General features: G+C 39.9%; 64 protein-coding genes and 1 other RNA gene (1 of these 65 running past the window's edge). 7 read left to right on the plus strand and 58 right to left on the minus strand.

The window, feature by feature from the left end:
• Positions 1 to 160 precede the first annotated feature (160 nt).
• Positions 161 to 670: an isoprenylcysteine carboxylmethyltransferase family protein gene (locus GHD25_RS16435; protein ID WP_164218863.1), complete on the minus strand. Its 510-nt coding sequence runs from the start codon at positions 668 to 670 to the stop codon at positions 161 to 163.
• 247 nt (positions 671 to 917) lie between these two features.
• On the opposite strand from GHD25_RS16435, the gene GHD25_RS16440 reads away from it, so the two are divergent.
• The 3 genes from GHD25_RS16440 to GHD25_RS16450 are packed head-to-tail and all read left to right on the plus strand — an operon-like array spanning position 918 to position 3,285.
• The gene (locus GHD25_RS16440) at positions 918 to 1,067 is read left to right on the plus strand and encodes a cytochrome c oxidase subunit 2A (protein ID WP_164218865.1); all 150 of its coding nucleotides are present in this window, start codon (positions 918 to 920) and stop codon (positions 1,065 to 1,067) included.
• Between the two features lie 23 nt (positions 1,068 to 1,090).
• The gene (locus GHD25_RS16445) at positions 1,091 to 1,594 is read left to right on the plus strand and encodes a cupredoxin domain-containing protein (protein WP_164218866.1); all 504 of its coding nucleotides are present in this window, start codon (positions 1,091 to 1,093) and stop codon (positions 1,592 to 1,594) included.
• Positions 1,594 to 3,285, plus strand: coding sequence for a b(o/a)3-type cytochrome-c oxidase subunit 1 (locus GHD25_RS16450; RefSeq protein ID WP_164218868.1), 1,692 nt, complete (start codon positions 1,594 to 1,596; stop codon positions 3,283 to 3,285). The genes GHD25_RS16445 and GHD25_RS16450 overlap by 1 nt, the downstream gene beginning before the upstream one ends.
• 51 nt (positions 3,286 to 3,336) lie before the next feature.
• On the opposite strand, the gene GHD25_RS16455 is transcribed toward GHD25_RS16450, so the two are convergent.
• The 8 genes from GHD25_RS16455 to GHD25_RS16490 form a co-directional block, all read right to left on the minus strand.
• Positions 3,337 to 3,852, minus strand: coding sequence for an isoprenylcysteine carboxyl methyltransferase family protein (locus GHD25_RS16455; protein WP_164218870.1), 516 nt, complete (start codon positions 3,850 to 3,852; stop codon positions 3,337 to 3,339).
• Between the two features lie 4 nt (positions 3,853 to 3,856).
• On the minus strand, positions 3,857 to 4,942 hold the full coding sequence (locus GHD25_RS16460) for a type III polyketide synthase (protein ID WP_164218872.1): 1,086 nt from the start codon (positions 4,940 to 4,942) through the stop codon (positions 3,857 to 3,859).
• 236 nt (positions 4,943 to 5,178) lie between these two features.
• Positions 5,179 to 6,312, minus strand: a complete 1,134-nt coding sequence (locus GHD25_RS16465) for a THUMP domain-containing class I SAM-dependent RNA methyltransferase (protein WP_164218874.1) — start codon at positions 6,310 to 6,312, stop codon at positions 5,179 to 5,181.
• Between the two features lie 287 nt (positions 6,313 to 6,599).
• Positions 6,600 to 6,982: RNase P RNA component class B (gene rnpB, locus GHD25_RS16470), an RNA gene on the minus strand.
• A 71-nt stretch (positions 6,983 to 7,053) separates the two neighbouring features.
• Positions 7,054 to 7,374, minus strand: coding sequence for a cell division regulator GpsB (gene gpsB, locus GHD25_RS16475; RefSeq protein WP_164218877.1), 321 nt, complete (start codon positions 7,372 to 7,374; stop codon positions 7,054 to 7,056).
• A 216-nt stretch (positions 7,375 to 7,590) separates the two neighbouring features.
• On the minus strand, positions 7,591 to 7,989 hold the full coding sequence (gene cdd, locus GHD25_RS16480) for a cytidine deaminase (RefSeq protein ID WP_164218879.1): 399 nt from the start codon (positions 7,987 to 7,989) through the stop codon (positions 7,591 to 7,593).
• On the minus strand, positions 7,989 to 8,369 hold the full coding sequence (locus GHD25_RS16485) for a DUF1798 family protein (RefSeq protein WP_164218882.1): 381 nt from the start codon (positions 8,367 to 8,369) through the stop codon (positions 7,989 to 7,991). The genes cdd and GHD25_RS16485 overlap by 1 nt, the downstream gene beginning before the upstream one ends.
• 89 nt (positions 8,370 to 8,458) lie before the next feature.
• Complete coding sequence (locus tag GHD25_RS16490) at positions 8,459 to 8,677, minus strand: hypothetical protein (protein WP_164218884.1); 219 nt, start codon at positions 8,675 to 8,677, stop codon at positions 8,459 to 8,461.
• Between the two features lie 185 nt (positions 8,678 to 8,862).
• Here GHD25_RS16490 and GHD25_RS19830 point away from each other — a divergent pair, with 185 nt between their 5' ends.
• Positions 8,863 to 8,967, plus strand: a complete 105-nt coding sequence (locus GHD25_RS19830) for a spore protein (RefSeq protein ID WP_240452395.1) — start codon at positions 8,863 to 8,865, stop codon at positions 8,965 to 8,967.
• A 131-nt stretch (positions 8,968 to 9,098) separates the two neighbouring features.
• Here GHD25_RS19830 and GHD25_RS16495 read toward each other — a convergent pair whose 3' ends face one another.
• Positions 9,099 to 10,061, minus strand: coding sequence for a DUF2515 family protein (locus GHD25_RS16495; protein ID WP_164218886.1), 963 nt, complete (start codon positions 10,059 to 10,061; stop codon positions 9,099 to 9,101).
• A 275-nt stretch (positions 10,062 to 10,336) separates the two neighbouring features.
• Between GHD25_RS16495 and recU the strand changes: the two genes are divergently transcribed.
• Positions 10,337 to 10,933 carry a Holliday junction resolvase RecU gene (gene recU, locus GHD25_RS16500; RefSeq protein WP_164218888.1) on the plus strand — a complete coding sequence of 199 codons (597 nt, stop codon included), beginning with the start codon at positions 10,337 to 10,339 and terminating at the stop codon, positions 10,931 to 10,933.
• A gap of 18 nt (positions 10,934 to 10,951) precedes the next feature.
• A complete protein-coding gene (locus GHD25_RS16505; RefSeq protein ID WP_164218890.1) occupies positions 10,952 to 13,675 on the plus strand; it encodes a transglycosylase domain-containing protein in 2,724 nt (907 codons plus the stop codon).
• A 69-nt stretch (positions 13,676 to 13,744) separates the two neighbouring features.
• On the opposite strand, the gene nth is transcribed toward GHD25_RS16505, so the two are convergent.
• The 15 genes from nth to GHD25_RS16580 form a co-directional block, all read right to left on the minus strand.
• Positions 13,745 to 14,398, minus strand: a complete 654-nt coding sequence (nth, locus tag GHD25_RS16510) for an endonuclease III (protein ID WP_164218892.1) — start codon at positions 14,396 to 14,398, stop codon at positions 13,745 to 13,747.
• A 4-nt stretch (positions 14,399 to 14,402) separates the two neighbouring features.
• Complete coding sequence (locus tag GHD25_RS16515) at positions 14,403 to 15,080, minus strand: DnaD domain-containing protein (RefSeq protein WP_164218894.1); 678 nt, start codon at positions 15,078 to 15,080, stop codon at positions 14,403 to 14,405.
• A gap of 244 nt (positions 15,081 to 15,324) precedes the next feature.
• Positions 15,325 to 16,617 carry an asparagine--tRNA ligase gene (gene asnS, locus GHD25_RS16520; RefSeq protein ID WP_164218896.1) on the minus strand — a complete coding sequence of 431 codons (1,293 nt, stop codon included), beginning with the start codon at positions 16,615 to 16,617 and terminating at the stop codon, positions 15,325 to 15,327.
• A gap of 14 nt (positions 16,618 to 16,631) precedes the next feature.
• On the minus strand, positions 16,632 to 17,816 hold the full coding sequence (locus GHD25_RS16525) for a pyridoxal phosphate-dependent aminotransferase (protein ID WP_164218898.1): 1,185 nt from the start codon (positions 17,814 to 17,816) through the stop codon (positions 16,632 to 16,634).
• A 15-nt stretch (positions 17,817 to 17,831) separates the two neighbouring features.
• A complete protein-coding gene (locus tag GHD25_RS16530; RefSeq protein ID WP_164218900.1) occupies positions 17,832 to 18,356 on the minus strand; it encodes a cell wall elongation regulator TseB-like domain-containing protein in 525 nt (174 codons plus the stop codon).
• A 340-nt stretch (positions 18,357 to 18,696) separates the two neighbouring features.
• Positions 18,697 to 21,501 (minus strand): ATP-dependent DNA helicase DinG, encoded by a 2,805-nt coding sequence (gene dinG, locus GHD25_RS16535; RefSeq protein WP_164218902.1) that lies wholly within the window; start codon positions 21,499 to 21,501, stop codon positions 18,697 to 18,699.
• Between the two features lie 135 nt (positions 21,502 to 21,636).
• Positions 21,637 to 22,020 (minus strand): aspartate 1-decarboxylase, encoded by a 384-nt coding sequence (panD, locus tag GHD25_RS16540; protein ID WP_164218904.1) that lies wholly within the window; start codon positions 22,018 to 22,020, stop codon positions 21,637 to 21,639.
• A gap of 5 nt (positions 22,021 to 22,025) precedes the next feature.
• The gene (panC, locus tag GHD25_RS16545; protein WP_164218906.1) at positions 22,026 to 22,907 is read right to left on the minus strand and encodes a pantoate--beta-alanine ligase; all 882 of its coding nucleotides are present in this window, start codon (positions 22,905 to 22,907) and stop codon (positions 22,026 to 22,028) included.
• Between the two features lie 13 nt (positions 22,908 to 22,920).
• The gene (panB, locus tag GHD25_RS16550) at positions 22,921 to 23,748 is read right to left on the minus strand and encodes a 3-methyl-2-oxobutanoate hydroxymethyltransferase (protein ID WP_164218908.1); all 828 of its coding nucleotides are present in this window, start codon (positions 23,746 to 23,748) and stop codon (positions 22,921 to 22,923) included.
• On the minus strand, positions 23,732 to 24,745 hold the full coding sequence (locus GHD25_RS16555; protein WP_164218909.1) for a biotin--[acetyl-CoA-carboxylase] ligase: 1,014 nt from the start codon (positions 24,743 to 24,745) through the stop codon (positions 23,732 to 23,734). The genes panB and GHD25_RS16555 overlap by 17 nt, the downstream gene beginning before the upstream one ends.
• On the minus strand, positions 24,721 to 25,923 hold the full coding sequence (locus GHD25_RS16560) for a CCA tRNA nucleotidyltransferase (protein ID WP_164218911.1): 1,203 nt from the start codon (positions 25,921 to 25,923) through the stop codon (positions 24,721 to 24,723). The genes GHD25_RS16555 and GHD25_RS16560 overlap by 25 nt, the downstream gene beginning before the upstream one ends.
• Positions 25,924 to 25,927: 4 nt before the next feature.
• Positions 25,928 to 27,055: an N-acetyl-alpha-D-glucosaminyl L-malate synthase BshA gene (bshA, locus tag GHD25_RS16565; RefSeq protein WP_164218913.1), complete on the minus strand. Its 1,128-nt coding sequence runs from the start codon at positions 27,053 to 27,055 to the stop codon at positions 25,928 to 25,930.
• Positions 27,056 to 27,469, minus strand: a complete 414-nt coding sequence (gene mgsA, locus GHD25_RS16570; RefSeq protein WP_164218915.1) for a methylglyoxal synthase — start codon at positions 27,467 to 27,469, stop codon at positions 27,056 to 27,058.
• Between the two features lie 10 nt (positions 27,470 to 27,479).
• Positions 27,480 to 28,277 carry a 4-hydroxy-tetrahydrodipicolinate reductase gene (gene dapB, locus GHD25_RS16575; RefSeq protein WP_164218917.1) on the minus strand — a complete coding sequence of 266 codons (798 nt, stop codon included), beginning with the start codon at positions 28,275 to 28,277 and terminating at the stop codon, positions 27,480 to 27,482.
• Positions 28,278 to 28,279: 2 nt separating this feature from the next.
• Positions 28,280 to 28,627 carry a nucleotide pyrophosphohydrolase gene (locus GHD25_RS16580; RefSeq protein ID WP_240452398.1) on the minus strand — a complete coding sequence of 116 codons (348 nt, stop codon included), beginning with the start codon at positions 28,625 to 28,627 and terminating at the stop codon, positions 28,280 to 28,282.
• A 155-nt stretch (positions 28,628 to 28,782) separates the two neighbouring features.
• Here GHD25_RS16580 and GHD25_RS16585 point away from each other — a divergent pair, with 155 nt between their 5' ends.
• Entirely contained in the window at positions 28,783 to 29,655 is an 873-nt protein-coding gene (locus tag GHD25_RS16585; protein ID WP_164218922.1) for a YitT family protein, read from the plus strand.
• 253 nt (positions 29,656 to 29,908) lie between these two features.
• Here the strand turns inward: GHD25_RS16585 and GHD25_RS16590 are convergent, their stop codons facing one another.
• From GHD25_RS16590 to cmk, 33 genes are all read right to left on the minus strand, one after another.
• Positions 29,909 to 30,595 (minus strand): zinc metallopeptidase, encoded by a 687-nt coding sequence (locus GHD25_RS16590; RefSeq protein WP_164218924.1) that lies wholly within the window; start codon positions 30,593 to 30,595, stop codon positions 29,909 to 29,911.
• Positions 30,596 to 30,657: 62 nt separating this feature from the next.
• Positions 30,658 to 30,915: a sporulation protein YpjB gene (locus GHD25_RS20445; RefSeq protein WP_462943911.1), complete on the minus strand. Its 258-nt coding sequence runs from the start codon at positions 30,913 to 30,915 to the stop codon at positions 30,658 to 30,660.
• A 64-nt stretch (positions 30,916 to 30,979) separates the two neighbouring features.
• Complete coding sequence (gene lhaT / locus GHD25_RS16600; RefSeq protein ID WP_164218927.1) at positions 30,980 to 31,558, minus strand: lipoprotein heptaprenylglyceryl N-acetyltransferase LhaT; 579 nt, start codon at positions 31,556 to 31,558, stop codon at positions 30,980 to 30,982.
• A 117-nt stretch (positions 31,559 to 31,675) separates the two neighbouring features.
• Entirely contained in the window at positions 31,676 to 32,455 is a 780-nt protein-coding gene (locus tag GHD25_RS16605) for a menaquinol-cytochrome c reductase cytochrome b/c subunit (protein ID WP_164218929.1), read from the minus strand.
• 16 nt (positions 32,456 to 32,471) lie between these two features.
• Positions 32,472 to 33,146 (minus strand): menaquinol-cytochrome c reductase cytochrome b subunit, encoded by a 675-nt coding sequence (qcrB, locus tag GHD25_RS16610; RefSeq protein ID WP_164218931.1) that lies wholly within the window; start codon positions 33,144 to 33,146, stop codon positions 32,472 to 32,474.
• Between the two features lie 6 nt (positions 33,147 to 33,152).
• Positions 33,153 to 33,665, minus strand: coding sequence for a ubiquinol-cytochrome c reductase iron-sulfur subunit (locus GHD25_RS16615; RefSeq protein ID WP_164218933.1), 513 nt, complete (start codon positions 33,663 to 33,665; stop codon positions 33,153 to 33,155).
• Positions 33,666 to 33,823: 158 nt separating this feature from the next.
• A complete protein-coding gene (locus tag GHD25_RS16620; protein ID WP_164218935.1) occupies positions 33,824 to 34,282 on the minus strand; it encodes a YpiF family protein in 459 nt (152 codons plus the stop codon).
• A gap of 92 nt (positions 34,283 to 34,374) precedes the next feature.
• The gene (locus GHD25_RS16625; RefSeq protein WP_164218937.1) at positions 34,375 to 34,950 is read right to left on the minus strand and encodes a ReoY family proteolytic degradation factor; all 576 of its coding nucleotides are present in this window, start codon (positions 34,948 to 34,950) and stop codon (positions 34,375 to 34,377) included.
• Between the two features lie 32 nt (positions 34,951 to 34,982).
• Entirely contained in the window at positions 34,983 to 36,233 is a 1,251-nt protein-coding gene (locus GHD25_RS16630; RefSeq protein ID WP_164218939.1) for a tetratricopeptide repeat protein, read from the minus strand.
• Positions 36,234 to 36,701: 468 nt separating this feature from the next.
• Positions 36,702 to 37,991, minus strand: coding sequence for a 3-phosphoshikimate 1-carboxyvinyltransferase (gene aroA, locus GHD25_RS16635; RefSeq protein ID WP_164218941.1), 1,290 nt, complete (start codon positions 37,989 to 37,991; stop codon positions 36,702 to 36,704).
• Positions 37,992 to 38,009: 18 nt separating this feature from the next.
• Entirely contained in the window at positions 38,010 to 39,110 is a 1,101-nt protein-coding gene (locus GHD25_RS16640) for a prephenate dehydrogenase (protein WP_164218943.1), read from the minus strand.
• A 2-nt stretch (positions 39,111 to 39,112) separates the two neighbouring features.
• Positions 39,113 to 40,207 carry a histidinol-phosphate transaminase gene (gene hisC / locus GHD25_RS16645; RefSeq protein ID WP_164219021.1) on the minus strand — a complete coding sequence of 365 codons (1,095 nt, stop codon included), beginning with the start codon at positions 40,205 to 40,207 and terminating at the stop codon, positions 39,113 to 39,115.
• A gap of 3 nt (positions 40,208 to 40,210) precedes the next feature.
• On the minus strand, positions 40,211 to 40,585 hold the full coding sequence (gene aroH, locus GHD25_RS16650; protein ID WP_164218945.1) for a chorismate mutase: 375 nt from the start codon (positions 40,583 to 40,585) through the stop codon (positions 40,211 to 40,213).
• Positions 40,585 to 41,658, minus strand: coding sequence for a 3-dehydroquinate synthase (gene aroB, locus GHD25_RS16655; RefSeq protein WP_164218947.1), 1,074 nt, complete (start codon positions 41,656 to 41,658; stop codon positions 40,585 to 40,587). Before aroB ends, aroH begins: the two co-directional genes overlap by 1 nt.
• Positions 41,658 to 42,827: a chorismate synthase gene (gene aroC, locus GHD25_RS16660; RefSeq protein WP_164218949.1), complete on the minus strand. Its 1,170-nt coding sequence runs from the start codon at positions 42,825 to 42,827 to the stop codon at positions 41,658 to 41,660. Before aroC ends, aroB begins: the two co-directional genes overlap by 1 nt.
• A 111-nt stretch (positions 42,828 to 42,938) precedes the next feature.
• Positions 42,939 to 43,724, minus strand: a complete 786-nt coding sequence (locus GHD25_RS16665; RefSeq protein ID WP_164218951.1) for a CheR family methyltransferase — start codon at positions 43,722 to 43,724, stop codon at positions 42,939 to 42,941.
• A 169-nt stretch (positions 43,725 to 43,893) separates the two neighbouring features.
• Complete coding sequence (gene ndk / locus GHD25_RS16670) at positions 43,894 to 44,340, minus strand: nucleoside-diphosphate kinase (RefSeq protein ID WP_164218952.1); 447 nt, start codon at positions 44,338 to 44,340, stop codon at positions 43,894 to 43,896.
• Between the two features lie 109 nt (positions 44,341 to 44,449).
• Entirely contained in the window at positions 44,450 to 45,421 is a 972-nt protein-coding gene (hepT, locus tag GHD25_RS16675; RefSeq protein WP_164218954.1) for a heptaprenyl diphosphate synthase component II, read from the minus strand.
• A gap of 68 nt (positions 45,422 to 45,489) precedes the next feature.
• Positions 45,490 to 46,197 (minus strand): demethylmenaquinone methyltransferase, encoded by a 708-nt coding sequence (gene menG, locus GHD25_RS16680; RefSeq protein ID WP_164218956.1) that lies wholly within the window; start codon positions 46,195 to 46,197, stop codon positions 45,490 to 45,492.
• A gap of 2 nt (positions 46,198 to 46,199) precedes the next feature.
• Positions 46,200 to 47,009, minus strand: coding sequence for a heptaprenyl diphosphate synthase component 1 (locus tag GHD25_RS16685; protein ID WP_240452396.1), 810 nt, complete (start codon positions 47,007 to 47,009; stop codon positions 46,200 to 46,202).
• An 87-nt stretch (positions 47,010 to 47,096) separates the two neighbouring features.
• Positions 47,097 to 47,318: a trp RNA-binding attenuation protein MtrB gene (mtrB, locus tag GHD25_RS16690; protein ID WP_164218960.1), complete on the minus strand. Its 222-nt coding sequence runs from the start codon at positions 47,316 to 47,318 to the stop codon at positions 47,097 to 47,099.
• Between the two features lie 255 nt (positions 47,319 to 47,573).
• Positions 47,574 to 47,846: an HU family DNA-binding protein gene (locus GHD25_RS16695; protein ID WP_164218962.1), complete on the minus strand. Its 273-nt coding sequence runs from the start codon at positions 47,844 to 47,846 to the stop codon at positions 47,574 to 47,576.
• Positions 47,847 to 48,364: 518 nt separating this feature from the next.
• A complete protein-coding gene (gene spoIVA / locus GHD25_RS16700; RefSeq protein ID WP_164218964.1) occupies positions 48,365 to 49,843 on the minus strand; it encodes a stage IV sporulation protein A in 1,479 nt (492 codons plus the stop codon).
• 296 nt (positions 49,844 to 50,139) lie between these two features.
• The gene (locus GHD25_RS16705) at positions 50,140 to 50,862 is read right to left on the minus strand and encodes a hypothetical protein (protein ID WP_164218966.1); all 723 of its coding nucleotides are present in this window, start codon (positions 50,860 to 50,862) and stop codon (positions 50,140 to 50,142) included.
• A 21-nt stretch (positions 50,863 to 50,883) separates the two neighbouring features.
• A complete protein-coding gene (locus tag GHD25_RS16710) occupies positions 50,884 to 51,081 on the minus strand; it encodes a DUF2768 domain-containing protein (RefSeq protein ID WP_164218967.1) in 198 nt (65 codons plus the stop codon).
• Positions 51,082 to 51,539: 458 nt separating this feature from the next.
• Positions 51,540 to 51,800 carry a stage VI sporulation protein F gene (locus GHD25_RS16715; protein WP_164218969.1) on the minus strand — a complete coding sequence of 87 codons (261 nt, stop codon included), beginning with the start codon at positions 51,798 to 51,800 and terminating at the stop codon, positions 51,540 to 51,542.
• A gap of 60 nt (positions 51,801 to 51,860) precedes the next feature.
• Complete coding sequence (locus GHD25_RS16720) at positions 51,861 to 52,898, minus strand: NAD(P)H-dependent glycerol-3-phosphate dehydrogenase (protein WP_164218971.1); 1,038 nt, start codon at positions 52,896 to 52,898, stop codon at positions 51,861 to 51,863.
• A gap of 13 nt (positions 52,899 to 52,911) precedes the next feature.
• Positions 52,912 to 54,222, minus strand: a complete 1,311-nt coding sequence (gene der, locus GHD25_RS16725) for a ribosome biogenesis GTPase Der (RefSeq protein WP_164218973.1) — start codon at positions 54,220 to 54,222, stop codon at positions 52,912 to 52,914.
• 149 nt (positions 54,223 to 54,371) lie between these two features.
• On the minus strand, positions 54,372 to 54,557 hold the full coding sequence (locus GHD25_RS16730) for a capping complex subunit for YIEGIA (protein ID WP_164218975.1): 186 nt from the start codon (positions 54,555 to 54,557) through the stop codon (positions 54,372 to 54,374).
• Positions 54,558 to 55,439, minus strand: coding sequence for a YIEGIA family protein (locus GHD25_RS16735; RefSeq protein WP_164218977.1), 882 nt, complete (start codon positions 55,437 to 55,439; stop codon positions 54,558 to 54,560).
• Entirely contained in the window at positions 55,432 to 56,031 is a 600-nt protein-coding gene (locus tag GHD25_RS16740) for a YphA family membrane protein (protein ID WP_462943917.1), read from the minus strand. The genes GHD25_RS16735 and GHD25_RS16740 overlap by 8 nt, the downstream gene beginning before the upstream one ends.
• 120 nt (positions 56,032 to 56,151) lie before the next feature.
• On the minus strand, positions 56,152 to 57,282 hold the full coding sequence (rpsA, locus tag GHD25_RS16745; protein ID WP_164218981.1) for a 30S ribosomal protein S1: 1,131 nt from the start codon (positions 57,280 to 57,282) through the stop codon (positions 56,152 to 56,154).
• A 216-nt stretch (positions 57,283 to 57,498) separates the two neighbouring features.
• Positions 57,499 to 57,671 carry the final stretch of a (d)CMP kinase gene (gene cmk, locus GHD25_RS16750; RefSeq protein WP_164218983.1) on the minus strand. It continues 508 nt past the right edge of the window, so 173 of the gene's 681 nt are visible here — the last part of the coding sequence; its start codon lies beyond the right edge, outside the window; the stop codon is at positions 57,499 to 57,501.

Genomic DNA, 57,671 nt, shown 5'->3' on the forward strand with positions numbered 1-57,671 from the left:
GCCGTATACGGAACCGTACGTACTGGTGGTGTGAGAGGTCGGAGGTTAGTCACCTCCTCCTACTCGATTTGTATGGGAAATGATAAAAATTTGTAAGCTGAAGAGAAATTGGAAAAGTTTTTTAGTCACGTCATGTGTTTGTGCCTATATTTATACCATACTATAATGGAGCTTTTGTAAATAAGCTTCCCCTTTCAGGCAGCTTTGCCTGCATCATAAACAGATAGGCAATCGGAAAGATAAGTGCTGTAATATACGCTCCGAACAGCAGCGGCACAATGAATAATTGCACCAAAGTGATCACATTGTAAGGCTCCTTTACAAGTCTGTATGGACCCCTTCTGAAAAGAAGGACGCCCGGAAGCTTCAAATGCTTCAACGTCCAGAATCTTCCCAGGGTAATCATACACCATAGCTTGCCAGCGGTTAACAGGACAAATAAAAACAAAAATAAAACGTTAAATTTCTCGGGTTTAATCAGCAGCAGGCATTCAGCCAAAACAGACAGAAAAAATAGCCTTTGAAGCATATGCATCCATCTATACTTCCTCTTTTCTTTCTCAACGGCTCCCCTTTCCTCCAGCCAATGCTCATTCCTTTTTGATAAATATATTTCCAAAACCCTGACTGATAATATCATTAAAAATATGGAATAGATCCAAACTGCCAATTGTAATCACTCCTGTATATTTTACTGCCCATGAACGGGAATATTTGTTCCGTTTTTCAAATATTATCTACAAATTTTTCACATTTATGCCACAAACTTTACTAACTAAAAAGTTAGTAAAACCCATGTATAGCGCTGGATTCATATTCTTGAATAAATTGTGAACCATCTTATTTTGTAATAAATTCTATTGATACTTTGTGTATGATGAAAACAAGAGGAAATTTTATATGAAGGGATGGTAACCATGGCAAGCATTGATGAGAAAAAGAAAGAACAAGTCACACATGATGAAAAGGAACCGGATTTAAGAGGCACTTTTATATCTGTATTATTAGTAGGTCTATTTATTATCGTCAGCTGGGTTCTTGTATATGCATTATTTATTATCAGATAGAAAAAATGAAGGAGGGATAAATCATGCATTTACACAAGTTTGAAAAGATTTGGCTTATAGTCGGTATAGGATCTTTAGTTGTATTTCTATTAATTCTTGGGTTTGGTGCTTTTTGGCTTGGAACTCATCCGCAAAGTCATGGGGTCACCATCGATCCGCAAAATATAGAAGCGCATGAAGCATTTAAACCAGAAAACCTTGGGGTAACACAGGTGGAAGAAGATAAATACATTATCAATGTTGTTGCTTCCGCATTTAACTATGATTTTGGAACAGATGAGGATGGAGCTCCATTAAAACATATCCGCATTCCGAAAGGTTCCACCGTTTTATGGCAGGTTACCTCACCTGATGTTGTTCATGGGTTTAATGTTGCGGGAACAAACGTCAATATGATGGTTGAACCGGGGTATATCAGCAGTCTGGAGACGGAAATGAAGAGCACAGGAGAATTTACGATTGTATGTAATGAGTACTGCGGAACAGGTCATCATTTAATGTATGCAACTTTGGAGGTGTATGAATAATGGCAATGGAAAAACTCGAAAGGTTTTATGATAAATCAAGGCTTCCTTTAACGATATCCAAGCAGGAAGCAAGGCTGTATATGACCTTCATATATGTTGCATTTATTTCGTTGGCCATCGGCGGTCTGATGGGACTGTTGCAGACCCTGGTGCGGTCAGGAACTATTACCCTTCCATGGGGTATTGATTATTATCAAATATTGACGCTTCACGGAGTAATTCTGGCACTTATCATGACAACTTATTTTATCATTGGCTTCCAGCACGCACTCATGGGTAAAACGGTTGGTATGTCGGATAAACAGAGGAAAACTGCATGGATTGGTTTTTGGGTAATGGTTCTTGGTACCACGTTTGCTGCCATTACGATTCTCTTGGGCAGGGCGAATGTATTATATACCTTTTATGCCCCATTAAAAGCACATCCGCTCTTTTATATCGGGTTGGCTTTAGTTATTATTGGAAGCTGGATTGCTGCATTTGTTAACTGGCATCAGGTGTACAAATGGAAAAAAGAACATCCGGGCGAAAAAACACCGCTTCTTGCATTTATGGTTGTTATTAATATGGCTATGTGGTTTATTGCTTCCCTTGGCGTAGCGGTTGCTGTTTTAGTGCAGTTTATACCATGGTCTTTAGGCTATGCAGAGACCATTAACGTATTGGTCAGCCGTACTTTATTCTGGTACTTTGGCCATCCGCTCGTATATTTCTGGCTATTGCCTGCGTATATGGCCTGGTATGCTATCATTCCAAAAATTATCGGCGGTAAAATATTCAGTGACTCGCTTGCAAGACTTGCATTTGTACTGCTGTTATTTTTCTCTATTCCGGTAGGGTTTCATCACCAGCTGACAGAGCCTGGGATTGATCCTACATGGAAGTTTATTCAGGTTGTTCTTACCTTTATGGTAGTAATTCCAAGTTTGATGACAGCCTTTTCCATGTTTGCAACATTTGAGATCACCGGTCGTAAAAAAGGGTTTGGCGGTTTATTCGGTTGGCTGAAACATTTGCCGTGGAAAGATGTAAGGTTCCTGGCGCCGTTTATTGGTATGCTGGCATTTATTCCAGGTGGTGCCGGAGGTATTATTAATGCTTCCCACCAAATGAACGCCGTAGTACACAATACAATATGGGTTACAGGACATTTTCATATCACTGTTGCAACAACAGTTATTCTGACTTTCTTTGGTATCGCCTATTGGCTGATCCCCCATTTAACAGGCAGAACATTAACTCCTGCGATTAACAGACTGGGTATTATCCAAACAATAATTTGGACAGTCGGAATGACCATTATGTCGGGTGCCATGCATATTCAAGGCTTGCTTGGCGGTCCAAGACGCTCCTCCTATTCCGAATATGGGGGGACAGAGCAAGCGACTGAATGGATTTGGTACCAGGCAGCACAGGCGATTGGGGGAACAATTCTATTCATCGGCATTATTTTGATGGTTTACATTGTCATAAAACTCGCCTTCTTTGCACCTAAAGGAAATGAAGAATTTCCAATTGCAGAGGAAGAAGAAAATGCCGAACCAACACCAAAATTCTTTGACAACTATAAGCTTTGGGTAGCCATCACCATTGCGTTGATTCTCTTTGCCTATACGATACCATTTGTTGATATTATTCAAAATTCACCTCCGGGATCGCCGCCATTCGATTGGCCGATCGGAAATTCATAAAAAAAATAAAAAAATGAAGGTTGCCTGGCAATATCGGACAGCCTTCATTTTTTAAGTACTTATTGCTTTATTTAATGCTTTTTCTTCGCATGGTATCCGTACTCGCAGCAAAAGAATATGCAGGATTGGAAAAATGACTGCTGTAATATATGCTCCGAATAATAATGGAATAATGAATAATTCTGCTCCGACAACAATGTAGTTTGGGTGTTTTACATATTTATATGGTCCCTTTTTTACTAACGGAGAACCGGGCAAAACAATGATTTTAGTGTTCCAGTATTTACCCAGGGACCAAATGCACCAAATTCTCGCTATCTGCGTTAATAGAAATAACAGAAATAAAACATAGTTCAGCTGCAGGGAGGAAACATCTCGCAGCACTATTTCAATGAGTATGGAAAAGAAAAAAAAGCCATGGATAATAATAAACCATTTATAATGCTTCTTCCCTGTTTCAATAGCTCCTCTTTCTTTCATCCATTTTTCATTTCTTCTTGCTATTCTTAATTCAATTAATCGCTGGGTGATAATTAGTAAAAATAAAACCCACATGAACAGCGGCATCTTCTTACCCCCACTCCATCAGCAAGAGTTCTGAGCTAAAACCCGGCCCCATCGCAGATAATATACTTTTTTCATTTTTTCCTGCCTTCTCCAGCATCCAGGCTTTCAGCACATATAAAACAGTGGCAGAGGACATATTGCCATGATTAGCCAGGATCTGATAGGAATGCTTAAATTTATTTCCGGAAACTGTCACTGCCTTTTCCATTTCTTCAAGCACCTTTCTGCCTCCGGGATGGGCAATAAAAGAATGAAGCATGTCTTCCCGAAGATTATTTTCTTCCAGAAAACCGGTAATATGATCTTTCCAAAAGCTCTTGATAAGAGAAGGGATGCTTTTTGAAAATATCACTTCCATGCCATTATTGGTAATTTCCCATCCCATGACGTCCAGACTGTTCTGTTTTGTGGAGGAGCTTGTTTTTTTAATCTGAGGTATATTCGATAAAGTGAAGGAACGAAGCGGCGAGTGTTTTCCGACTGCCAGTGATGCAGCCACCCCATCACCAAATAAAGCTGTTCCAATTATATTGCTCTTCTTCCGGTCGGATTTTTGAAAAGTTAGACTGCATAGTTCACAGCAGACGATTAATGCTGATTTATCCGGATTTGCTGTTATAAAATCATGTGCCCGTGTGAGCCCAATTGCACCACCCGCACAACCCAGTCCCCATAAAGGCATCCGTTGAATACTTTTTTTAAAAGGACGTTCGTTCATAAGGTGAACATCTATCGACGGAGTGGAGATACCTGTGCTGGAAACAAATATAACCATGTCAATGGCCTCGTAAGGAATGTCCTTTTTAAGAAGATCCTTGTTTGACAGACAGTCATCTATGGCATCAAGTGAAAACTTTATCGCCGACTGCTGATAAAGTTCATTGCTCTCCTTAAACGTATGTCTTTTTTTAAACCAGGACGGCTCCACTGCAAACTGTCTTTTTTTGATTAATGTATTGTCAAAGACAGGAAAAATTTTACCTGATTCCCTGTCGGTGAGCGAGAAAATATCCCTGATCAACGGTTTAATTTCATGCTTTGTAATCTCATAAGGCAAAATACCGGTTCCTGCCGAGCAAATAAATGTCATGATTCACCCTTCTCATCTTTAAACAGTTATATTTTCCGTTGATTATATTTTCCCCCATACAAATAAAAAACATACAGCAGCATATCCAGCGCTTCCACAGCCTAACTTGATAAATGCTGTTCAAAAATACAGGGGGGATATGAGGCTGGAACATAACTATGGTTATACCTGGATAAAATCCAAATAAATAGAATTATGTCCCGGCCCAGGAACACTTCATCACTGATTTCTTTCGTTTAACTGAAGGATTTTTTTCCGAAATATTGATAATAATTGGTCTGAATAAAACCATTGAACAGTTTTCTCTTTTTTGTTGCCTGTTTTCCATATTTGCTCTCAAATTTTTCAAAAGCCGTAAGAATATAAACGCTCCAGGAAGGATGATTTTTCATAATGCTTCCCAGTTCCTCATAAATCCCGGCAACTTTGTTTTTATCTCCTATCCGCTCTCCATAGGGCGGATTGCCAATTAAGTATCCATTTTCTTTATGAATGCGAAGATCCTTTACCTGCAATTGTTTCCAGCTGATTAAATCACCAAGCCCCGCTTCTGTTGCATTTTTATTTGCAATCTGAACAGCATTATGGTCAATATCGGATCCGTATATTTCCAGCTTCTGATCGTAATCCGCCTTATCTTCTGCTTCTTCAAATGCCCTTTCCCAATACTTATCTTTAATAAATTCCCAATCTTCGGAAACGAACTCTCTATTAAATCCGGGTGCAATGTTTTGTCCGATTAACGCTGCTTCAATCGGAATCGTACCCGAACCGCAAAACGGATCAAGGAGTGGATCATCAGGTCTCCAATTTGTAAGCAAGACAAGTGCAGCAGCCAATGTTTCTTTTAATGGTGCTTCCCCCTGCCCGGCGCGGTAACCTCTTTTATGCAGCCCTGCACCGGATGTATCGATGGTCAGAACTGCTTCATCCTTTAATAATGCTACTTCCACTTTATAAAGGGAGCCTGTTTCAGGCATATTGGATGCCATTCCATATTTGAGCATTAACCGTTCTGCAATCGCTTTTTTTGTAATACGCTGACAGTCGGGGACACTGTAAAGCTTGGATTTTACTGATTTTCCTGTAACCGGAAACTGACCATCTTCATCAATATACTTTTCCCAAGGCAGTGCTTTTACCGATTCAAAGAGCTCATCAAAACTTTTAGCGGGGAACTTTCCAACAACGATTTTTAACCGGTCAGCTGTACGCAGCCATAAATTACATCTGGGTATGGCAGATAATGGGGCATTAAAAATGACTTTGCCGTTTTCTACTTCCACTTCATAGCCCAATTGTTTAACCTCTCCTGCAACAATAGATTCCAATCCCATGGCAGCAGTAGCCACCAGTGTTACTTCATTCATCCTATTCAGTCCTCCCGGTTCAGGGTAACGTTCTATGGTTGTTACGTATGTAATATATAAAGGTTTGACCTATCATATAAATAAAATCAGAAAAGATTTCATTCCAATTTGCATCTAAATAAGCGTTGTTGAAGAATGAAAAGACTTCTTTCCTCATTTCCCACAGATCATTTTAGCTGATTTTCTGCATATGATCTATACAACGTTCTTTTTTCGCAATGAAAAAAACCTTTCTTATAGAAAATACCATAAGAAAGGTTTATTCTTCCACTAAAGACCGTTAACTATTCGATAAGCCATGTTCTGTGCCATTGTACTGCAATCGGTGGTCATCCTCGTACTCCGGCTGCAATCATCTATCTACAAGTTTTTTATGACTTGTCCCTTATTCGGTTGATTTCCCTAATAAAGGGTGCCCCTACCATTGTTTGGGTTGCTCACTCGCGGGGTTTACCTCGTTCCACCTGTTATGTTTCCATAACAGCTCCGTCACTGTGGCACTTTCAAGAATATCATTCCCTATCACGCATGACTTAGGAATTTATTCTGCCGTTAGCCGCTATCGGCTACCTTGACTTATGATTTCGTCAAGCACGAACACTACAAACATCTCAGTTTGTGTGAGCATGGACTTTCCTCTGTAAAATACTTACAGCGATTACATGAATAGTTAACTTTTAAGTCCTTATTCATTTTACCATGCCGGGAGTTTATTTTCAAGGCGCGTTCAACATCAGTCATTTACCCATCTGAATCGGCAAATTTTCTGCCGAATACTGCTTTCTCCAAATTGGAGAGCCGCTTTAAAACATCATAATTCACCTGTGGTGCAGGCTGTGCTTGTGTCTGAGCCTGTCTTGTCCTTGTCTGCTCCTGGGAACTTTTTTTCAGACGTATATTTTCCTGCTGCAGCTTCTCAATCTCTTGGCGGAAAGTGTCATAATCCTTAATAATGATATCAAGAAATTCATCTACCTCTTCCTGATTATATCCCCGCATTGCAGTTTTAAAATCCTTTTCGAGTATATCTTTCCCCGTTAGCTGACCAAGATTTGAATTCATGCCATCACCTCATTAAATGCCATATTTGCTTCTCTTCGATTACTTATTTCATGTTCATGATAATTGTATTAATCTTATATAGAATTATACCATTATATTCATTATAGCAAAAAGGAAGGAAACTGAAAAACAGCATCCTTCCTTTTGATCAAGAAAGCAATTTTTTTATCTGCATCAATGTTTCAGGCAAAGGAAAATGCCATCTAATAATTTCAGCTATTTGTCTGTCATATCCGCCTGTTCAAAGGAAAATGGCAGCAATTCCTCCATCTTCACTGTTTTTATATCATTATGTATATTAGTAAGATGAATGGACATTGATTTATCGAAAAATTCACTCATCACCTGTCTGCATGAGCCGCACGGCGGAACTGGCCGCTTTGTATCCGCAGCGACAGCCATTTCTGCAAATTCTTTGTCCCCATTTGATATCGCCTTAAATATGGCTACACGTTCCGCGCAGCAGGAGACGGGATATGCTGCATTCTCAATGTTGCATCCTGTATAAATCTCGCCGGATTTAGTACGCAATGCAGCCCCGACCCGGAATTTGGAATATGGCACATATGCGTTTTTCATACTGTTTTTTGCTTCAGCTAATAACTGTTTTTTCATTAATTGTCTCCCCCTGCTGCTGATGGATTCCTTTCTATCTCTCTCAGCAATTGATCAAAAATGTATAGGATGGAATTATGCAGCTCCATGAAACGCTTCTCTTTCGCATCAATATAATAACTGTGCATAAGCATCAACTCCATATTTTCCCTGGTGGAAGTGACCTGTTGCGGATGCACATTTACTTTTCTTTCCTTCACCAGTTTAAGTGCATTTTTCTCCCATTCCTCAAGCAATTGAAAAATAGGTGCTGTTTCTTCCTTCACCTGCAGGAAATATTGCTTATCTTTTTTGTTTTCAGGGGGAGCGTTTGTTTTATACCTGGTTTTTAAATCACTTACATGTCTTTTCAGCTGTTCTGTTTGATTTTTTACATTCATAATTAACAACCGCCTTTAAAACTTGCCTGCTCCCTTCACCTTATCAGTTTTCGGCAACTTTAGCACCTATTTTATCACAAATATCCGGATTAATTGCCATTATTATTTACCCTGTCAATCATCGCCTTTGTATAGTAAATTTTATTTTGCTGATCCTGATATTTATGCCATATTTCACTGTCTACCTTCATCGTCAGTTTTTGATCCATGATTCGAATCTGATCCAGTAATTCCTGAAAGGAGGCTACCGCTCTTTTCTTTTCCAGTCCATTGTTTCCAAAAGTATACTTCTTTTCCGCCAATGCCATTGATATCACCTCTTTTTACAAATTTGCCTGCTATTATTTTTATATTCGATATAAATGAATGGTATCCTTCATCTTCGACAAAACTAGAAGAAAGGTTACAAAAGAAGTGACATTGTGCTTTTTTATTACTTTTACATCCCAACTTTTTCACTTCTTTACCAGTAAAAAAAACAGGAGGTATTATCGTGAAACAAAATAAAAATAAAGCAAAAAAAACGGAGACTATCCGTTCAAAATCTTTAAAGAAAGGCGATAAAAAACTGAATGGACCGAACAGGCCATCAACATAAATAAAAGGAAGGAATAAGTTACGGTCCGGAATATTTATTGCAAAACAACCGTAATAAGCGTTTATACTGTGAGGAAGTGGTCAAAAGTCTACTTGCACATGAGCAGGTAAGGAGTTTCCCTTTTTGCCTGCTCATGAATTTTTGCCTTTTAAGGCTTTTTTTAAATGTGAATAAGCAAATAAAATATTTCTCTTACGGTAAAAAGCTGATCCAATTTCCATCTTGTCCACCTTAGTTACAGGACTTTTCCATTTACTTTTTAACCCTCTTTGAATAAACCAGTCATGGCGAATGTAATCATCATGGCTGACGGCTGGATAGATCAAGCGGAGCACCGGGGCATACGGGAAGGAAAAATTCAAAAAGCGTTCATAATCTTTTCTGGAACCTGTATGTTCATGTGTTAACATATAATCCAGCACATAATCATAAATATGGGGATGAAACATGATGGATGCAATCCGTTTTCCTAAAACAATACGGTTAGTCAGCCTGGTAAACCCCTGTACATAAGCACCGTATAAACCTTTATTGGTCGGGAGCAAAATGGCACTCATCGACATTATATTTTGTAAAAAGTACGGCATTTGATGAAATACATGAAGCTGAAAATAAGGATGCTTTACAACCGGAGAATGAATCACATTTTGTTCATTAATAATCAATGAGCTGACAAGCCTGTCCTTATCCTTATATTCCCAGAAATGATGCCATTCCTTTATCATAAATAAGGAAACACGAAAATTTTTCAGCAAATGGAATAAAGGCCTATTGATTAATTTGGACTGGCTGTAAATCAGCAATTGAGGATAAGCATCGGAAAATATGAGCCAATTTGCCCGCTCGTAAGTCATAAACAGTTTAAATAGCTCTTTTTCACTGAATAATTGTTGGAAAGGAGATAAATATAAATCCGTCATATTCCAGCCTGCATTTCTTGATACCATACTTGCTATCAGTGCCCATTTTATTTCAGGGTGCTGTAAATAATACTGCAGGTAGGCATCGGTACGGCTAATATTATCGGTATTATGTTTTTTTACCTTTTTTATTATATAATGTAATAAGGTATGATCCTCTTGATTATGTCTCATAGATAAACTCGCCTTTCTATTTTGGCATGCAGGTAATTTTTTATACTGCCAGTCTGCATAAATGCGGTTTTTTAGGCATGTTCCGGCAGTATGATTGTTTGCACTTCAAAGTATAAGGGTTTCAAGGTGACAATACACCTGCAGGAATCTTAAAGAAAACCTCAAATGATAAGCCTGGTTATCTATGATATAACTATCTGTAGTTAGGCGTATTTTATACGGTTTAATTGCAACTTATGATTAGGCGGTTTAGCATGATCTTAGGAGGATGAACAATGAATTATCCTAATGGAAAGAAAAACACGGCAAAAAAAACCAGGGCTGTGAAAAGTGGTCTGGGAAATAAAATTTATGGAAATCGCGGCATGACGCTGGAGGAAGATATCAATACAACTAACCAATATTACCTTGAGGCAGACAAAGCAGTTATTCATAAAAAACCGACCCCTGTACAAATCGTGAATGTGAATTATCCGAAAAGAAGTGCTGCTGTTATTACCGAGGCTTATTTTAAACAAGCATCCACGACCGACTATAACGGGATCTACCGAAAAAAATATATAGATTTTGAAGCCAAGGAAACCAAAAATAAAACACTGTTCCCTTTGGCGAATATACACGATCATCAGATAAAACATATGAAATCAGCTGCAGATCATGGAGGGATTTGTTTTTTAATTGTCCGTTTCAGGGTATATAATGAAACGTATTATTTGCCTCTTGAGAAACTTTTATTATTTTGGAACGACAAATTAAATGGCGGAAAGAAATCCATCTCGTACCAGCAGATGAAGCAAGAAGGGTATTTGATCCCTTTTCATTACCAGGCGAGAGTCGATTATTTGGCTATTATAGATAAGCTTTACTTTTAGGGACGGAGGAATGGAGATATGGCAGATAACAGCCAAACTCGTACAGGAAGAAGACAGGCAAAAAAGTCTAAAAAGAAACCGTTATGGAAAAAAATAATGTTAAGCATATTACTTATTGTGTTATTAGCAGGACTGGGTGCAGGTGCTGTGGGAACCTATTGGATTGTAACAGCGCCTGATCTGGATGCCGCACAGTTGTCGGATCCATTATCTTCTGTAGTATTGGATCAAAATGAAGAAGTTGTAACAACGCTCGCGGGTGATGAGGATCGGACAAGGGTATCCTATGAAGATCTTCCCCAAGTATTGATCGATGCCGTTGTTGCCACAGAGGATGCTCGCTTCTTTGAGCATTCCGGAATTGATTTAAGGCGAATAGGCGGCGCAGTAATTGCCAACCTTACCCGCGGCTTTGGATCTGAAGGTGCAAGTACGATCACCCAGCAAGTAGTGGAAAATGCATTTTTGACTCCGGATAAGAAGTTAAGTATAAAAGTGCAGGAACAATGGCTGGCACTTCAGCTGGAGCGGAGGTATACAAAAGAAGAAATTCTCGAAATGTATTTAAATAAAATCTTTTACGGCAGCAGAGCATACGGGGTGGCAAAAGCAGCAGAAACCTATTTTGGGAAAGATGACTTACATGATTTAACGCTTCCTGAAGCTGCTATTTTAGCAGGTTTGCCGCAGCGGCCATCAGCCTATAACCCGTATAATAATCCAGATTTAACAGAAGAAAGAATGAACACCGTGTTAACCCTTATGGTACGCCACGGAAAGATTACGGAAGAAGAAGCGGATGAAGCCAGAGAAACCGACATCCCTTCCCTGCTTTCCGATGAGACACCGGATGATTCCACCCCTTATCCAGGATTTATTCAGCAGGTGCAAAGAGAAGTGGAAAGCAAAGTGGATGGGGCCGATATTCATACGGATGGCTTAAAAATTTATACGACACTTGATACAGATGTACAGGAGCACGTAGAATTTCTCCTGTCAAACAGCGAAAATAATCCAATTCCGTTTCCGGATGATGAAATGCAGGCCGGAATGGTCGTGCTGGATACGGAAAATGGAGCAATTCGGGCGGTCGGCGGAAAAAGAAATCAGCAGGGTGATGAATATAACAATGCTATTCAGGGCGGTCAGCAGCCGGGTTCTGTTTTTAAACCGATTATGGCTTATGGGCCGGCTATTGAATACAATCAGATCTCTACTTACCATCAGCTTAATGATGACCAGCCTTATGAAGTTGAAGGATCCAATCCAATCAGAAACTGGAACCGGTCCTATGCCGGCTGGATGACTGCCAGACATGCATTAAACCAATCACTTAACGTTCCTGCAGCCAAAGTATTGGAAGAAGTGGGCCGGGAAAATGCAAAGCCATTTGCAGAAAGTCTCGGAATTAACTTTGCTGATGATTATATGGATGTGCGTGATGCAATTGGTGGCACTAATACCAACGCCACCCCGCTGCAAATGGCAGGTGCATACCGTGCGTTTGCCAATGAAGGCATTTATAATGAACCATATGCTGTGACCAAAGTCGAATTCCCTGATGGCAGAACTGTGGAACTTAAGCCGGAGCCGGAAGCGGTTATGTCTGATTACACGGCATACATGATTACTGATATGCTCAAGACCGTTATAACGGAAGGAACAGGTACAGAAGCAAATGTTCCAGGAATCCCTGTTGCAGGAAAAACCGGAACAACAAGCTTGCCTGATGAAAGCGGGAGTCCGGATTCCTGGTTTGTCGGTTATTCAACTAATTACACGATTTCTGCCTGGACTGGCGGGTACGATGACCGTGCGCCCATTCCGCAAGGTCACACCAGAGTGCCGCATGCTCTGTTTAAAAATACAATGGAGGAAATATCCCAGGGTATAGAAACACCGGATTTCACCAGGCCGGATTCCGTGGTGGAGGTAGAAGTGGAAAAAGGTTCCAATCCTGCAGCCCTTCCAAGCAGCCATACTCCGTCCTCGGAAATTGTGACAGAGTTGTTTGTAAGAGGAACCGAACCATCCAGTACTTCGGAAAGATTTGATGAGCTGGAACCGGTGAGCGGGCTTACAGCAGAATATAATGAGGATAACAATGCCATTGAAGCGGAATGGAATTATGAAGGTGATGAGGAAGTAAGCTTTGATGTGAGCGTAAGTATTGATGGCGGCGGGATGCAAAGTCTCTCTTCCACGGAGGATACCAGTATTGAGATTTCCGAAGTGGAAACCGGTGCAGAATATGAAATTCAAGTCATTGCCGTAAGCAATGAAAATGATATGGAAAGTGAGCCTAGAACCACGAGTGTTCGTGTTCCCGGCGAGGATGAAGATGAAGAGGAAGAACAGGAAGAAAACGAGAACGAAGAAGAAAATGAGGAGAATAATGGCGGGAATATTCCTCCTGTCAATGGCTTAAGTGCCTCTTACAATGAAGGAAGCGGTATAATTGATGTAACCTGGGGCTATGACGGACCGCCGGCTTCCTTTGAAGTAAGTGTAAATGGTCAAACGCAAACCGTGGAATCCAATGGAATTGAAATAGACGGGGCAACCCCCGGGGAGGATTATACGATAAATGTGACCCCAATCGGCCAAAATGGGGCGAATGAAGGTATCAGGGGCGACACGCAAAGCACTTCTGTTTCCGTACCTGCAGAGGAAGAAGATGAAGATAATGAAGAAGACGAGGATGACGGGGACCAGGAAGAAGAGGATAATGGAGACGGATAATAATAAACATAGAGGTAAACCCCAATTTGGGTTTACCTCTATGTTTATTTAGTCAGTATGAAAAGATATTTACTCCTGCACTTTTTTCATCCGTTTCCTGCCTTCCCTGCAAACTTCAAGCAAGGGACATTCCGGACAATTTGGATTTCTTGCTTTGCAATGATACCTGCCAAAAAAAATCATGCGATGATGAGTCGCGCTCCACTCTTCTTTTGGCACTTTTTTCATCAATGTTTCTTCTACTTCAAGTACGGAATCCTTCCATCTGCAAAAAGCTAGCCGCTTGGAGACACGCTCAACATGGGTGTCAACGGCAATGGCAGGTTCATTAAACGCAACAGATGCAACAACGTTGGCTGTCTTTCGTCCTACTCCAGCCAATTTCATTAACTCTTCCTTGGAACTCGGGACTTCTCCCCCATAATCATCTATCAGCATCTGACAGAGCTTTCGAATATTTTTTGCCTTATTTCTGTAAAGGCCGATAGACCTGATATCCTGCTGCAGTTCTTCCAAAGTAACTGCCAAATAATCTTCGGGAACCTGGTATTTTTTAAACAGATCTGCAGTTACTTTATTCACTAATGCATCGGTGCACTGTGCGGAGAGAAGCACCGCAATGACTAATTCAAAAGGGTTTTTGTGGTTCAGTTCACACTGGGCATCGGGAAACATTTTTTCCATTTCATCCAGGCAAAATCTTATCTGGGCTTTCGTTAGCATGATCCTAGTCTTCTCCTTCCAGCCAGTTATAATAAAAAGATGTATCTCTTTTCTCCGCATACTGCTGTGGCGGATTCTTTTGTGCTGAGTGAAACTTCTTACTTTCATTGCGTGCATCTTCCACTGATTGAATCCCCTTCTTTTTCCAGTCTCTTAAAATCCGGTCAATATATTTAAAGTTCAATTTTCCCATAAGCACGGATTCCCTTAATCCTGCTTTGATTAAAGAAGGAGCGAGTTGATCTTCATCCAGCCAGGCATTGATCGTTTCGATTTCAAATGGTGACAGCGGTCTCCCGAATTCCTGTTCAAATAAAATAAAGATAGTTCCTTCTGTTTTTTCTTTTGAAGGCTTGTCTGTATATAATTTCACCAGAAGCGGAGCCAGGCTGTAAGCTTCACTGATTTTATGCTCTTCGTTTTCCCGCTGCTCAATAGCCAGTAAATCTTTTTGAATCAATTTACGGAGTATGTTTGCACATTCCGTTTCATCGACTGTTAAAGATTCGGCTAACTCATATGGTGTGGGGAAGTCATTATTTTCCAGCAAGAAACGCTGAATTTGCAAAATGACCATGACATCTTTTTCATTTAATCCTAAGGAAGTATAAGATGTAAGAAGTCTGGTAGGAATTTGAATCTGGTTTAATAGCATTTCCTGCAGCGGAAGTTTATTCAACATTCATTACACCCCCCGACTATTATAGCATGAAATAATTTTATTGGATGATTACTGAATTGTAAAAACGGGACGTTTGCATTCCGTTTAAACAACTATGGCTTCTTCACCTGCTGCCTTCATAAACAAAAGGACGGGACCCTTATGATGGACAGCATTTCATCAATGATCAAAAGCTGCTGCCGGTTAATAAGAATCCGCCCTTTTTAGGAGCTTTCATGCATTTGAAAGCATTTTTTAGCTTTTATTATGGATATAAGCGATTTAACAGGCGCGGGAAAGGGATTGTTTCCCTTACATGTTCTGCACCGGATAGCCAGGCTACTGTTCTTTCGAGACCTAATCCAAATCCGGAATGCGGAACACTTCCATATTTTCTAAGCTCCAGGTACCAGTTATAAGCTTCTCCCTCTAAATTATGCTGGCTGTACCTTTCTTCCATTAATGCCAAATCATCTATACGCTCCGAACCGCCGATAATTTCCCCGTAGCCCTCTGGTGCGATTAAGTCTGCACATAATACAACTTCAGGCCGGCCAGGTACAGGCTTCATGTAAAATGCTTTGATTTCAGCCGGATAATTTGTTATAAATACCGGCATGTCAAAGTTTTCGGCAATGGCTGTTTCATGAGGTGCACCAAAGTCCTCTCCCCATTCTATATCCGTAAAACCTTTTTCCTTCAATAGCTCAATTGCATCATCATAGGAAATTCTCGGAAATGGTGCTTTGATTTTTTCCAGTTTTGATGTATCTCTTTCCAACACGTTTAATTCCAGCTTACAATTTTCGAGTACACTCTGAACTACAAAGCTCACGTATTGCTCCTGTATTTCCAGGCTTTCCTCATGTTCCACAAAAGCCATTTCAGGCTCAATCATCCAGAATTCAATTAAATGTCTTCTTGTCTTTGATTTTTCCGCACGAAAGGTTGGGCCAAAGGAAAACACCTTCCCAAAAGCCATTGCAGCTGCTTCCAGGTAGAGTTGTCCGCTTTGGGATAGATAAGCTTCCTCATCAAAATATTGGGTATGAAACAGCTCTGTCGTTCCTTCAGCAGAGGCGCCTGTTAAAATTGGCGGATCGATTTTAACGTAGCCATTGTCATTGAAAAATTGATAAGTTGCCCGAATTATTTCATTCCGAATCTTCATAATGGCATGCTGTCTTTTCGAACGAAGCCAGAGGTGGCGGTGATCCATTAAAAATTCGGTTCCATGCTCTTTTGGTGTGATCGGGTAGTCAACTGCTTCATGAATAAGTTCTATACCGCTTACCTGCATTTCATATCCGAATGAAGATCTTTTATCTTCTACAATTTTTCCGGTTATGTACATAGAGGACTCCTGAGTCATGTTTTTGGCAAGCTGAAATACTTCCTCACTTACATCGTTCTTTGCTACCACTCCCTGCATAAAACCGGTTCCGTCCCGTAATTGCAGAAAAGCTATTTTACCGCTTGAGCGCTTGTTATTAAGCCAAGCACCGATGGTTACCGTTTGCTCTTTATATTGCGGCACCTGAGAGATCGTAGTTTTCACAAAAATTTCCTCCTTTAAACCTGATTGTTTACTACAAACCGTTTAATCCGCTTCGCTGCTTCTTTTAAATCCTCTGCAGAAGTAGCATAAGATAAGCGGACATTTTCCGGTGAACCGAATCCCGAACCTGGAACCAATGCCACTTTTTCTTCTTCCAAAAGTGCACTTACCCATTCATCCACTGTGGAGAATCCATTGCTTTCAGCGGCTTTTTTCACATTGGGAAAAAGATAAAATGCACCTTCTGGTTTAATGCAGGATACATTAGGGATATCATTGAGCAATCCATATAATAATTCCAATCTTTCTGCAAATGTATTTTTCATTTCAGCCAGGTTGTCTTGCCTTTCCTCATATGCTGCCAAAGCGGCATACTGGGCAATGGATGTCGGATTGGATGTGGAATGGGAAGCCAGATTTGTCATTGCTTTTATAATCTTCCACGGCCCGGCTGCATAGCCAATCCTCCAGCCTGTCATGGAATGGGATTTGGAAACACCGTTTACGATAACGGTTTTCTCTTTTAATTCTCCGGATATCTGTGCAATCGAGGTATGTTCCCCGTTGGAGTAAATTAATTTTTCATAGATCTCATCTGAAACGATAATTACATTATGCTTTAAACATACTTTTCCAAGTTCTTCTAATTCATCTCGATTGTACATTACTCCTGTAGGATTGCTTGGAGAATTGATAATAACTGCTTTCGTTTTATCTGTAATGGCAGCTTCCAGCTCTTCAGGTGTTAATTTAAATTCATTTTCTTCCCCGGCCTTCACATAGACAGGCACGCCGCCGGCCAGTTTTATCTGTTCCGGGTAGCTCACCCAATAAGGTGAAGGAACAATTACTTCATCATCAATATTTAGCAGTACTTGGAATAAAGTATATAAAGCGTGTTTAGCCCCTGTGGTCACAATAATTTCATCTGTCGTGTAATCAAGCCGGTTATCCGTTTTAAACTTGCGGCAAATAGCTTCTTTTAATGCCGGAATGCCGCCGGCAGGGGTATATTTCGTCATTCCCTCGTCCATTGCTTTTTTGGCAGCCTGAAGAATGTATTCAGGTGTATTGAAATCGGGCTCACCGGCACCAAGTCCAATCACATCGTACCCCATTGCTTTCAGTTCTTTCGCTTTTGCCGTAATGGCAAGTGTTGAAGAAGGTGTTAAAGTCTTTACCCTGTTTGCTAATTCCATGGAGGAATCCCCTTTCTAATTAAAAATTTGCGTAAATCGGTACTGTTCATAACGTGATCCATCATAAATGGACACATAATCTAAAATATACCGGTCTGATTCATCTACATATGTTAATTCCCATAGTACATTTTCATCCACGATCGCTGGAACGGCTTTGATTAAATCGCATTCTGAGCATGATTCGCTCCATAGACTTAAAATAGTCTCCTCAGATACAATTTCAGATTCATCCAATATCGTTAAATTTTTTTCCTGTCCTTCCAAAGGATAAAAAATGATTTTATTTTCATTGGCGTCATTTTCTCCAAATACAACATGGTAGGCATCGGCACCATTGAATTGTTCCATTTTATCAATGGAAACAAGTGAGGTGGCATCCAGTATCTGTGACTCGGTTTCAGCAAAATTATCCGTTTTGTCTCCCATAATGTCCTGATAAAGAAAGATGCTGTAAACAGCAGCTGAAATAAACAGGATTACTAAACTGAAGCCGGCCCATTTAAAGAACTTTTTAACTGTAGATGTTTCGTTGTCCATAAGTTATCCATCCCAATGGTGAATTTTATCCGAAAATGCAATATTTTTATATGCAATAAAAATGTTTCCGTCCGATTATCAAAATTTGTTAGTTATAGGTTCATGCCTTAATACAGATAATAAAATTACGTCGATCAGAAGAGCTAAATTATATTTACAGTATAACAGAACAGGGATAAATTACTACCTGCATTTAGTTTTAGTCGACAAAATTCTTCCAACCTATACCACACTTTTACTGCTGAATTCCACACGGAATTCAGCAGCTTTTTACATATCGGCTGTTTCCCGGAAGAATCTCATAAACAAAGAGGAACTCTGAATTCAGAACCTCCATTTTTTAAAACCAGTCTTTTGCCTTTTCCATCAGTTCTTTGGTTGACGTATTGGTTAAAGGCACATCCGGTATGGAATCAATAAAATATTTGCCATAGCGGGCATTGATAATGCGTGTATCACAGATAAATACGATGCCGCGGTCACGCTTTGAGCGGATTAAACGTCCAAATCCCTGCTTAAAGCGAATGACAGCATGCGGTAAAGCGAGTTCCATAAAGGCATTTCTGCCGGCGGCTTTTAGATAAGCAGATTTTGCTTCATATTTCGGATGATCCGGCGGCTGGAAAGGAAGCCTTACAATCATTAACGCAGATAAGTCATCCCCCGGTATATCCACACCTTCCCAAAAAGAACTTGTACCCAATAGTATTGCCTGTTCAAAGGTTTGAAAATTCTTCTTCAGTCTTGATCGGCTGCTGCTTGAAATTCCCTGGGCCAGCAATACAAACGGGTGGGACTCCAGGTTTTCTTTTAGAATATAATATGTTTTCCGCAGCATGTCGTACGAGGTAAACAAGACAAGCATTCTTCCGCTGGTTACTTCGGCCAATGACAGAATCGCTTCACTTGTCGCATAAATAAAATCCTCCTGTTTTCCGTATTTAATATCAGGAAAATCATTTGGTATAAGCAGCTGCACCTGACTCTGATAGGAAAAAGGAGAATCAATTTTCCTGGTTACAAGCCGTTCCTTATCAATCCCCAGCTCATTTTGTATGAATGAAAAGGATTTTTTCATTGTCAGTGTAGCACTTGTTAAGATAACACTATCCTTTTTATTGAAAAAGTCATTGGACAGGAATTTGGACATATCAATGGGTTCACTATAGAGATAAACTGCATTCTTCGCTCCGGATGCTTCAATTTCAATCCACTTGACCTGATCATTGGAGTCCTCTGTTAAAAATAAATGCTCCAGCCGGTCAATAAACAACTGAACGGTTTCCATATGTCCTTTCAGTTCATCCCTATCCATTTTATCGAAATTTTCCTGTTTGGCAAAGGATTCTTCCGTCATGGAAAGAATATGGATTAAATCACGCAAATAGAAGATCAGTCTAGTAACCATATCTATAATGAGTCCCCACTGATCCGATTTTTCTTTTTCGTTCTCAAATCGATATTGGGTCCTTCCGACATCACTTAATGATTTATTCCTGTTGCTTTGTTCGATAACATATTGAAATATTTGCCGGAATACATCATCTATTTCATTTTTTGCATGAAGAAGGATTTCATCCCATTTACTTAATGGAAGATGATCGGTATCTCCTTGAAGCTGCTGTAGAATTTTAGAAAATAATTTAGACTCTTCTCCGTGCAAGCCTATTTGGTTTAATGTATACAGCATATTTGCGTAATCAATTTTCAGGCCATAGTGGCTTGCTGCAATTTCCTGAAAATGATGTGCCTCATCAATGATTATTTTTTCATAGGCAGGCAGTATCTCATAATCATTAAACATATCTGTACAGATTAAAGCATGGTTTGTCACGATTATGTCTGCTTTTTGAGCCGACTTTTTTGCTTTTTGGTAGTAGGATTTTTTAAACCATGGTGAGTAAGTATCTGTATACCCTTCTTTATCTGTGGAAACACGCTGATAAAATAAATAACCGCTTGCAGGCAAATGAATTTCATCAATATCTCCTGTGTCTGTTTCCGTTAACCAGACGAGAATCATTGCTTTCGTCAGTGCAATATCATAATTATCATGATCGGTTTCCGCTAGTTCCTTTTCAAACTTTTCCAGGCTGATGTAATGGTTTTTTCCTTTTAATAAGGCAATGGAAAAAGGCAAACCAAGCAGTTCTCTTATTAAAGGAATTTCTTCTTCCAGCAGCTGGGATTGCAGCTGTGTTGTAAATGTACTTACAACCAATCGTTTTTTGGTTCTTAACGCCTCATAAACGGAGGGCAATAAATATGCAAGTGACTTCCCTGTACCGGTTTCGGCTTCTATCAGTGCATGATGATGCATTTGGAAGGCATCATGTATTATCTCGGACATTTCACGCTGCCCTTCCCTTTTTTCATACCCCGGTAAAGTTTGCTCCAGTGCGCCGTTTTCTTCATAAATATGATCCAAATAATCCCCGAAAGAGGTATCGATATGTAAATCTTCTTTCTCGGTTTCCTCTATTTGTTTAAATGCCAATCCTCGATATGTTTCTATTCCCGGCGGGTTGGAAGCGGAAAATGCTGATTTGTCCAGCTGTTCCTGTAATAGAGGATACAGATCTGACTTGAGACTTTTTTCCAATTTTATTAGATGGTCAACCGTTTCATATGGCATGGTAGTCAGTTTGTTTTTTAACTTTATTAATAATTTTGCAGTAACATATGCATCGGAGGCAGCACGATGCGGATCATCATGATGAATATCCAGAAATTCGGTTAATTGACTCAATTTAAAACTTGGAGCTTTTGGAAACAATATTCTTGACAGCTCTACCGTATCAATCACCGGTTTTTTTAATCCTTCCAACCCAATATTCTTTAGTTCCCCGTTTAGGAAACCAAGATCAAATGGTACATTATGGGCTACAAGATAGCTGTCTTTAAAAAAAGCCGTTATTTCCTCCGCTTTTTCCGAAAAGAATGGGGCTGAAGCAACATCTTTATCATCTATTCCGGTTAAATTTGTAATAAATTCCGGAATCGGCATGCCCGGGTTTAGAAATGTAGCGTATTCATCCACTATTTCATTGTTTTCGATGACGTTAATACCCACTTCAATGATTTTATCGCCTTTTGCCGGGGACTGTCCCGTTGTTTCCAGATCAATTACTGTGTACCTGTCCATGCCCTCACCTCTTTCACACTTTTCATTATTAGATTATCCGGATAAAGCTGTTTGCTGCCAGCTTCCGGTCATTCGCACGCTTAATAAAAAAACCCTTATCCATTAATCCGATAAGAGTTTTAGGCTTGTGCGTTCCTACAATTCCGTTAATGGCGGTTCTTCTTCAATGAGTTTCTCGATCTGGTTTTTTTCATTCATGATGGCAACTTTTGGTTTATAGGAATCCAATTCTTCTTCTGAAACCATGGCATAAGATATAATGATGACCGTATCCCCTTTTTGAACCAGCCTTGCAGCTGCTCCGTTTAAACAAATAACCCCGGAACCTTTTTCACCGGGAATGACATAGGTTTCCAGCCGGGCACCATTATTGTTATTGACAATCTGCACTTTTTCATGCGGCAGGATGCCTACTTTCTCCAGCAGCTCCCGATCTATTGTAATACTTCCTACATAATTTAAGTTAGCTTCTGTTACGGTTGCCCTGTGAAGCTTTGCTTTCATCATTGTTCGAAACATGGTGGTTACTCCTCTGATTTAAAAACATGAATTGTTCGGCCGCTTTCGTCAAATAAAAGATTATCGATCAGCCTTGCCTTTTCAAAATGGACTGCTGCAGCCAATATAACTTGTCCCTTCACTTCCATTACAGGTTTTAAGCCGGGATAGCTTAACAGTTCTACATAATCAATTTCTCCACTTGTATTATGTTTGATTGTATCCATAACCTCTTTTTTAATCATAGCAGGATTTTTTTCTCCGTCAATAACGAATTGCTGTCCTTTTTTTAAAGCTTTATATATCCAGATTGCTTCTTCCTTTTCATCCCTGCTCAAATTAACATTTCTGGAGCTTTTGGCTAGTCCGTTTTCCTCCCGTACTGTCGGCAGACCAACTAATTGAACAGGAAAATTTAAATTCTGAATAAGCAGATCCACGACGGCAACCTGCTGCGCATCCTTCATTCCGAAGTAAACTCTATCCGGATTTATCATGTTAAAAAGCTTTGTAAGTACAGTTATAACACCATCGAAATGACCGGGCCTTGACCTGCCGCACAACATTTCCGTTCTATCTGTAACATGCATGGAAATTTGCATTTTTTTTGGGTACATTTCTTTTACAGCAGGTATAAATAATATATCTGCACCTATTTCCTTTGCCAGTTTTTCGTCTTGCTCCTCGTCCCGCGGATATTGTTCAAAATCTTCATTTTCACCGAACTGCAGCGGATTGACAAATATACTGACAATAAGAATATCATTTGCTTTTCTTGCTTCTTTCATTAAACTAAGGTGTCCCTCATGAAGAAATCCCATTGTAGGCACAAAACCGATTTGTTTATGTTGTTTGATCAGTAATTTTGTTTTTTTTCTTAATGATTGGACAGAACGTATAATCTCCATATGAATCCCTGCTTTAAGTAGTTGGTAGGTTTGCTTTGTTTTTCATAATAAACGAGTGTTTGTCTGTAGGAAATGCCTGTTTTTTTACATCTGATACATATGATTTAATTGCTTCAATTCCTTGCTGATTGAAATCTCCATAAGGCTGTACAAATTTAGGCAGCCGGTCAACACCATATTTCAGAATATCATGGTATACTAATACCTGCCCGTCACAATGTATCCCGGCACCGATTCCTATAGTAGGAATACCAATCTCATTTGTAATTATTTCTGCCAATTCCTTGGGAACACATTCCAGTACTAATGCGATTGCCCCGCAATCCTCCACTTTCCTGGCATCATCAAGCAATTGCCGTGCAGCTTTTTTATCTTTTCCCTGCACTTTAAAGCCGCCCAGTACATTCACGGATTGCGGGGTCAGGCCAAGATGAGCCGTAACCGGAATTCCGGCCTCTGTTAAACGCTTCATTAATTCCAGATTTTCTTCAGCTGCCCCTTCAATTTTTAATGACTGTGCATCTGTTTCCTGTATAATTTTACGGGCGGACTTGAGTGATTCCTCCATGGAAATGTGATAGGACATAAAAGGCATATCCACTACAACGAAAGTATTTGGCGCCCCCCGTTTTACCGCTTTTGCGTGATGGATCATATCCTGAACGGTTACCTGTATCGTTGATGAATAGCCGAGTACTGTCATACCTAATGAATCACCGACCAAAATGGTGTCCACACCTGATTCCTCGGCGGATTTTGCGGACGGGTAGTCATAAGCTGTAACCATTGCAATTTTGTCCTTTTCCTCTTTCATTTTCTTCAGATCATTTCTCGTTAACATTTTCATCCCCCTTATTGTTAAACCATTCAATTTCTGCAGAATACAATGTTTGTAAATCCCCGTTATCATCCTCCACCACCAGTGCACCATCCTCGGATATACCCTTGAATATAGCTTCCCGGTTTTTGTTCATTGTCTTAATTTGAATCCGTTGGTCAACTTTAAATCCATAGCTTTCCCATTTTTTCTTTATATCGGAAAAACCATTTTCAATATAAAAATCATAGGCTTTTTCAAAAGTTGTAATAATGTTTTGAAACAACGCTTTCATCGACCAATTTTTCCCTGTTTCCACTTTTAATGAAGTCGCCTGCTTTTTAATCGTCTCTGCTGTTAATTCTGTTTCTTCCTGGTTCACATTTAAACCGATTCCGATCACAATATATTGAATCCGATCCTGTTCTGCCTGCATTTCCGTTAATATACCGGCACACTTTTTTTCATTGATCAATATGTCATTCGGCCATTTTATCATTGGTTCCGTTTGTGTATGCCGCCCTAAAGCATCTGCCAATACTGCAGCAGTAAGCAGTGTCAGTTGAGGGGCCCGCCGCGGCTGGAGTTCCGGGCGCAAAATCAGACTGAACCAAAGCCCTTGATCCTTTGTTGAGTGCCAATGGCGATTCATTCGGCCTTTTCCTTCTTTTTGTTCATCGGCTATGACAACTGTGCCATGCGGGGCGTTATTGCGTGCCGCTTCATGGGCAATAAGCTGAGTGGAGGCAACTGTTTCTTTATGTATAATTTTGGTGCCTGCCCAATCTGTGTTCAGCCCCCATTTTAGCGTGTTTTCACTCAACTTTTCCGGAAAACCTGTAATGCGGTAGCCTTTATTTGATTGGGCCTCTATTTGGTACCCATCTTTTTTCAGCTCATTCATATGCTTCCATATGGCGCTTCTGGAAATGTTTAATTCATCTGACAGTAATTGTCCGGAAATATAATTATCTTTTTCTTTTGCCAGAAGGCCGATTAATTTATTTCGGGTGGATTCCATTTTATCCACTCCTTTATTGTCTCATTATAATTCTCCAGTTTACCGGTGACAACCGCTTTTTCAATTTTGTGCAGCGTTTCCTGCATCCATGGACCTTTTTCGGCTTCCGGAAATAGATCGATCAAATCGTAACCATTAAAAGCAAGATCATTTTTTGACTGAATCGGCAATGTTTCTGCTTTGTCTTTTAGTCCCTGTAATGAAAGATCCCCGTTAAGCTTTATGCATTGGATCAATCGGATAAATCCTTCAAAATATTTCTCATTCAGTTTATAAATAAGCCAGGGATGTAGTCCAAACGTGATATAGTCTTTAATGGCTGTATTGAGCTGAAGCGCTTCTTCTTTCGTTTTATTGGAGCATTTCCACTGCTTCACCCAGTCTGTTATCGTTATGCTGTCATCCAAATAATACATTAATGCTATTAACTCTCCAAATGAGTGTAAAGGAATCATTGGTTTAGGCAGCATATAAATCAGTTGCAGGTTGTCTTTTATAATCGGCAATTCAGTATACACACCGGACTTTTTCAAATAATCCAGTCCCTGATTAATATGCGGTCCTGAAAAAAACTTTGCCAGCTCGCTTTGAATTCGCTCCACTGCAAGGCTTTGGATGGATGACTTTACATTTATCATCGCCTCCATTGTTTCCGGATGAATCGTAAAGCCAAGACGGGATGTAAAGCGCAATGCGCGTATAATTCGAAGCGGGTCCTCCTGAAAGCGATCAGCTGCATTTCCTACTGTACGTATCAGTTTATCGCGGAGGTCTTTTTGTCCCTCAAATAAATCCAGAATATATCCATTTCCATCCATGGCAAGTGCATTAATTGTAAAGTCTCTCCGCCTGAGGTCTTCATCAATCCGATCGATAAATGTAACGGAATCCGGATGGCGCTGGTCGGAATAATTCCCATCGATCCGAAAAGTTGTCACTTCATAGGATTGATGATCATGCCGGACTATGACTGTCCCGTGTTCAATCCCAACCGGGATGACTTTAGTGAAAATTTGTTTAATTTCTTCAGGTGAAGCTGAAGTGGCAATATCAATATCTCCTATTTCCCTTTGCAGTAAATAGTCGCGCACACAGCCGCCGACAAAATATGCTTTACAGCCGTGCTGCTCAATTTTTCGAATGATCGGTTTTGCTTTCTTAAAAGGTTGTGGAAGCATGGGATCACCTTGTTTGCTGAAGCAATGTATTATACAGCGCTTCGTATTCCTGAACAATTTTATTTGAGTGAAAATGTGTTCTTGCATGCTGAAAGGCATTTTGGGAATATTGCCGGAAGAGTTCTTCGTCTGTCAGAAGCCTTATTGCATATTGGCTGGCATTCTTTACATCTTTTACATCGACGATAAAACCGGTTTCCCCGTGTTCAATCACCTCGGGTATTCCGCCTGTGTTCGTGCCTATACAAGGCACTTCACAAGCCATCGCTTCCAATAATACCAGCCCGAAGCTTTCTTTTTCCGACATTAACAGCTTTAAATCGGCAATGGATAGAAGATCGCCAATATTTTTCTGTTTTCCCAAAAACAGCACATCATCTGTTAACTCCAACTCCTTTACAAGCTGGAGCATGGAGCTGTATTCCGGTCCATCACCAACGAGCAGAAGCTTGCATCGGATTTCTTTACGTATCTTATGAAAAGTATGAATGACATCCTGTACCCGTTTTACTTTGCGGAAGTTGGATATATGAATAATCACCTTTTCATCACGATGAATGCCGTATTGTTCCTTGATATAAGGCAAATTCTTTTTAAAATATACTTTTTCATTTACAAAATTATAAATAACATCGATGTCCTTTTTAATTTCCAGCATATCCTTCGTCTGCTGCACTAAATCATGGGACACAGCCGTCACGGCATCAGACTTCTCTATGCCGTGCTGGATCATTTTTTTAAAAGTATGATCAATACCAAGTACGGTTATATCCGTACCATGCAGGGTTGTTATAATTTTGACATCGTGTTGAGCAATATCTTTAGCTAAAATGGCACAGATTGCATGCGGCATGGCGTAATGAACATGGAGGATATCCAGTTTTTCCTGGTCAATTACTTCTGCCATTTTCGTTGCCAGCGCCAAATCATATGGCGGATATTGAAAGACTGGATAATGGTTAAGCTCCACCTCATGGTAATAGATATTTGGATACACCCGGTTTAATCTAAAGGGCAAACCGGAAGTAATAAAATGAATTTCATGCCCTTTTTCTGCCAAAAGCATTCCCAATTCCGTTGCAACCACACCAGAACCGCCTACTGTGGGATAACACGTAATACCAATTTTCATTTATGCATTACCCTTTTGTTTTTTTACTGTTTTTCTCCAGTCGAAAGCCCCATGTTCCATGCCGTGTATAAAAATTTCCGCTGCTGCCAGATTGGTTGCCAAAGGAATTTTATGTACATCGCATATTCTCATTAAAGCACTCACGTCAGGTTCATGCGGCTGGGCTGTCAGCGGATCTCTGATGAAAATAACCATATCCATTTCATTTCCGGCAATCATGGCGCCAATTTGCTGATCTCCGCCCAGCGGACCTGATTGAAACCGTTGAATGGATAACCCGGTCTCCTCCGTGATCATTTTACCTGTAGTGCCTGTAGCAAATAGCTGATGCTCTTTTAAAATATGTTTATAAGCGATGCTGAAATTAATTATTTCCTGTTTCTTCTTATCATGGGCAATAAGTGCAATATTCATCTAATCATCCCTATAATATATTTTCCAGTCCGTAAACAAGCTTTTCCAGTTCCATTACCTGCTTTACACTGACTTTTATACCTTCCATAAACGAATCCCTGTTAATGGAATCATGTTTGATTGTTAGTGTTTGTCCTTTTCCGCCGAAGATAACTTCCTGGTGTGCGACTAACCCGGGCATGCGGACACTGTGTATTTTCATGCCATCCACATCTGCCCCGCGAGCGCCTTCCAAAACTTCCTGTTCATTTACATGTCCTTGTTTTTTGGATGTTCTTGTCTCTTTCATCAGTTCTGCTGTTTTCACCGCTGTCCCGGAAGGTGCGTCAAGCTTTTGATCATGATGCTTTTCAATAATATCCACATCCGGAAAATAGGCTGCAGCCATTTTGGAAAATTTCATCATCAATACAGCACCAATTGCAAAATTCGGAGCAATGATGGCACCGAGCTTTTTCTCTTCACATAGAAAAGTTAAATCTTTGATCTGATCATCGGTGAATCCTGTAGTTCCCACAACGGGACGGATATTATGCAATATAGCTGCTTTCGTATTTCTGTAGCCTGAATCGGGCACTGTTAAATCAATAAATACATCTGCTTCATTTTCCCGGAAACATGCTTCCGGGTCTTCATACACCGGAACGGCCAGATCCGGCATGCCATCTATATCCTTCAGCTCCACCCCGTCATGTTTTCTGTCAATGCACACTGTAAGGGTAAAGGCATCTTTATTTTCCAGTAACATGTTAATTGCCTGGGATCCCATTCTTCCTCTCGGACCCGCCAAAATCACATTTATGCTCATTGCTATTCCTCCAAGCTGCTGTCTTTTTTCGTCCACCTGTCTTTGTCTCTGGACTCAAATTTTTTCATCGTGCTGTCAAAAGCCTCGGACATATCAATATCAAGAGAATTGGCGATACAGGAAATCACAAAAAGAATGTCTCCCAGTTCTTCCTCCACCGTCTTTTCTTTTTCGTCCGGCTTCTTTGGTTTTTCACCGTAATAGTGATTTACTTCCCGTGCCAGCTCACCGGCTTCCTCAGTAAGCCTGGCCATTAAACTTAATGGGGAAAAATATCCTTCTTTAAATTGGGAAATATAACGGTCAACACGCTCCTGTATTTCCCCTGTAGTGAAATTTGAGCTGCTAATTGGAATCTCCCCCTTTTAAACTTCCATCTTTCTTAATGGTAGCGAACGGGCACAATTTTGACAAATTATTTAGCCCAAAGTAAAAATTTTATTGTTCTTAGAGGGAAAATTATCTATAATGAAGAATGTTATTTTAGTAAAGGAGGCTGCAACTAATGCTGTTTGGATTGAAATTTAAAAATATCGTTTTTATTTTATTAGGTTCAGCTATTTTCTCGTTTGGCCTGGTTCACTTCAATATGCAGCATAATCTTGGTGAAGGCGGATTTACAGGCATTACGCTCCTGCTCTTCTTCTTATGGGGCTGGGATCCCGCTGTTACCAATATCTTATTAAATGTTCCTTTGTTTTTTATCGGCTGGCAATTTCTTGGACGGAATACATTCCTGTATACCATAATTGGAACTTTTGCAGTTTCCTTGTTTTTATCCGTTTTTCAAACCTATCAATTTAATGTGGGACTGCAGGAAGATATGACATTGGTAGCCCTTTTCGCAGGTGTATTTATCGGCGTCGGTCTTGGTATTATTTTTCGTTATGGCGGAACTACCGGCGGGGTCGACATTATCGCCAGACTAGTCAACAAATATGCCGGATGGAGTATGGGCCGTACCATGTTTATCTTTGATTTTATGGTCATTGCCCTCTCCGTATTTGTCATTCTGGAACTTGATCAGGGGATGTATACGCTTGTTGCCGTATATATCGGTGCCAGGGTTATCGATTTTATACAGGAAGGTGCCTATACAGCAAGGGGGGCAACAATTATATCAGAGAAATATGAAGATATATCTGCTAAAATTCTAAGGGATATGGACCGGGGTGTAACCATACTTGACGGCAGAGGCAGTTTTTCGGGGGAGAAACGCAATGTATTGTATTGCGTGGTAGCAAGAAATGAAATAGTACGGCTGAAAAATATCATTAATGATATAGATCCCAATGCTTTTGTTGCTGTGGGCACGGTGCATGATGTCGCCGGTGAAGGCTTTACTTTGGATGAAAATAAAAATCCGCTGGAAAGATAATAATCGGTACAAGTGGGACTTCCGTTCAAAATCCCTTTGGTCGATTTCTCAGTGGTGTCTGCTTTACCGGTGGCGGCTGGCAAGCCTCCATGTTGTGCTCGCCGTCCGAAACGATCCAGAACGGCAGGAAATGCTAAAACAAAAGGAAACCAAGTCAGTTGCAGTTTACTTCAACCGGCGTATAAAAAAGCTGCATTCATTTAGAAGCCCATAAAAAAACTTCCCCACTTCAAATTCCGGGGGAAGTTTTTCGTTATTCTCTGCTGGCCGCGTATATTAAAATAAAACGCACTAATTCCATGACAGCCACAAGAGCAGCTGCTACATAAGTCATAGCTGCGGCATTTAATACTTTCTTTGTTTCTCTTTCCTCGTTATTCCGGATAACACCCGCTGATACAAGCTGCCCCATGGCTCTGTTTGAAGCATCGAATTCGACTGGCAGTGTGATTAATTGGAACAGCACAGCTGCCGACATGAAGATAATACCAAGCAGGAGCATATTTGTCATTCCGAAGAAAATACCGGCTAGAATGAAAAAGAAGGAAATATTTGATCCGAAGTTGGCAACTGGCACCAAAGCACTTCTGAATTTTAAAAAGGCGTATTCCTGTTCATCCTGGATAGCATGTCCCACCTCGTGGGCAGCAACAGCGGAGGATGCCATGGATCGGCCATGAAAGATCCCTTTTGAAAGTCTTATCACTTTTTTTCTTGGATCATAATGGTCCGTTAACTGACCTTTGACTTCTTCAATTTGCACGTCATACAGCCCGTTATCATCTAGAATTTTTCTCGCAACCTGCGCTCCGGTCATTTGGGATGAGGTAGATTTTTTGGAATATTTACTGTAGGCCGATTTTACTTTTGATTGTGCCCACAATGGAATAATCATTAGTAGGGCAATGTAAATCAAATAGCCTCCTAAACCGCCAAGCACATTGCATACCTCCTGTTAAAATAATTTATTTCTTAAGGTCAATTTTAGTCAAAAATCGATGTCTAGTCAATTGATTTGTTTTTTCTTGCCTTCTTTTTTTCTTCCCCTTTATATTTTCTCCAACTTACATAGGATAATGTAATTGCGATGCATCCGCCAACAATGCCTACTGTCCAGATAAATGGAACAAGGTCAAAGTTTTTTTTAGTTGTTTCCGGGCTATTTGCAGCAGCACTTACCTCCAAAATAAAAAAAAAGGCTGTAAATAGGAGGATAAATATAATAATAGACATGAGGGAGCATACCTGTTTTTTTCGCAAAGACGATCACCCCGAATTCTTTTTCTAATACCTACTATATGATTCGGGGTGATATTATATAACATTATACTTGATGTCTGTTTGAACCAACTGTCATTTTATAAGCGATAAATATGGAAAGTATGCTGAGCCAGAATGTAAAATAGCCAATTTCATTCATATAGTCATTCAAACTGGAGTACACGGGCATCATGCCAAAAACATAATCAATGACATCATTATGCAATGTCCAAACAGCTGCTACAATGAGATGCCTCATTTTAATTTTATACCAGGGGGCATAAAGGAGTCCCTGTATAGCCATGGCGCCATGGGAAGCAATCAGCATATACCCTGTCCAATCGAGTGAACCTTCAACAACTAATGTCAGCAGGTTCATGACAACAGCCCAAATGCCGTATTTAAATAAAGTAACCAGCCCTAAAGCTTCTATGTAAGGAACATTCCTGCCAAAAATAAAAAACAGCAGAAAAATGGTAAAAAACAAACTAGCTGTTGGGCTGTCGGGTACAAACGGAATAAATATTGGCGGTGTGGCGGATAACTGGCTTTCATACCACATATAACCATAAATGGTTCCAAGCAGGTTAATGATAAATAATAAAATAAGAAACCGTTTATCAAGTAAAATATATTTAATCATGGTCTGTATTCCCTTCTCTAAAAACATGTATAACTGCATTATAATAAATTAAACCTTAAAAAAACACCCTTGCCGTGAATTTGGCAAAGGTGTTTTCTGCATTTCATTTCTTTTCATTTAATTAGCTTCTTCATTAACCGTCAGAATAAAATCAACTAATTGATCCAATTCTTCATCTGTTCCAGAGAATTGATCCGGCGGCATCGTCCCAATACCGTTAACAGCAATATCTGCAATTTCATCGGCACCATATTCAATACCAGTTAATGCAGGTCCTGCTGCTCCGCCTTCCAGATTACCTCCATGACAAGACAAACAGCTATTTTCATAAACCGCATAACCTTCATGTGATGTATCAATTTCAACCTGCTCATCCGGATGCACCGGCTTATTGGCTTCCGCCCTGCTCTCCCAATCAACAGCAGCTGCGGAAGTGTATGTTAACCAGATAACAGAAACCATTGCAAGCAGCATCATCCCAACTGCAATTGGCCGCTGAGGCGGTCTTCTGCCTGGACCATTATCCAGAAACGGAGCAAGAAACATGGCACCAAATGCAATTCCGGGCAATACGAGAATACCCATGATGACCCAGTCACCACTTGCAAATTCATACTTCAACAGTTCATACAAGAACAGGAAATACCAATCTGGCAAAGGTATATAAGCTGCATCAGTTGGATCGGCAACCCCCTCCAATGGTGAAGGATGTGCTAATGTCAAGCAGAGAAATCCAACTAAGAATACAGCACCTACCAACCATTCCTTTAATAAAAAGTTGGGCCAAAAAGCTTCTGTTCTTCCCGGGTATTCAGAATAATCCTTGGACTTATTCGGTTTTCTTTCTACTGAAATTCGGGAGTCCCCGACAAACTTCATTCCTTTTCCCTTTTTCACAGCTTTTCCCTCCTTTTTATAATGGTCCGGAAATTCCTTGTCTGCGTATTAGAATAAAGTGTACTGCCAGCAGGGCAAACAGCGCCGCAGGCAGGAAGAATACATGAATGGCGAAGAACCTTGTCAGTGTCTGTGCGCCAACAATATTTGGATCACCGGCAAGCAGTGTTTTTAACTCTTCACCTATGAACGGCACTTGCTGCGCAATCTCCAGTCCAACCTGAGTTGCAAAGAAGGCTTTGTTATCCCATGGAAGTAAATAACCGGTGAAACCTAAACCAAGAATAACAAAGAAAAGCAGCACACCAACCATCCAGTTAAGTTCACGCGGTTTTTTATATGCACCCTGGAAAAACACACGCAACGTATGTAACAACAGCATTACAACTACTACACTAGCTCCCCAGTGGTGCATACCGCGAACGATTTGTCCATGGGCAACTTCTGTCTGCAGGTAGTGTACAGACCTCCATGCATTTTCAATATCCGGTACATAGTACATCGTTAAAAACATTCCGGAAAGAATTTGGATGACAACGACGAAAAATGTTAACCCGCCAAAACAGTATACAAAAGCTGAAAAGTGATGCGCTGGGTTTACATGTTCCGGTACCTCATGATCGGCAATATCCCGCCAGATCGGCGTAATATCTACGCGGTCGTCAATCCAGTCATAAATTTTCTGCAGCATAAATAATTACGCCTCCCCTCGTGATTTTGCTTGGCCAAGAAATAACATACCATCTCTTACTTCGTGTTCATAGACATCAAGTGGTGCCAGCGGTGGTGTTCCTGGAACGTTCGTTCCGTCTTTATAATAGCGGCCATCATGACATGGGCAGAAAAACTCATTTGGATGATCGTCACTGCCTTCCCATGATACAAAGCACCCTAAATGTGTACATATTGGGGAAAAGGCTTGAATATCTCCATTTTCATCCGTAAAAACCCATGCAGTTTGGTTCACTTCAGATTCATGCCAGCCATCCACCTGTTCAACATTCCAGTCTACCCGCTGCGGTTCATCGGTTATATCATCAACAGATAAGCCAACGTTTACCATATCCCCCGCTCCGGATTCCTGCAATACAGGGTCTACAGCCATCCTAAGCATAGGAATTAGCATACCTGCTGCCATAAAACCGCCTACACCGGTAAGCGTATAATTTAAAAATTGTCTTCGGGTTACTTGCTGCTTCTTTTCACTCATGATTTTCCCCCCTCTTTTACAATAATCACGGACAAATAATCGTATATTTTATTACTAGGACATAACCATGATAGCGTAAACTGCTTGTCTGGTCAATCAATATCACAAACGTTAACAAAAAGTTTCCAAATCCATAATTAGGTTACATTATGTTATCATTACCAATAGGATCTGATTAATTCACCAATTTGTTCAACTTGATCTTTTATGACGGTGTGCATTTCTGCAGAGTGCAAATCTCCTGACTTTACGCCGGGCAGCCAAAGCAGTGTGCCGTCAAGTTTCCCTTCCCTTTTTTTCCATCCCGAATCAAAAGTCAGAAAAAAGACATGTTTAAATGGCTGTTTCTTAATTTCCTCAGTCCAGCCTCGAAGGATCGTACTTTCATCATCTAAATCGGAAGACTTTATATAATAGTAATTCGGGATTAACATCACCCTGCCGGTTAATTCTTTTTCAATCTCATTTGTCAGGATGGACAGCACTTCGCTTTGAAAGGCATTTTTTTCTATATTTTGTTCATCCGTAAATTGAAAGGGTATTAAAGGAATAATAACCGTATCGATATATTCCTTTGCCTGTACATACTGGTTAAGGTCTTCTTTTTTCCATTTCATACTGATTATCATGCCTCGCTTTTTTATGTAATCGCAGCAGGTAATTCATCCATTACAGTAAATCTTATCTTATTTCGGCAAAAAAAATCAACCTATTGCTCTTGCAATTTAGGTTGAAAATCATTTTGTGCCTCCAGCTTTTTTAAGTCTGAGGTTAAACAAAGGAATGTATCGTAATCCCTTTTGTCCAAAGCTGCATCAATCCCTTTTAAAAGCGCTTTTCTTTTATTTTCAAATAAGGTTTTTTCCAACAGCTGCTTTGCCTGTTTTTTATCTTTTTCGGTGATAAAGTATTCGTCAGGCAAGAAAGGATTTTCTTCCAGAACAGCCACATAAAATGGACTTTGATATGATTTATTAAAATTAAGCTGTAAATAAAGCGGTTCATGCTGGTTTAATCTGATATCATGAAACGATTTTTCGGCATCCGTTGTCACTAATTGATTTTTATAAAAACGAAAGGGTGTCTCAGTTGAGCAATGACTTGTCATGATAATACCGCGCGGACAAAACTTAGCTTCTCGTACGAAGTGGACGTTAGCCAATATTTCCTGATGGTTAACTAAGTAATTTAAAATCCATACGCTTTCCCTCTTTTTTAATTGGTAATGATTAAGAAACCATTTAATAAAACTTTTTTTGTCTTTTACGGTCACGGATGACTGCATTCATGATCCCCCCTTTATTATAGTTCTTATCCTTATTGCATCAAGCGTTGTAAAAATGCTATTGTATCCGTATCATCCGGCTCTAATTGGATGTAGGACTTAAAAACGGAAATGGCTTCCTCCATCCTCCCTTCCTCTGTCAGAAAATAACCATACTCCTTCAGGAATTCGCTGTCCGTTTTAAGGGTATTATATGCTTCCTTATAGTGGTTTAATGCATTATTATATGATTCTGTTTCATTATAGGCCCGTGCCAATTCCCATTCATATAATGCATCCTCTGCCCCTGTATCTTTAATTTCTACAAGGAGGTCAATAATTCCTTCAAAATTATCTTTATTTTTTAACAGGCTGATTAAAAACAAAATAGCTTCCTTGTAATCCGGATCGATGGCTATTGCTTCTCTCATACGTTTTTCACTTTCTTCTTCATTATTCATTTTTTGGGCCATCACCCCCGCCTGGAAGTACAGCTCCTTATTAAATTCATCCACCTTCAGCCCTTTATTGGCTGTTTCATACGCTTCCTTCAGCATTCCTTCTTCTTCATATGCTTTTGTAAGCTGATAGTATGCCGTATGATAATAGCTGTCTAATTCAATCACCTTTTCCCAGGCATTAATGGCGATATCGTTGCGGTTTGCCTGACTGGCAGTGAGCCCGTACTTAAACAGGAGTTCGGGCTCTTCACTTTCCAGTTCTCCATAAAACACCAGTGCTTTTTCATACTCCCCTGCAGCTGCATAGGCTTCTGCAAGTCTTTCATCGAGGGAAACATGATTAATTTCATCCATTTCCGGCCTTACTTTTTCGTAGTAAGTAATGGCCTTGTTGTAATCTCCTGTTGAAAACAAGAGTTCGCCAAGCGCAAAATCGATAACTACTTCATTCGGATCTATTTGTTTTGCCGTTAACAATTTTTGCTGTGCTACTTCAAAGAGTCCCTGGGACTGATAAAGATCTGCAAGCTGAATCAATGCTGCCGTAAATTCCGGATCTTCTTCATCCACTTCGTTTAATAACTTTATTGCTTCTTCGTCTTTTTCAAGTTCCGTGTATAAATCAGCCAATATTACTTTTAGTTCGCTTTCCTGAGGATAGGATTGAAGCAATGTTTCTAAAATATCTATTGCTTCCTGTACTAATCCCCACTGTATATATATTTCAGCGATAGTATACTTTTCATCTTCATTTGCTTCCGGCAAATAATTTTCCAGGACATTCATTGCTTTTTCAGCCTGATTGCTTTCCATTAAACGGATTGCTTTCATAATCGTATTCATTTCAAGCTTCCTCTCTTCATAATACAACAATCATAACGAAATATTATTTACACATCAAACAGAAAAGATTTGTTGCTTATGTAATAAAGGCCGGATGCTGTGATGTACCTAGTGCGAATTTTTCCTTTTAGAGGTTACTTCCGAACTGCCGGCACTTATCTAGAACTATTCATAAGTTGCATAGTTATTATTTTCGCATTTTACTTCAACGGAGAGAATAAATCGGCAACACTTCTCCGGTAAGCAGCTTGACTAAAAAGAGAAACGGCAGAGGCAAAGTGGGATTTGAGCAAAAAAAGCTCCAGCAATATAACTGCAACACTGGCACAAGTTCGGACTTCTCTGCAACCCCCTTTGGTCATTGTAGAGTGTCTTCTTTGTCCCGGGCAAAGTAAATTACTGGAGATAACAAGGTGTATATTCTGTTTTTTTAAAACCATTTTTAATTTTTATCTCAGTTTTCCTTCATCAGTTCATTACAGAATTCAGGTCTCTAAAGAAATCCGGATAGGAAGTGTTGATAGGAGATGCATCCTCAAGCACTGTTTCATCCTTCGCAATCAGGGAAGCAATCGCAGCCATCATCGCTATCCTGTGGTCGTTATACGGCGGAATAATGCCTCCTTTTAATGGTGTTTTTCCGTGAATAACCATACCGTCCGCTGTTGCTTCCAGATTTGCGCCCATGCTGGTTAAAACATCCACCACTGCTTGAATCCTGTCTGTTTCCTTTACCCGAAGTTCCTCGGCATCCCGGATGATGGTCGTACCCTCTGCCTGGGTGGCAATCAGGGCAATAATAGGAATTTCGTCAATTAACCGTGGAATCATTTCCCCTTCAATGGTTATACCTTGAAGTTCTGTGTGGGTAATTTGCAAATCACCGGTCCATTCACCGCCTGTTTCCTCTTCGCTGAGTATCTCCAGCCCGGTTCCCATTTCATCAAGAACATCTAATATTCCGGTCCTTGTTTTATTTAATCCCGTATTTTTAAGTACCAGCCTGCTGCCGGGAACGATGGCTGCTGCTGCAAGAAAGAATGCGGCAGAGGAAATATCCCCCGGAACAAAAACAGGTGATGCAGTTAATTTATTTTTATTTGTAATCGTTGTTGTATTATTTTCCGTATGTATATCCGCTCCAAAAGCTTTGAGCATTTTTTCGGAATGGTTCCGGGTTAACGTGTCTTCCGTTATCTTTGTAGTCCCTTCTGCCAGCAGTCCGGCCAATAAAAGGCATGATTTTACCTGGGCGCTTTTCACCGGCAGTTTATAATCAATTCCCTTTAGGACTGATCCTCTAATCGAGATGGGCAAAAGGTTCCCATAATCCCTTCCATCAATCTTTGCTCCCATTTTTTTCAATGGATCCACGACACGGTTCATCGGTCTTTTTGTTAGGGAATCATCTCCATGAATGGATGTGAAAAAAGGCAAGCCGGCCAATAGTCCCAGCATAAGGCGTGTTGTGGTGCCTGAATTCCCAAAATATAAAGGATGTAAAGGTTCCTCCAGCGCCTCTATGCCTTTTCCTTCTATGACCAAAACATCCCTTGAATTTTTAATTGCTACACCCATTTCCTGAAAAGCCTTTACTGTACGCATGATGTCTTCGCTGTTTAAAAAATGTTTTACCTCTGTCCGCCCTTCTGAGATTGCCCCTAATATAACAGCGCGATGGGAAATGGATTTGTCGCCCGGAACATGGATCGTGCCGGTCAATTTGCGGTTTGCCGGTTTTAATGTTTGTCTTTTCAAAACAGTACACCCCCTGCTTTATTTCTGAATCATTGTTTCATAGCCGTGTTCCCGGAGAACACTATTACTTTTATTTTGCTTTTCCCTGGAAGAAAAACTCAGGCGCAGCGCCCCGGTGATCCCTTCCCGAATTTCCAGAATTTGAATATTATTAATGCTGATTTCATGCTTAGCCAGTAATTGTGTGACAGAAGCCAGCGACCCGGTCTGGTCCCGGATATCCACATATAAATCATAAAATGCAGGTATAGCTCCTTTTTCTTCTGTCCCCAATCCATCCCGGTACGTTTTGGCATTTTCCAGATAATTGATCATATCCTTTTTTTCATCATTATCCACCAGCTTTTTTAAGAATTGCATCTCATCAATCCATTCCCCTAAAAGCCTGGACATTTTATAGCGATTATGATAGAAAATATCCTGCCACATTTCCGGGTTGCTGGACGCTATTCTGGTAATATCCCGAAATCCTCCGGCAGCCAAATTGGGCAGAAAAGAATGAGACCTGCCCCATTTCCTTGCCTGATGGACAAGGGAAGATGCAATTAAATGCGGAAAATGGGAAACCACTCCGGTCATCACGTCATGTTCATCAGGGTTTAACTGTACAAATTTACTCCTGCTGTTTTTCAATACATCTTTTAAGGCATCTACTTTTTCCTGTTCGATGCCGGCTGATGGCGTCAAGACATAAATGGCATTTTCAAATAAATGAGCTTTTGCCGCAGTGATGCCCTTTTTATGCGAGCCTGCCATTGGATGTCCGCCTATAAAGGTAATTTGCCGATTGGAAAATTTTTCTGCTTTTTCTATAATAATCTGCTTTACAGAAGATGTATCAGTTACAATCACCTCTTTGGGAAATATAATGCCGTTCAGCTGATCCATCAGCTGGATCGTTTCGGATATAGGGGCTGCAAGCAGGATAAAATCAGCTTTTTTTGCCGAATCGGCAAAATCGGCTGCCGCTTCATGAATAATGTTATTCTCTTTGGCAAACGTCAAAGTTTTATGATTGACATCAAAGCCGATAATGTAATTCTTCGAGGAAAGCATCATTCCTTTTGCCAATGATCCTCCTATCAGTCCTAATCCTGCTATAAGTATCGTCCGTTTCACAGTTAAATCTCCTTCAAATGATTTTGGTGAAAGGCGAGTAAAATATCTTTAAGCTCGCCCATGTCTTTTTCTTTCCCAATTGTTACTCTGATCGTATTTGGGATGCCCAGCAATTCTCCGGGTCTGACAATAAACCCTCTTGCCAATAAATATTCAAACACTTCCATCCCGCTTACCGGCGTGGAAACGAGTAAAAAATTTGTTTGCGATGGGAAGTAGCTCCATCCTATTTTATCTAAAAATGATTCAAATTCCCGTTTGACTTCTTTATTTTTCTGCTTGATATTTTTAATAAAGCCCTGGTCTTCCAGTGCAATGATTGCTGCTTTTTGTGCAATGGAAGTGGTGTTAAACGGTCCCCTGACCACATCTATCTTTTTAAGTATATCCGGGTTTGAAATCCCATACCCGATACGAAGACCCGCCAGCCCGTAAGCCTTGGAAAAGGTCCGCAGTATGATTAAATTATTGAAGGAAGACAGCCAGCCAATTGATTCCGGGTCTTCATCCATAAATTCGTAATATGCTTCATCCAATACAACCAAAACATGGTCCGGACATTCGTTTAAGAAGGATTGAAGCGCATCTTTTGGAATAACAGTACCTGATGGGTTATTGGGCGAGCACAGCCATGCTACTTTTGTATCCCCGTCTATTTCCCTGAGCATTTGGTCCAGATTATGCTCCCCTTTTCGAAGGGGTACTTCTTTTACTGCTGCACCTTCAATAAGTGCATTATGCTTGTATTGGGGGAAGGTCGGCGCCGCCATGACCGTATTCGTTCCCGGGTATAAAAAGGCACGGCAGATCATTTGGACAATTTCTTCGGATCCGCTGCCGAAAATAAGCTGGGTTTCATCTAATTTTAATTTATTTGCCAGGTTTATGCGCAATTCCTTCGTATAGCCGTCGGGATACACATTTAAATCATGTAAGCCCGATTGGAAAAATGCACCCACTTCCGGGGAAAAGCCATATGGATTTTCATTAGAGGCGAGCTTCACTATACGCTCCAATCCATATGTTTCTTTAATCTCCTGCATTTGTTTTCCCTGCTGATACGGTGTCAGTTTGCTTAATATTGCTTTTCCCTCCATCACTTACTCACCTCTTTTCTTTATTAAATCAGGTCTCAGCTTCACTGCATTGTTATGAAATACATGATGAATCTCCTGCTGTTCTTTTTCCGTGTTGACAACCATCATAATCCGTATGCAATATGGCAGCGCACCAGGTACATCCATTTCGGACATGCACATGACAGGTACATACGTAAATCCTGGCAATTTCCTTAGCGCTTTGGCTGGAAACACGGCATTTAAGTCTTTTGTAGCCGAAATAAATACATGTGAAATGCTTTCAGGCTCGATCTCATTTTTAGAAATCATCTCTTCTAATACTTTTCTCGTTTCCTCTATAATCTGATTCTCTTCATTTCTATTTACTGTTGTTGCTCCTCGCACTCCACGCGTCATTATACTATCAGCCTTTCTTTAAATGATTGCAGATAATGTTTTATTTCGGAATCACTGAATGTTTTTATTGCCGGCTTTCCGATTCCTTTTAATAATACCATTTGTATTTTATGGTTCACCGCTTTTTTATCGGTTTTCATTTTAGCAATTAATGTATCCATCCGGTTCACATAGCTTTGGTCCATAGGATACCTGTTTTTCTCCAGCCATTCGTAAAGGGCATGATATGGCAGCTGAACGTTATAGGTTTGTTCGCTTACGTGAAGGGCGAATAATAAACCAATGGCAACAGCTTCTCCGTGGGCCAGTGTTCCGTATCCCAGTTCAGCTTCCAGCGCATGTGCAAGTGTATGCCCCAGATTCAAATACTTCCGCATTCCGGACTCCCGTTCGTCAGCTTCTACAATGTCAGCCTTTATTTTTACTCCCTGCAGTAAATGTGCTGTTAATTGTTCAGGTCTTACATGGTATATATCGGTATCCATCAGCTTTTCAAAGAAGCTTTGCTTATTGATCAGTGCCTCCTTTACCAGTTCAGCATATCCTGAACGTACTTCTTTATCTGTTAATGAGGACAGGGTATCGACATCGTATATTACAGCTTTAGGCGGATAAAAGCTTCCGATTAAATTTTTCCCGATTTCATGGTTGATGGCAACTTTTCCGCCGACACTGCTGTCATGGGCCAGTATAGTAGTCGGCATCTGAATATAATCTATCCCCCGCATATATGTAGCGGCTGCAAAACCGGCCAGATCACCTACTACCCCGCCGCCAAGGGCGATGATTAAGGAATTTCTGTCAAGGCCATGGGTTAATGCATCTGTCTGCAGTTGGTAATAGGCTTCAAAGCTTTTTGACTGTTCACCTGATGGAACAACCGATTGATATACTTTATCCGCAGGAAAATTGGATAAACAGTCATCTAAATATAATGAGGCTACCCGTTCATCGCTCACAATGAAAATAGATGAATATTCCTTTTCCAAAAAATCATAAATCCGATAACGAAGCTGCTTGCCAATATAAATCCCGTAGGAGTGGGAACTCGACTGGACTAACAATTTCTCCACTAAAAACACCTGATTTCTTCACGGTAGTCATCCATGGCTTGTTTTAGTTTTGAGAATTGATCACTTGGAAACTGTTCTGTTATGGCTTTAGCCAGTTCAAATGCCACCACATGCTCCATGACAACAGAAGCTGCCGGAACTGCACAGGCATCAGACCTTTCCACCGTGGCTTTAAATGGCTCCTTCGTTTCAATATCAACACTTTGCAGCGGTTTTTTCATGAGGGTGGGGATAGGTTTCATTACACCTTTTACCACCAGCGGCATACCTGTCGTCATTCCGCCTTCAAATCCGCCCAGCCGATTTGATTCACGGTAATAGCCTGTTTCCTCAGACCAGGCAATTTCATCATGAACTTCACTCCCGTTCAGTCTGGCGGCTTCAAATCCAATGCCAAATTCCACACCTTTAAAGGCATTGATGCTGACTACAGCTCCTGCGATCCGGCTGTCCAATTTACGGTCATAATGAACATAGGAGCCCATCCCTGCAGGCATGCCTTCTACAAAAACTTCGACCACCCCGCCTATAGAGTCTCCTTCTTTTTTCGCTTCGTCAATCGCATCTTTCATCGGCTGTTCCACTTCTTTATCCAGCACCCTGACCGAGGAGTCTTCGGCAATACGCTGACGCTCTTTCACGGTGAGGCTGCCGATTTCTTTTGCCCTGATACCGCCTATCTCCTTCACATAGCCGGAAATTTCAATTCCCAAATGTTTTAATAATGTTTTCGCTACTGCGCCGGCAGCAACTCTTGCAGCAGTTTCCCGGGCGGAGGAGCGTTCCAAAACGTTTCTCATATCCCGGTGTCCGTATTTCATCGCCCCATTTAAATCAGCATGGCCGGGACGCGGCCTTGTAACTACCCTTCTTAATTTAGTGTTTTCATCTATCGGTTCTTCTCCCATAATGTCTGTCCAATGTTTAAAGTCGTCATTTTTAATGACTAATGAAACAGGAGAAGCAAGGGTATGTCCATGCCTTACACCACTTGTTATGTCAATGGTATCTTTTTCGATTTGCATACGTTTGCCGCGGCCATGTCCTTTTTGTCTTTGGAATAAAGAATGATTGATATCCTCCTGGAGCAGAGGCATCCCGGCGGGCAAACCTTCAATAATGGTTGTTAATTGTTTTCCGTGTGATTCTCCGGCAGTTAAGTAGCGCAATGAACATTCTCCTTTTTTGAATTTTTTCTAATAACTATATCATACATTACAAAATTTTTGGTGCAAAACATCGAAAAAATAGTAAAAACGCTTATCAATGTGGGATAAGCGTTATCTATAAACCTTTTGATAAAAGAATGTATCCATTATGCGGAAATGATATTTTGCAGGGTGAAATATTTGTTCTGTGCTCCCGACAAATAATATCCCCTCATTTCGAAGGGAGGATGCAAAATGGTTGTATATATATTCTTTTGCATCATCAGTAAAATAAATCAGCACATTCCGGCAAATAATTAAATCCGTATTTTGCGGATAAACATCCTTTAATAAATTATGCTTTTTAAAAGTTATATTTTGTTTTAATTCAGGTTTAACAGGGAACAGTTTTTCTTTTTCAGTGAAATACTTCTCCTTCAAAAAATCCGGAACTTCCTTTACCGCCTGTTCCTGATACACTCCGAGCGCTGCTTTTTCCAGTGCTTTTTCATCCAGATCAGTAGCGATAATCTGAAAGTTTATATGCGGGAAATATTCTTTCAGTATCATGGCTATACTGTATGGTTCTTCACCGGTAGAGCATGCTGCACTCCATATAGTAAGTGTGGATGTTTGTTTTGTCTTCAATAATGCAGGCAGTATTTTTTCTTTTAATACAAGCCATCTTTTCGGATTTCGAAAAAACTCGGATACGTTAATCGTAATTCTGTCGACAAATTCTTCCCATAAATCTTTATTCGTTTCCAATGCATTAAAGTAAGCGGTAAAATTATGATACCCATGTTTATTTCTTAAAGACGTAATCCTGCGTTTCATTTGCCTTTCCTTATAAAGCTTTAAATCTATGCCGGTTTTCCCTAATACGTGTCCGGCAAAGACATGATAATCGTCCTTCATTTTATTGTCCTCTTTCGTTTTTTCTATGCGCAGAAAAGACTATCCCGGAAAAGATAATTCTTTTTGGGATAGTCTTTTTTGGCTATTCCGGCAAAAATAAGCACGCTGATATCTCACTAATTAGTGGACTTTAAGCGCTGCCTCGTCGGCGATAAAGAGAAGCAGATTCTTAATAAATCCAATCATTATCCTGTTTTGTGTAGGAAACTAACTCTTCTTTGTTGAAGAATAATCCGATTTCTCTTTCTGCACTTTCACTGGAATCGGATCCGTGAATAATATTTTTTCCGACAGTGATGCCATAATCACCACGCACTGTACCAGCAGCAGCTTCTGCCGGGTTCGTTTTGCCCATCATATCCCGGGCAGTGCTGATGACGTTTTCACCTTCCCAAACCATAGCAAATACCGGGCCTGAAGTTATAAATTCAACCAGCTCCCCGAAAAATGGACGTTCTTTATGTTCCGCATAATGGTTTTGAGCCAATTCCCCGGAAATCATCATCAGTTTTGCACCCGCGAGCTTAAATCCTTTTCGTTCAAAGCGATGAACGATTTCTCCAATTAAATTTCTCTGTACCCCATCCGGTTTAACCATTAGAAATGTTTGTTCCATTCTCAGCACCTCTTTGTAAGTAGTTTTATAAATAGAGCAGTATGTAGCAGGCTGCTTAAGCAGGCAGCCTTTTAAATTCTATCAGATTTTTTGCAGAATAACAACGTATTCATGAACGTCTTTTTCCAATGTAATGGGCAATTTCCATTAATGTTTGCTTAGCGCGATTATTTGGGACAGGTTCCAGTACGCTTAATGCTTTCTTTAAGTAAAGATTACTGAGCTTGTAAGACGATTCTATGGCCCCCGTGTTTTTTAATTCTCTGACTAGGCGGGGGATATCTTTTTCTGACACTTCCTCCGGGTTTTTAAACATATCTTTCAGTAAATCATTAAATGATTCGTCTTTCATTGCCAGGAGTACCGGCAATGTGATATTTCCCTGCAGAAGATCATTTCCTGCCGGTTTCCCAAGTTCTTTTGAAGAAGAAGTAAAGTCCAGAATGTCATCTATGATTTGATAGGACATCCCAATATAATAGCCATATAAATAAAGCCTTCTGGCATCTTTATCGGAAACATCACTGACGATAGCTCCCAGCTTGCAGCTAGCGGCTATTAACAATGCTGTTTTCCGTTTAATGCGGCGCAGGTAATCCCGAAGATTTTGGTTCCAATTAAATTTATCTTTAATTTGTTCTATCTCGCCTACGCATACCTGGACAATGGTTCTTGATAATATACGGTGAACGCTTGTGTCGTTAAGGCTTGTAATATTTTCCAGTGCCCTGGCTAAAATATAATCCCCGGTATACATAGCCACCCTGTTGCCGTACAGCTGTCTGATCGTCGGCTTTCCCCTGCGCAGGTCGGCATCGTCTATAACATCATCGTGAACAAGGGTTGCCATATGGATCAGCTCCAAAGACACGGCAACAGTTTTAATCCTGTCCATATCAAGCGTACCGATTTGTCCGCTTAACAATACAAAAACAGGTCGTATTCTTTTCCCGCCTGCTTGTAATAATGCTGTTGATGCTTCCCGTAATACAGTGTGTTCTGCCTGTATTACTTCATTTATTGATTTTTCTATGATATCCAGGTCTTTCTTTAAATATCCATAAGTTTTTGCTAATTTCATGTATGTCACCTTTAATCACTATAAATAGCTGTCCAAATTTACAGCCGGCAGCAGCAAGCAATCAAACGCTATTCTTTAAAGCCCATATGCATTGCTGCAACTCCGCCTGTATAGCTTTTAATTTGAACCCTTGAAAATCCGGCATCCAGAAACATTTGCCGCAGTTCTTTTTTGCCTGGAAAATCCCTGGCAGATTCCTGCAGCCAGGAATACTCCTCGTAGCTTTTCGCAAATAATCGGCCAAGCACAGGCATAATAAATCGAAAGTAAAAATAATATAATTGCCTGAAACCTACTAATGTAGGCTGTGATGTTTCGAGACATACTACTTTCCCGCCCGGTTTGGCGACGCGGTACATTTCTTCCAGCACCGTCTGATAATCCGGTACATTTCTTAGCCCGAATCCGATGGTTACATAATCAAAAACCCCGTCGTCAAACGGTAATTCCATAGCATTTCCATGTATAAATTCAAGCTGTGTTAAGTTCATGTCATCTTTCTTTTGCTCGGCTACAGACAACATGTTTTTACTGAAATCAAGACCAAATACTTCGCCATTCTCTCCTGCAGCCTCTGCTAAAGAAATCGACCAATCACCGGTTCCGGAACAGACATCCAGCGCTTTGGATCCTTTTTCCACATTCATGCGCTTCATTACATCTTTTCGCCAGGCTTTATGGCGTTGAAAGGAAATAATGGAGTTCATGGAATCATAATTATTATAAATTTTTTCAAAGACGTGATGAACGCGTTCTTCTTTTGTTTGTTCTTTCATCGTTATCCTTCTTCCGCACAAAAAGTGATATAGTCTGACTGTTCTGCAAGTGCTTTATCAATATGTTTTTTCAAAAATGCAGGATGTCCCGTATTTTTCTCTAATAAACCCCTGACCCTTAGCATACTGTCTTTTAATTTCATTTCAATCAGCAGTGAGGGACTGGGGTTATTTTTATATTGATTAATTCCCATCTCAAAAAATGGCTCTTCATTATTTATTTTCAGCTTTTCTCCCAGCAGCATTTGAATCAGGGTCCATTCTTCGGCAATCAGCTTCATTGCATCTTCGTTCAAAAATTCGGCAACCCGTGTAATAAGCAATGATTCAATTTTATGTCTAATATATATATAATCGTCAAATGAATTTATTTCTTTATAGTACAGTTTCATTTTATACTCATTGATTTCTTTAATAGCAGCAGCTAAATGGTGAGTCAGGGCAATATCTTCAATATCCGATAAAAGCAAATAATACAAACCGCTGTAGTAGTCACCTGCCAAAACCTTCAACTGCTTGGTAATCTTCCGTTCCTTGTTTTCCCCATCATCTGAAACAGGAACCGTCTCATGGGTATCCAGTGCTATCTGAACGAGCATGGTGGTGACAATATACCTTTCTTTATGAAATGCAGACATTGCTCTATTATTTATCATTGCAGATAACAATATGAGTTTCTCTTCATCTATGACAGGTTTGGGTATATGCTTATTTAAGTATGTATGTTTTATTTTGCTTTTAATTTCTTCTTTTAGATGCAGTATGTCTAGATTGGAATTATCCAAAGAAATCACCTGGGCCCTTTCAGTCATCCTTTTTGGCTTTAGTTATTATAACATAATTTAATACAGAGCGTTAATCAGGAAAATTGACATAAACAGGTGATCCAATTGAATACCTTAATTTTCCATTTCTCCATGGCTAGTTTGTATAACAGCTTTTCCCCGTATTTTTACCGCTGAAGTATGTTCTGTGAACTGGGCAATCATCACTTCGTTTTTATCAAGCTTTTCCGAGTGATGAAAACGTGTATCTGTTCCCCGGGTCAGCCCGATCACGTTTACACCATCTTCAAGTGCCTTAATAACAATAAAATCAGAAGTTACTGATGAATTATTCATACTTACTCTCCTCTCTAATTCTATCTAAATAATGTCTTATAATAAAAGCAATGTCAATTATTACAACTGCATAAAACGCTATACGAAGTTTTAATTAAATTTTTCAAACAATATTATCCTGTTCCGGTAGAATGGTCAGCGGCTGTGATATAAACCCTTCTATATGTGTGTACTTCCTGGTAGCGGAAAGATTTTATTTTATTGTAAATAAAAAGGATACGCTCTCGCGTATCCTTTGTCTGCCCTATGTAGTATTTATTTTACACTATCTTTTAGGGCTTTTCCTGGTTTAAATGCAGGAACCTTGCTTGCCGGGATCTCAATTTCTTCTCCTGTTTGAGGATTACGGCCTTTTCGAGCGGAACGCTCGCGTACTTCAAAGTTACCAAAACCGATTAATTGCACTTTTTCGCCTTTTTTCAGTGAATCCATGACAGATTCAAAAACTGCATCTACTGCTTTAGTAGCATCCTTCTTTGAAAGTTCGCTTTTTTCAGCAACAGCGTTTACTAAGTCTGTTTTATTCATGATATTCACCTCCTCCCAAATCATTTACATAGACATTGGAACAAATAAAGTTCTTTATCATCATTTGTTCACCTTTTTGTCAGGTTTTATACAGTGTGTCACGTTTTTTCATGATGTGACATGGCTTATATTAACTGAGTTTGCCGTAAAATTCAACAAAAAGTACCCAATTTTATGCAGAAATCTATAAAAATCCTCAATTTTTATAGATTCAGCATTTAGCCCCTCCTAAAAATTTACAATGGGTGCTTTGTTATTGATTTATCAGCGTTACTAAAGATATACGACATTACATGAAAAATTCCTGCTGTTTCAGTAAAAAAATTATGATTAAACTATTTTTCTTTTAATTTTATAGGGAAATTTGGATTTCTTCTAAAGGGATTCTTCAAACTGATATTTTGATTAGCCATTAAGTTTCTGTACAATCCTTTATAAGCAATGATGCAGATTAAGGAAGTGTTATGCTTTATTACTGCTGGAAAACAGCAAAAAAATAAGCAGCCGATAATCAGCTGCTAAAGAATGATTGCTATAAGGCCGCCGGAGCCTTCATTTATGATTCTCTCCAGGGTATCCTTTAATTTATACCTTGCATTTTCCGGCATTAATGATATCTTCCCTTGAATTCCTTCTCTCACAATCGAGCTTAGTGACCTTCCGAATATATCCGACTCCCATATGGATAAAGGATCTTCTTCAAAATCCTGCATTAAGTACCTGACAAGTTCTTCGCTCTGTTTCTCCGTACCGATAATCGGTGCGAATTCGGACTCTACTTCTACTTTTATCATATGAATAGATGGGGCTACTGCCTTTAGCCTGACTCCAAACCGGGAGCCTTGGCGGATTATTTCGGGTTCATCGAGTACCATATCTTCCAGTGTAGGGGCTGCAATTCCATATCCCGTTTGCTTCACCATTTGCAGGGCACCGGCTACCTGGTCATACTCTCGTTTTGCATGGGCAAAATCCTGCATTAATTTCAATAAATGATCTTTCCCCCTGATTTCTTCCCCGACAATTTCTTTTAATACCTGGTCATACAGATGATCAGGTGCATGGAGGTCAATTTCGGCAACACCTTCGCCCATCTCCATCCCGGCAAGATTTGCTTTCTCAATGTACTCAAATTCCGGAAATTCGCTTACAATTTGATCAACATCCCGCAGGCGTTTAATATTTTTAACTGTTTCCTGAATTGCTTCCTGGTAATTTTCCCTTAACCAGTGATCTTCTTTTAAGACCATCACCCAGCTCGGAAGATTTACATTCACTTCCAATACCGGAAACTCATAAAGTGATTCGCGCAGCACATTGTAAACATCGTGTTCCGTCATAGATTCAATACTCATGGCAAGAACAGGCATATCATATTTTTCACTCAGCTCCTGTCTGAGCAACTCGGTATCCTGACTCGTTGGTCTGACGGAGTTAATCACCATAATAAATGGCTTGCCGACTTCCTTTAATTCATCTACAATTTTTGCTTCTGCATCCACGTAGTCATTTCTTGGAATATCTCCAATTGTCCCGTCTGTGGTAACCACTACCCCTATTGTAGAGTGTTCCTGAATTACTTTTCTTGTTCCGATTTCGGCTGCATCGTGAAATGGTATTGGATCCTCGTACCATGGAGTGTTAATCATTCTGGGGCCATCTTCATCCTCGAATCCTTTTGCTCCATTTACCGCATAACCAACACAATCCACCAGCCGCACATTCACTTCAAGTCCTTCTTCAACCTGAACCGATACGGCCTGGTTTGGAATGAATTTTGGTTCTGTCGTCATAATTGTTTTTCCGGCAGCGCTTTGCGGCAATTCATCATGTGCTCTTTCCCGTTCACTTTCCTCTTCGATATTCGGCAGTACGACCAACTCCATAAATTTCTTTATAAAAGTTGATTTACCTGTCCGGACGGCTCCTACAATACCAAGATAAATATCTCCATTCGTCCGCTTCGAAATATCTTTAAAAATATCAACTCTTTCCAAAAGATCCCCTCCCGATCCCAGTGCATTTTTATTACGAACAGACTGCGAATATTTGACATTACAAGTCTATGATGTTGTCCTATCAAATTATGACTTAAATATGTGCAAAGAATAAAAAGGTTTCACTCATTCCAAGCCGGTAAATTTTAATTATGTTTAAGTATACTTTAACCGGCCATTCGGCCGGGATAATAAATTGAGCTACCGGTATGCTTAAAAAAGATGTTTATTTTATCAAGCGTTTAAAAAAACCCTTGCAACAATATATGTTGCAAGGGTGCGAATATGATATTTATTTACAGATCCGGGGAAAAAACGGGTTCTCCGTCTCTAATTGTGTAGGGAAATGAATAGGCAGGTACAAATGGCGTATTTTCAGCCAGCAAATAGCGTATATCATCTCCTTCTTCAAAATCATGTTCAAACTCGCTTAAAGCTTGATTCAGATCAATACGGTAATCAATAAAAAGCTCTCCGTTAACATCCATCACAATTGGCAGATTATTATTTGAATATGGACTTCTGATTGTAGGCGGTTCATCAAGACCTAATTCTCCATAATCCACTGTAAAGATTTTTTCCTCAATCTCTTTTCCGAATGGAGGGTACAGATGCTTTTCCCTGTAAATGTTCAATTGGACATTTACATTGCGAAGGGCTTCCGTGATTTGTAAATCAATCAATTTGACTTGCGGATCTTCATCCGGTGTGATGAGTGTGTACTGGTAAACACCGCCATTTTCAAAGGCATTGCCTGGTATCTCTGTAATAATATTATTTTCTTTTAATGCCGTGAAATCAATTAAATACTTTTGGAATATAGGTGTATCACTTGGTTTGGTTTGAATCGGAACAAGTCCGCCCGTTGATTCCTTATATTGTTCTACGGCGCTTTGTACCATTTGCAATTGATCTTCGTTTGGAGTCTGGTTTTTTTCCAATTCACTTTCAGGGTAAAGGCAGCCGCTCAATAATAATAAAATGGTAATCGTAGAAATCCAAATGGTTGCATTTTTCATGTAAGTGCCTCCTTACCGGCTTTACCTTGTGGGACCGCTAAATACAATGTAAAAGATGATGATACTGCCCAGTATTAAAAATACATAGGCAAGGAAGGACACAATTCCCCTGACCCAGCCGTTCAGCTTATATCTGCTTAATAAAATTAAACCGATAGCCAGTATAAGGAATATCATTCCTGCAAAAGAAATATACATTTTCAGCATTGCTTCACTCATTTATTTCACTCCTGTTACGTTAAGGCCAATTAAAAAAATAGGGTATGTCTCTATCGCTGCTGGAATAAGCTTGTCCGCCGATCAGCGTGCAGCACCCCCGGATCTGCCGATATTTACTTTTTATATGTAAGGGGATACCTAAAGTCATTAATGAACATGGACAAAGCTCCCATTGCGTATTATAACATAAGACGTTCGTTCCCCATATAAAAAACATCTATTCAAATTTTTACTTTGTAAAGGAACCTTTGAACTATTATCTGTTTTTCCATTGTTTATTGTTTTCGGCGTATACCTTTAACCCTCTATGAAAAACAATTAAAAATCCGGAATGAAGGGGGGCTGGCTTCATTCCGGTTTGACTAAATAATGTCCACGCAGGCTCTATCCATGAATGCTTGTGCGATTTATATTATGCAAGTATATAACTGGATGTATACTCACTTGCCCAAGTAAAGCTATTTTTTAAATAATTGATTTAAAGATTGCATATCCGTCGGCATATTATTTTTGGTGATGGATTCTACAATTTTATTTTCTTTATCCTTTGAGATTGGTTTATTTGCCATTTTAGCTAAGTGGCGAACCAGTTTTCTCACCGTTCTTTCATCGGAAAAATCAGCGTTTTTTACGGAATCCGCCACTTTATATACTTCATCCGGTTTAATATTTGCATTTTCCTGTAATTTGTCAAAAAGCCCTTTTTGAAAATTATTCACTTATTCTCCTCCTTGCTAATCTTGTTTCAACATATTATATGCAAGGGGGAGTATTCCGTGTTATGCCATATACCGATCAGTCAATAATTTGGATAAATCGTCCATTTCATCCCGTTTACTCCTATTCATAAGCTGTTCCACGACAGTTTTTGGATCCATTTGCTCATACAGTATTTTATAAATACCTGAAGTAATAGGCATTTCCACGTTTTGCTTTTTGGCAAATTCATAAGCAGCCTTTACTGTTCGCACTCCTTCTACAACCATTCCCATCTGCTCCAATACATCATCCAATTTATAATTTTTCCCCAATAGATTTCCGGCCCGCCAATTTCGGCTATGCACACTCGTACAGGTAACGATCAAATCACCTACACCGGATAACCCAAGGAAACTAAGCGGGTTTGCACCAAGCGATGTTGCCAGTCTGGTAATTTCGGCCAGACCTCTGGTAATGAGCGCTGCTTTTGCATTATCTCCATAACCTAACCCATCAGAGATGCCTGCACCAAGGGCGATGATATTTTTTAAAGCACCTCCCAGCTCTACTCCCAAACTGTCAGTACTAGTATAAACACGAAACACATCATTAATAAATAAAGTTTGGGCATATTTTGCATTTACTTCCTTCTCAGAAGCAACTGTAACTGAGGTTGGCTGTCTTAACCCTACCTCTTCTGCATGACTCGGCCCGGATAGTACAGCAATATCTTCTTCCTCATACGCTGTCAGCTCTTCCGCAATCATCTGCGAGACACGTTTTAACGTAACAGGCTCAATCCCTTTAGAAGCATGAATGAGTCTCACAGAAGCGGGGAGAACTCCATTTAGTTGCCTGCTTACCTCCCGGATTGCCTTGGTAGGAACAACAAATACAATAACATCGGCGCCTTCTGTCGCTGACTGTAAATTGCTGTACGCCATTATTGCCTCTGGAATGTTGACATCCAAATATTTATTGTTCCGATGTGTTTCATTTATCTCTTCTGCTTGTTCTTTACGATATGTCCATAGCCGTACCTGATGGCCGTTATCCGCCAATACGATACTTAGTGCTGTCCCCCAGCTTCCTGCCCCTAAAACTGCAACAATTGCCAAAGACCTCTCCTCCTTATTGTCTCTTTCTGGAAAATATTTTTATAGGTGTGCCAACGAAACCAAAGGCTTCTCTTATCTTATTTTCTAAAAAGCGCTCATAAGAAAAATGCATCAGTTCCGGATCATTGACAAAAATGACAAAAGCAGGCGGTTTTACTGCTGCCTGTGTGGCATAAAGCACCTTTAGCCGCTTACCTTTATAGGTAGGGGTCGGATTCATCGCAATAGCATCCATAATTACATCATTTAAGACATTCGTCTGTACCCGTTTTGTGTGGTTCTCACTGGCTGTTTTTATTGCCGGAATCAGCGTATGAAGACGTTTTTTTGTTTTGGCCGATAAAAAAACAATCGGAGCGTAATCCAAATATTGAAAATGCCCCCTGACTTTCTCTTCAAATTCTTTCATGGATTTTTCATTTGCATTTATTGTATCCCATTTATTTACAACAATTACTACAGCCCTTCCTGCTTCATGGGCATAACCTGCTACCTTTTTATCCTGTTCCCTGATTCCGGTTTCTGCGTCAATTAAAACTGCAGTCACATCAGAACGTTCTATTGCTTTTAAAGCCCTCAGTACACTATATTTTTCCGTCGTTTCATACACTTTGCCGCGTTTGCGCATGCCTGCAGTATCTATAATGACAAAATCCTGGTCTTCTGTTTTAAGGTGAGTGTCGATAGCGTCCCGTGTAGTACCTTCTATATCGCTGACTATAACGCGGTCCTCGTTTAATAATGCATTCACAAGTGAAGATTTCCCCACATTCGGACGGCCGATGACACTGAAATAAATGGTATCATCTTCATCTTTTAATTGACTTCTTTCCGGAAATTTACTGATAACAGCATCCAATAAATCCCCCAGTCCCAAACCATGTGAGCCGGATATAGGGAAAGGTTCTCCGAAGCCAAGGGAATAGTATTCATAAATATTTTCCCGCATTTCGGGATTATCAATTTTATTTACACCAAGGACGACAGGTTTATTTGATTTGTAGAGGATTTTTGCAACTTCTTCGTCAGCGGCTGTTATACCTTCTCTTCCATTTACAAGAAATATAATTACATCTGCTTCGTCTATTGCAATTTCAGCCTGGTTTCTCATTTTTACAAGCAATGGTTCATCCGCAATTTCAATACCGCCTGTATCTATTATATTAAATGTAAAGTTTAACCATTCCGCCTCTGCATAAATCCGGTCCCTTGTAACACCCGGGATGTCCTCCACAATAGAAATTCTTTCACCGGCCAGTCTATTAAAGATTGTTGATTTTCCAACATTTGGTCTTCCGACAATTGCTACAACTGATTTTCTCATAGCTATCCTCTCTCTTCAGCGAACATATTAATTGCTTTATTCATTCTAGCAAAAGAAAGGGTTCTCCACAATGGAAACATGGGGGACGGTTCTCCAGTTTTATTTATCGGAATAAAAATTTTTATGAAAAAGGAGAACCGTCCCTGTATTTAATGTTTTACGATGATATATAATTCGTCACTGAGTGCATGGGCAATGCCGTCTATTATTGCCTCCAGGTTCGCAGCGACGTCTTCGGCTTCCTGTGAGTCATCACAAAGGAAAATTGGTGCCCCTCCTGCTATTTTTGATTCATTGGTAGTAATAACGGCAAGGATCTTTTTTTCCAAATCCATTTATAATATGCCTCCTTTTGATTCAGATGGCATTCGGATAGCATTTTCCAATACTGGAACGGCCCCGATAACCTGCATTGCCTTTTCTTTGCTCCTGACCTGAGGAAGTATAAACACTCCCAGTCTTCCATCATCCAAATCCCTTTTGATTAACGGGGAGAGCGCAGGTGTGCCTGAGTCGCGGAAAATGCCAAGAGACACAGAAACATCGTGCAATATGGCCTGCCTCTGTCCCAGATTACCGACAGTATTAATTTCATTCATGTTCTTTGGTGTCAGTATAAATCCCATTCCATATTTCAAAATTTCTTCCTGTCTCTCAGGTAAACCGATGTTCATGATGTATATGTTATCCACATATAAACCGGCTCCCTCAAAATGCAGTTCATGATATTTTATATCAACTACTTCTTTTATTGTAGAACCGCTTCTCAATCCCCTCGATATCAGCATACATAAGAGAACCCCAACAATGGCAGCATATATATGCCATACTAAATAAAATAATGTTCCTATTAAGGCAGTAAAAATAACAAGGTAATTTCGGCTTTCAAAAGATAGTGCAATCCCTTCTATATAGGTTTTGCCACGGGGAACAAGCTCAAATTCGTCTATCTCGGTTAAGGTATTCCGCTCCATATTACGGACTTCCCTGAATTGTGTTGCAGCAACTGTCAGGAAGGTTACCGCAGTAAATTCCATTTCCATAATAGCCGGAACTGCAACCGCTCCAAGGGAAGCAGCTATAAAACCAAGTGATAAATGGATGACTCTTCCATGCAAATATGTAGGATATTGCCTGTAGTCTGTTCGTAACATAACAATTCTTGCGATAGTACCTGCAATGATGCCAAATACTATGGGAACAATATATTCATTCATTTTGCCACCTCAGTTGTTTATGTTTTATCAAGCTGTTCAATTTTGCAGCTCCCTTATGTAGTATGGCTAAAACAGTAAAAATTAACAGGATGCCCGCAATATAATCAAAGAATATGATCTCTCCTATAGTTCTGTAAAAGCCGTAACCTGTCATTGTAATACTGTAAACCAATTCTCCCGAACAAATGCCAAATAAGCATATTGCTTTTCTGTAAAGCGGCTTTTTAACGAGCAATACAATAAACAAACTGCATGATAGCGGAATAATTACAGTGATGGGCAAAAACAGCCATACAGGGGCAATATGCAGCCAGAAATGAATGGCAGCATACATGATGGCTACGGTAAAAGAACATAGCAGCTGATACAGAAAACGCTGCTGCGCAATAATCCATATCGCTGAACCGGTAAAAATCAGCAAAAAAGAGACAGAAATACTATAGTAGCCGACTGTTAAATGGAGATTTGAACATATAATGATGAACAGCAGCCAATAAGCCAGTATTTTTCTTTTGTTGTTCTTCGTCATAAAAAAAAGAATCCATATTATTAAGATCCAGCTGAACCAGTAAAAAAACACACCGCTATTCATTTTACTCACCTGCCATTAGCAGTATAGGTAAAAAGGGTGAATCCTAAACAAAAAAGCCTTTCCGGTTAGGAAAGACTTTTAAGAAAGAAAATCTTATAGATTTAAAAACATCTTCTTGTTTTATTTATATTTATTAAGTTTATCCCCTATAAAATCGCCAAATTGAAAACCTGATTGATCATCATCTTTCTCGTATTGCTCCAGCTCACTTTTTTCCTGTTCCACTTCCAGCTCTTTTATACTCAGGGAAATCCGCTGTGCCTGTTCATTTACATCAAGCACTTTAACATTGATTGTTTGCCCAACTTCGAGCACTTCATGTGGTGTCCCGATATGCCTGTTGGCAATTTGGGAGATATGGACAAGTCCTTCAACCCCTTCTTTCACTTCCACAAAGGCGCCAAAGTTTACCAGTCTTTTTACCGTTCCTTCCAACGTATCACCCTTTGAAATTTCCTGTTCAATATTTGTCCACGGGCCAGGCAGAGTATTTTTATGCGATAAAGAAATACGTTCATTATCCCGGTCCACTGATAAAACTTCTACTTCAATTTTATCGCCTTCAGAAACTACATCTGAAGCTTTTTCCACGTGGCCGTGTGACAACTGTGAAATATGAACGAGTCCATCTACACCGCCGATATCAACAAAAACACCAAAATCTGTCAAGCGCTGAACAGTTCCTTCAAGCACTTGCCCTTCTTCCAATGATTGCAATAATTCCTCTTTTTTTGCTTCTAATTCATCCTCTGCCACAGCACGATGGGATAAAATGATGCGGTTCTGCTCTTTGTTCAGATCTACTATTTTGACTGTCAGCATTTTATTTTTATAATCGGAAAAATCCTCGACAAAATAGGTTTCCACCAATGAAGCAGGGATAAATCCGCGGACACCTACATCCACAACAAGTCCGCCCTTGACAATATCCTTCACTTCTGTTTCAAATACCTCACCACTGTTATATTTCTCTTCCAGATCCTCCCATGCTTTTTCTGCATCAATTGCACGCTTGGAAATTATTACTTCATCATCTTCCACTTTTTTTACTTTCACTTCCAAAGTATCGCCCTCATTAACAATCTCGCTTGCCTTTTCTACATGAAGGCTTGAAAGCTCACTAATTGGAAGTATGCCTTCGGTCTTGTAGCCAATATCAACAAGTACCTGTTTTTCATCAACTTTTACAACGGTACCGTTTAATATGTCTCCTACTTTAATTTCTGTTATTTCATTATTTGCTTCACTCATATCCTTAACCCTCCTATGTACAAATCAAAAACCTTTCCTCTTTATAATTTGACTTATAATTTTCTTATTATTTTACTGTGATTAGCTTCAAAATGCCAGTCATTGCTATATAGTTCTTTTTATAACTTCTAATAATTTCAATTATTTGTCAAGCAAAAGTGTTTATTTAAAGTATATACTGCTGTTTAGGAACAGACCATTTTATTAAATACATATTTAAAAACTTTTTTTACTTTCGGCTATCTTTAATATTTTCTCGGCTACCTCGTTGATGTTAAGTGAGGTGGTGTCTATTTCGATGGCTCCTTCCGCTTTTATTAACGGGGCTGTTTTGCGTTCGGAATCAAGCTGATCCCGTTGTTCTATTTCCCTTTTTAATTTTTGCAAAT

It is taken from the genome of Virgibacillus aidingensis (assembly GCF_010994035.1).
Lineage (GTDB): Bacteria > Bacillota > Bacilli > Bacillales > Amphibacillaceae > Virgibacillus_N.

What these genes read in the sequence shown, in the direction of transcription:
- GHD25_RS16440 (WP_164218865.1), top strand. Translation starts at nt 918, where the DNA reads ATGGCAAGCATTGATGAGAAAAAGAAAGAACAAGTCACACATGATGAA.
- GHD25_RS16445 (WP_164218866.1), top strand. Translation starts at nt 1,091, where the DNA reads ATGCATTTACACAAGTTTGAAAAGATTTGGCTTATAGTCGGTATAGGA.
- GHD25_RS16450 (WP_164218868.1), top strand. Translation starts at nt 1,594, where the DNA reads ATGGCAATGGAAAAACTCGAAAGGTTTTATGATAAATCAAGGCTTCCT.
- GHD25_RS16455 (WP_164218870.1), bottom strand. Translation starts at nt 3,852, where the DNA reads ATGCCGCTGTTCATGTGGGTTTTATTTTTACTAATTATCACCCAGCGA.
- GHD25_RS16460 (WP_164218872.1), bottom strand. Translation starts at nt 4,942, where the DNA reads ATGACATTTATTTGCTCGGCAGGAACCGGTATTTTGCCTTATGAGATT.
- GHD25_RS16465 (WP_164218874.1), bottom strand. Translation starts at nt 6,312, where the DNA reads ATGAATGAAGTAACACTGGTGGCTACTGCTGCCATGGGATTGGAATCT.
- gpsB (WP_164218877.1), bottom strand. Translation starts at nt 7,374, where the DNA reads ATGAATTCAAATCTTGGTCAGCTAACGGGGAAAGATATACTCGAAAAG.
- cdd (WP_164218879.1), bottom strand. Translation starts at nt 7,989, where the DNA reads ATGAAAAAACAGTTATTAGCTGAAGCAAAAAACAGTATGAAAAACGCA.
- GHD25_RS16485 (WP_164218882.1), bottom strand. Translation starts at nt 8,369, where the DNA reads ATGAATGTAAAAAATCAAACAGAACAGCTGAAAAGACATGTAAGTGAT.
- GHD25_RS16490 (WP_164218884.1), bottom strand. Translation starts at nt 8,677, where the DNA reads ATGGCATTGGCGGAAAAGAAGTATACTTTTGGAAACAATGGACTGGAA.
- GHD25_RS16495 (WP_164218886.1), bottom strand. Translation starts at nt 10,061, where the DNA reads ATGAGACATAATCAAGAGGATCATACCTTATTACATTATATAATAAAA.
- recU (WP_164218888.1), top strand. Translation starts at nt 10,337, where the DNA reads ATGAATTATCCTAATGGAAAGAAAAACACGGCAAAAAAAACCAGGGCT.
- GHD25_RS16505 (WP_164218890.1), top strand. Translation starts at nt 10,952, where the DNA reads ATGGCAGATAACAGCCAAACTCGTACAGGAAGAAGACAGGCAAAAAAG.
- nth (WP_164218892.1), bottom strand. Translation starts at nt 14,398, where the DNA reads ATGCTAACGAAAGCCCAGATAAGATTTTGCCTGGATGAAATGGAAAAA.
- GHD25_RS16515 (WP_164218894.1), bottom strand. Translation starts at nt 15,080, where the DNA reads ATGTTGAATAAACTTCCGCTGCAGGAAATGCTATTAAACCAGATTCAA.
- GHD25_RS16525 (WP_164218898.1), bottom strand. Translation starts at nt 17,816, where the DNA reads ATGGAATTAGCAAACAGGGTAAAGACTTTAACACCTTCTTCAACACTT.
- GHD25_RS16530 (WP_164218900.1), bottom strand. Translation starts at nt 18,356, where the DNA reads ATGGACAACGAAACATCTACAGTTAAAAAGTTCTTTAAATGGGCCGGC.
- dinG (WP_164218902.1), bottom strand. Translation starts at nt 21,501, where the DNA reads ATGGACAGGTACACAGTAATTGATCTGGAAACAACGGGACAGTCCCCG.
- panD (WP_164218904.1), bottom strand. Translation starts at nt 22,020, where the DNA reads ATGTTTCGAACAATGATGAAAGCAAAGCTTCACAGGGCAACCGTAACA.
- panC (WP_164218906.1), bottom strand. Translation starts at nt 22,907, where the DNA reads ATGGAGATTATACGTTCTGTCCAATCATTAAGAAAAAAAACAAAATTA.
- panB (WP_164218908.1), bottom strand. Translation starts at nt 23,748, where the DNA reads ATGTTAACGAGAAATGATCTGAAGAAAATGAAAGAGGAAAAGGACAAA.
- GHD25_RS16555 (WP_164218909.1), bottom strand. Translation starts at nt 24,745, where the DNA reads ATGGAATCCACCCGAAATAAATTAATCGGCCTTCTGGCAAAAGAAAAA.
- GHD25_RS16560 (WP_164218911.1), bottom strand. Translation starts at nt 25,923, where the DNA reads ATGCTTCCACAACCTTTTAAGAAAGCAAAACCGATCATTCGAAAAATT.
- bshA (WP_164218913.1), bottom strand. Translation starts at nt 27,055, where the DNA reads ATGAAAATTGGTATTACGTGTTATCCCACAGTAGGCGGTTCTGGTGTG.
- mgsA (WP_164218915.1), bottom strand. Translation starts at nt 27,469, where the DNA reads ATGAATATTGCACTTATTGCCCATGATAAGAAGAAACAGGAAATAATT.
- dapB (WP_164218917.1), bottom strand. Translation starts at nt 28,277, where the DNA reads ATGAGCATAAATGTGATTTTGGCGGGTCCGAGAGGAAGAATGGGATCC.
- GHD25_RS16585 (WP_164218922.1), top strand. Translation starts at nt 28,783, where the DNA reads ATGCTGTTTGGATTGAAATTTAAAAATATCGTTTTTATTTTATTAGGT.
- lhaT (WP_164218927.1), bottom strand. Translation starts at nt 31,558, where the DNA reads ATGATTAAATATATTTTACTTGATAAACGGTTTCTTATTTTATTATTT.
- qcrB (WP_164218931.1), bottom strand. Translation starts at nt 33,146, where the DNA reads ATGCTGCAGAAAATTTATGACTGGATTGACGACCGCGTAGATATTACG.
- GHD25_RS16615 (WP_164218933.1), bottom strand. Translation starts at nt 33,665, where the DNA reads ATGAGTGAAAAGAAGCAGCAAGTAACCCGAAGACAATTTTTAAATTAT.
- GHD25_RS16620 (WP_164218935.1), bottom strand. Translation starts at nt 34,282, where the DNA reads ATGAAATGGAAAAAAGAAGACCTTAACCAGTATGTACAGGCAAAGGAA.
- GHD25_RS16625 (WP_164218937.1), bottom strand. Translation starts at nt 34,950, where the DNA reads ATGCAGTCATCCGTGACCGTAAAAGACAAAAAAAGTTTTATTAAATGG.
- GHD25_RS16630 (WP_164218939.1), bottom strand. Translation starts at nt 36,233, where the DNA reads ATGAATACGATTATGAAAGCAATCCGTTTAATGGAAAGCAATCAGGCT.
- hisC (WP_164219021.1), bottom strand. Translation starts at nt 40,207, where the DNA reads ATGGAGGGAAAAGCAATATTAAGCAAACTGACACCGTATCAGCAGGGA.
- aroH (WP_164218945.1), bottom strand. Translation starts at nt 40,585, where the DNA reads ATGACGCGTGGAGTGCGAGGAGCAACAACAGTAAATAGAAATGAAGAG.
- GHD25_RS16665 (WP_164218951.1), bottom strand. Translation starts at nt 43,724, where the DNA reads ATGAAGGACGATTATCATGTCTTTGCCGGACACGTATTAGGGAAAACC.
- ndk (WP_164218952.1), bottom strand. Translation starts at nt 44,340, where the DNA reads ATGGAACAAACATTTCTAATGGTTAAACCGGATGGGGTACAGAGAAAT.
- hepT (WP_164218954.1), bottom strand. Translation starts at nt 45,421, where the DNA reads ATGAAATTAGCAAAAACTTATGGATATTTAAAGAAAGACCTGGATATC.
- menG (WP_164218956.1), bottom strand. Translation starts at nt 46,197, where the DNA reads ATGAAAGAACAAACAAAAGAAGAACGCGTTCATCACGTCTTTGAAAAA.
- GHD25_RS16685 (WP_240452396.1), bottom strand. Translation starts at nt 47,009, where the DNA reads ATGACTGAAAGGGCCCAGGTGATTTCTTTGGATAATTCCAATCTAGAC.
- mtrB (WP_164218960.1), bottom strand. Translation starts at nt 47,318, where the DNA reads ATGAATAATTCATCAGTAACTTCTGATTTTATTGTTATTAAGGCACTT.
- GHD25_RS16695 (WP_164218962.1), bottom strand. Translation starts at nt 47,846, where the DNA reads ATGAATAAAACAGACTTAGTAAACGCTGTTGCTGAAAAAAGCGAACTT.
- GHD25_RS16705 (WP_164218966.1), bottom strand. Translation starts at nt 50,862, where the DNA reads ATGAAAAATGCAACCATTTGGATTTCTACGATTACCATTTTATTATTA.
- GHD25_RS16710 (WP_164218967.1), bottom strand. Translation starts at nt 51,081, where the DNA reads ATGAGTGAAGCAATGCTGAAAATGTATATTTCTTTTGCAGGAATGATA.
- der (WP_164218973.1), bottom strand. Translation starts at nt 54,222, where the DNA reads ATGAGAAAATCAGTTGTAGCAATTGTCGGAAGACCAAATGTTGGAAAA.
- GHD25_RS16730 (WP_164218975.1), bottom strand. Translation starts at nt 54,557, where the DNA reads ATGGATTTGGAAAAAAAGATCCTTGCCGTTATTACTACCAATGAATCA.
- GHD25_RS16735 (WP_164218977.1), bottom strand. Translation starts at nt 55,439, where the DNA reads ATGAATGAATATATTGTTCCCATAGTATTTGGCATCATTGCAGGTACT.
- GHD25_RS16740 (WP_462943917.1), bottom strand. Translation starts at nt 56,031, where the DNA reads ATGAATAGCGGTGTGTTTTTTTACTGGTTCAGCTGGATCTTAATAATA.
- rpsA (WP_164218981.1), bottom strand. Translation starts at nt 57,282, where the DNA reads ATGAGTGAAGCAAATAATGAAATAACAGAAATTAAAGTAGGAGACATA.